Annotated in this window: 57 protein-coding genes, 1 tRNA gene and 1 other RNA gene (1 of these 59 running past the window's edge); 26 read left to right on the top strand and 33 right to left on the bottom strand. The window is 64.8% G+C overall.

The features are described from left to right. The 5 genes from VLR48_RS05650 to nudE form a co-directional block, all read right to left on the bottom strand. A protein-coding gene (locus VLR48_RS05650) for a TIGR04255 family protein (protein WP_325290839.1) crosses the window boundary here: on the bottom strand, positions 1 to 244 show its beginning. Its footprint begins 572 nt before the window's first position; the window shows 244 of its 816 coding nt (coding positions 1-244); the start codon lies at positions 242 to 244; the stop codon falls past the left edge of the window. Positions 245 to 381: 137 nt separating this feature from the next. After that, positions 382 to 1,005, bottom strand: a complete 624-nt coding sequence (locus tag VLR48_RS05645; protein ID WP_325290838.1) for a DUF7680 family protein — start codon at positions 1,003 to 1,005, stop codon at positions 382 to 384. A gap of 9 nt (positions 1,006 to 1,014) precedes the next feature. Next, positions 1,015 to 4,272 carry an ATP-binding protein gene (locus VLR48_RS05640; protein WP_325290837.1) on the bottom strand — a complete coding sequence of 1,086 codons (3,258 nt, stop codon included), beginning with the start codon at positions 4,270 to 4,272 and terminating at the stop codon, positions 1,015 to 1,017. A gap of 175 nt (positions 4,273 to 4,447) precedes the next feature. Beyond that, a complete protein-coding gene (locus tag VLR48_RS05635; protein ID WP_325290836.1) occupies positions 4,448 to 5,494 on the bottom strand; it encodes a thioredoxin family protein in 1,047 nt (348 codons plus the stop codon). Positions 5,495 to 5,569: 75 nt separating this feature from the next. Then, a complete protein-coding gene (nudE, locus tag VLR48_RS05630; RefSeq protein ID WP_325290835.1) occupies positions 5,570 to 6,115 on the bottom strand; it encodes an ADP compounds hydrolase NudE in 546 nt (181 codons plus the stop codon). Between the two features lie 69 nt (positions 6,116 to 6,184). Between nudE and yrfG the strand changes: the two genes are divergently transcribed. Then, a complete protein-coding gene (gene yrfG / locus VLR48_RS05625) occupies positions 6,185 to 6,850 on the top strand; it encodes a GMP/IMP nucleotidase (protein ID WP_325290834.1) in 666 nt (221 codons plus the stop codon). A 42-nt stretch (positions 6,851 to 6,892) separates the two neighbouring features. Here yrfG and VLR48_RS05620 read toward each other — a convergent pair whose 3' ends face one another. Continuing rightward, the gene (locus VLR48_RS05620) at positions 6,893 to 8,512 is read right to left on the bottom strand and encodes a DEAD/DEAH box helicase (protein WP_325290833.1); all 1,620 of its coding nucleotides are present in this window, start codon (positions 8,510 to 8,512) and stop codon (positions 6,893 to 6,895) included. Positions 8,513 to 8,744: 232 nt separating this feature from the next. On the opposite strand from VLR48_RS05620, the gene trxA reads away from it, so the two are divergent. The 3 genes from trxA to VLR48_RS05605 all read left to right on the top strand — a co-directional run bounded on the left by trxA (position 8,745) and on the right by VLR48_RS05605 (position 11,860). After that, complete coding sequence (gene trxA, locus VLR48_RS05615; protein ID WP_007192251.1) at positions 8,745 to 9,071, top strand: thioredoxin TrxA; 327 nt, start codon at positions 8,745 to 8,747, stop codon at positions 9,069 to 9,071. A gap of 220 nt (positions 9,072 to 9,291) precedes the next feature. Continuing rightward, positions 9,292 to 10,548, top strand: a complete 1,257-nt coding sequence (gene rho, locus VLR48_RS05610; protein WP_093189321.1) for a transcription termination factor Rho — start codon at positions 9,292 to 9,294, stop codon at positions 10,546 to 10,548. A 193-nt stretch (positions 10,549 to 10,741) separates the two neighbouring features. Next, positions 10,742 to 11,860 (top strand): hypothetical protein, encoded by a 1,119-nt coding sequence (locus tag VLR48_RS05605; RefSeq protein ID WP_325290832.1) that lies wholly within the window; start codon positions 10,742 to 10,744, stop codon positions 11,858 to 11,860. On the opposite strand, the gene VLR48_RS05600 is transcribed toward VLR48_RS05605, so the two are convergent. Beyond that, positions 11,806 to 12,402 carry a CIA30 family protein gene (locus VLR48_RS05600; protein WP_325290831.1) on the bottom strand — a complete coding sequence of 199 codons (597 nt, stop codon included), beginning with the start codon at positions 12,400 to 12,402 and terminating at the stop codon, positions 11,806 to 11,808. The two genes, VLR48_RS05605 and VLR48_RS05600, sit on opposite strands and share 55 nt — an antisense overlap. Before the next feature lie 100 nt (positions 12,403 to 12,502). Here VLR48_RS05600 and VLR48_RS05595 point away from each other — a divergent pair, with 100 nt between their 5' ends. Together VLR48_RS05595 and VLR48_RS05590 are read left to right on the top strand one after the other, a co-directional pair. Beyond that, positions 12,503 to 12,994 carry a DUF192 domain-containing protein gene (locus VLR48_RS05595; protein ID WP_325290830.1) on the top strand — a complete coding sequence of 164 codons (492 nt, stop codon included), beginning with the start codon at positions 12,503 to 12,505 and terminating at the stop codon, positions 12,992 to 12,994. A 74-nt stretch (positions 12,995 to 13,068) separates the two neighbouring features. Continuing rightward, positions 13,069 to 13,308, top strand: a complete 240-nt coding sequence (locus tag VLR48_RS05590; protein WP_325290829.1) for a hypothetical protein — start codon at positions 13,069 to 13,071, stop codon at positions 13,306 to 13,308. A gap of 148 nt (positions 13,309 to 13,456) precedes the next feature. Here VLR48_RS05590 and hisC read toward each other — a convergent pair whose 3' ends face one another. The 10 genes from hisC to VLR48_RS05540 all read right to left on the bottom strand — a co-directional run bounded on the left by hisC (position 13,457) and on the right by VLR48_RS05540 (position 22,093). Next, on the bottom strand, positions 13,457 to 14,533 hold the full coding sequence (gene hisC, locus VLR48_RS05585; RefSeq protein ID WP_325290828.1) for a histidinol-phosphate transaminase: 1,077 nt from the start codon (positions 14,531 to 14,533) through the stop codon (positions 13,457 to 13,459). A gap of 154 nt (positions 14,534 to 14,687) precedes the next feature. Beyond that, entirely contained in the window at positions 14,688 to 16,016 is a 1,329-nt protein-coding gene (gene hisD / locus VLR48_RS05580) for a histidinol dehydrogenase (RefSeq protein WP_325290827.1), read from the bottom strand. Positions 16,017 to 16,022: 6 nt separating this feature from the next. Beyond that, entirely contained in the window at positions 16,023 to 16,709 is a 687-nt protein-coding gene (gene hisG / locus VLR48_RS05575; protein ID WP_325290826.1) for an ATP phosphoribosyltransferase, read from the bottom strand. Positions 16,710 to 16,740: 31 nt separating this feature from the next. Further along, positions 16,741 to 18,021, bottom strand: coding sequence for a UDP-N-acetylglucosamine 1-carboxyvinyltransferase (murA, locus tag VLR48_RS05570; protein WP_325290825.1), 1,281 nt, complete (start codon positions 18,019 to 18,021; stop codon positions 16,741 to 16,743). A gap of 306 nt (positions 18,022 to 18,327) precedes the next feature. Continuing rightward, a complete protein-coding gene (locus tag VLR48_RS05565; protein ID WP_325290824.1) occupies positions 18,328 to 18,642 on the bottom strand; it encodes an STAS domain-containing protein in 315 nt (104 codons plus the stop codon). Then, positions 18,639 to 19,256, bottom strand: a complete 618-nt coding sequence (locus VLR48_RS05560) for an ABC transporter substrate-binding protein (protein ID WP_325290823.1) — start codon at positions 19,254 to 19,256, stop codon at positions 18,639 to 18,641. The genes VLR48_RS05565 and VLR48_RS05560 overlap by 4 nt, the downstream gene beginning before the upstream one ends. Beyond that, positions 19,256 to 19,720: an outer membrane lipid asymmetry maintenance protein MlaD gene (gene mlaD, locus VLR48_RS05555; protein ID WP_325290822.1), complete on the bottom strand. Its 465-nt coding sequence runs from the start codon at positions 19,718 to 19,720 to the stop codon at positions 19,256 to 19,258. Before mlaD ends, VLR48_RS05560 begins: the two co-directional genes overlap by 1 nt. 5 nt (positions 19,721 to 19,725) lie before the next feature. Further along, the gene (gene mlaE / locus VLR48_RS05550) at positions 19,726 to 20,508 is read right to left on the bottom strand and encodes a lipid asymmetry maintenance ABC transporter permease subunit MlaE (protein ID WP_325290821.1); all 783 of its coding nucleotides are present in this window, start codon (positions 20,506 to 20,508) and stop codon (positions 19,726 to 19,728) included. Continuing rightward, positions 20,505 to 21,437 carry an ABC transporter ATP-binding protein gene (locus VLR48_RS05545; RefSeq protein WP_325290820.1) on the bottom strand — a complete coding sequence of 311 codons (933 nt, stop codon included), beginning with the start codon at positions 21,435 to 21,437 and terminating at the stop codon, positions 20,505 to 20,507. Before VLR48_RS05545 ends, mlaE begins: the two co-directional genes overlap by 4 nt. Before the next feature lie 92 nt (positions 21,438 to 21,529). Further along, positions 21,530 to 22,093, bottom strand: a complete 564-nt coding sequence (locus tag VLR48_RS05540) for a hypothetical protein (RefSeq protein WP_325290819.1) — start codon at positions 22,091 to 22,093, stop codon at positions 21,530 to 21,532. Positions 22,094 to 22,383: 290 nt separating this feature from the next. On the opposite strand from VLR48_RS05540, the gene VLR48_RS05535 reads away from it, so the two are divergent. From VLR48_RS05535 to ptsP, 13 genes are all read left to right on the top strand, one after another. Continuing rightward, positions 22,384 to 23,403, top strand: coding sequence for a KpsF/GutQ family sugar-phosphate isomerase (locus VLR48_RS05535; protein WP_325290818.1), 1,020 nt, complete (start codon positions 22,384 to 22,386; stop codon positions 23,401 to 23,403). A gap of 111 nt (positions 23,404 to 23,514) precedes the next feature. Further along, positions 23,515 to 24,036, top strand: a complete 522-nt coding sequence (kdsC, locus tag VLR48_RS05530; RefSeq protein WP_325290817.1) for a 3-deoxy-manno-octulosonate-8-phosphatase KdsC — start codon at positions 23,515 to 23,517, stop codon at positions 24,034 to 24,036. Next, positions 24,033 to 24,659: an LPS export ABC transporter periplasmic protein LptC gene (lptC, locus tag VLR48_RS05525; RefSeq protein WP_325290816.1), complete on the top strand. Its 627-nt coding sequence runs from the start codon at positions 24,033 to 24,035 to the stop codon at positions 24,657 to 24,659. The genes kdsC and lptC overlap by 4 nt, the downstream gene beginning before the upstream one ends. Then, positions 24,656 to 25,177, top strand: coding sequence for a lipopolysaccharide transport periplasmic protein LptA (gene lptA / locus VLR48_RS05520; protein WP_325290815.1), 522 nt, complete (start codon positions 24,656 to 24,658; stop codon positions 25,175 to 25,177). Before lptC ends, lptA begins: the two co-directional genes overlap by 4 nt. A gap of 89 nt (positions 25,178 to 25,266) precedes the next feature. Further along, positions 25,267 to 26,037: an LPS export ABC transporter ATP-binding protein gene (lptB, locus tag VLR48_RS05515; protein ID WP_325290814.1), complete on the top strand. Its 771-nt coding sequence runs from the start codon at positions 25,267 to 25,269 to the stop codon at positions 26,035 to 26,037. Between the two features lie 197 nt (positions 26,038 to 26,234). Further along, on the top strand, positions 26,235 to 27,719 hold the full coding sequence (locus tag VLR48_RS05510) for an RNA polymerase factor sigma-54 (protein ID WP_325290813.1): 1,485 nt from the start codon (positions 26,235 to 26,237) through the stop codon (positions 27,717 to 27,719). 30 nt (positions 27,720 to 27,749) lie between these two features. Next, positions 27,750 to 28,085 carry a ribosome hibernation-promoting factor, HPF/YfiA family gene (hpf, locus tag VLR48_RS05505; protein ID WP_325290812.1) on the top strand — a complete coding sequence of 112 codons (336 nt, stop codon included), beginning with the start codon at positions 27,750 to 27,752 and terminating at the stop codon, positions 28,083 to 28,085. Between the two features lie 244 nt (positions 28,086 to 28,329). Beyond that, positions 28,330 to 28,779 carry a PTS sugar transporter subunit IIA gene (locus VLR48_RS05500; RefSeq protein ID WP_325290811.1) on the top strand — a complete coding sequence of 150 codons (450 nt, stop codon included), beginning with the start codon at positions 28,330 to 28,332 and terminating at the stop codon, positions 28,777 to 28,779. 24 nt (positions 28,780 to 28,803) lie between these two features. Next, entirely contained in the window at positions 28,804 to 29,766 is a 963-nt protein-coding gene (gene hprK / locus VLR48_RS05495; RefSeq protein WP_325290810.1) for an HPr(Ser) kinase/phosphatase, read from the top strand. A 56-nt stretch (positions 29,767 to 29,822) separates the two neighbouring features. After that, positions 29,823 to 30,692, top strand: a complete 870-nt coding sequence (gene rapZ, locus VLR48_RS05490; protein WP_325290847.1) for an RNase adapter RapZ — start codon at positions 29,823 to 29,825, stop codon at positions 30,690 to 30,692. After that, entirely contained in the window at positions 30,689 to 31,096 is a 408-nt protein-coding gene (locus VLR48_RS05485) for a PTS fructose transporter subunit IIA (protein ID WP_325290809.1), read from the top strand. The genes rapZ and VLR48_RS05485 overlap by 4 nt, the downstream gene beginning before the upstream one ends. Next, entirely contained in the window at positions 31,093 to 31,362 is a 270-nt protein-coding gene (locus VLR48_RS05480) for an HPr family phosphocarrier protein (protein WP_325290808.1), read from the top strand. Before VLR48_RS05485 ends, VLR48_RS05480 begins: the two co-directional genes overlap by 4 nt. Continuing rightward, positions 31,359 to 33,101: a phosphoenolpyruvate--protein phosphotransferase gene (gene ptsP, locus VLR48_RS05475; RefSeq protein WP_325290807.1), complete on the top strand. Its 1,743-nt coding sequence runs from the start codon at positions 31,359 to 31,361 to the stop codon at positions 33,099 to 33,101. The genes VLR48_RS05480 and ptsP overlap by 4 nt, the downstream gene beginning before the upstream one ends. 209 nt (positions 33,102 to 33,310) lie before the next feature. On the opposite strand, the gene VLR48_RS05470 is transcribed toward ptsP, so the two are convergent. After that, entirely contained in the window at positions 33,311 to 34,798 is a 1,488-nt protein-coding gene (locus tag VLR48_RS05470; protein ID WP_325290806.1) for a phosphomannomutase, read from the bottom strand. A 390-nt stretch (positions 34,799 to 35,188) separates the two neighbouring features. Between VLR48_RS05470 and VLR48_RS05465 the strand changes: the two genes are divergently transcribed. Further along, positions 35,189 to 36,073: a hypothetical protein gene (locus VLR48_RS05465; RefSeq protein ID WP_325290805.1), complete on the top strand. Its 885-nt coding sequence runs from the start codon at positions 35,189 to 35,191 to the stop codon at positions 36,071 to 36,073. A 72-nt stretch (positions 36,074 to 36,145) separates the two neighbouring features. Here the strand turns inward: VLR48_RS05465 and yihA are convergent, their stop codons facing one another. The 9 genes from yihA to VLR48_RS05420 form a co-directional block, all read right to left on the bottom strand. Further along, positions 36,146 to 36,790 carry a ribosome biogenesis GTP-binding protein YihA/YsxC gene (gene yihA / locus VLR48_RS05460; RefSeq protein ID WP_325290804.1) on the bottom strand — a complete coding sequence of 215 codons (645 nt, stop codon included), beginning with the start codon at positions 36,788 to 36,790 and terminating at the stop codon, positions 36,146 to 36,148. A 23-nt stretch (positions 36,791 to 36,813) separates the two neighbouring features. Beyond that, positions 36,814 to 37,299 (bottom strand): bacteriohemerythrin, encoded by a 486-nt coding sequence (locus VLR48_RS05455; protein ID WP_325290803.1) that lies wholly within the window; start codon positions 37,297 to 37,299, stop codon positions 36,814 to 36,816. After that, entirely contained in the window at positions 37,296 to 37,871 is a 576-nt protein-coding gene (gene moaC / locus VLR48_RS05450) for a cyclic pyranopterin monophosphate synthase MoaC (RefSeq protein ID WP_325290802.1), read from the bottom strand. Before moaC ends, VLR48_RS05455 begins: the two co-directional genes overlap by 4 nt. Positions 37,872 to 38,007: 136 nt before the next feature. After that, the gene (ppa, locus tag VLR48_RS05445; RefSeq protein WP_007192285.1) at positions 38,008 to 38,556 is read right to left on the bottom strand and encodes an inorganic diphosphatase; all 549 of its coding nucleotides are present in this window, start codon (positions 38,554 to 38,556) and stop codon (positions 38,008 to 38,010) included. Between the two features lie 293 nt (positions 38,557 to 38,849). Further along, positions 38,850 to 40,103 carry a 6-phosphofructokinase gene (locus tag VLR48_RS05440; RefSeq protein ID WP_325290801.1) on the bottom strand — a complete coding sequence of 418 codons (1,254 nt, stop codon included), beginning with the start codon at positions 40,101 to 40,103 and terminating at the stop codon, positions 38,850 to 38,852. Positions 40,104 to 40,518: 415 nt separating this feature from the next. Next, positions 40,519 to 41,742 carry a UbiH/UbiF/VisC/COQ6 family ubiquinone biosynthesis hydroxylase gene (locus VLR48_RS05435; protein ID WP_325290846.1) on the bottom strand — a complete coding sequence of 408 codons (1,224 nt, stop codon included), beginning with the start codon at positions 41,740 to 41,742 and terminating at the stop codon, positions 40,519 to 40,521. A gap of 25 nt (positions 41,743 to 41,767) precedes the next feature. Further along, positions 41,768 to 43,006, bottom strand: a complete 1,239-nt coding sequence (gene ubiH / locus VLR48_RS05430; RefSeq protein WP_325290800.1) for a 2-octaprenyl-6-methoxyphenyl hydroxylase — start codon at positions 43,004 to 43,006, stop codon at positions 41,768 to 41,770. Between the two features lie 204 nt (positions 43,007 to 43,210). Then, complete coding sequence (pepP, locus tag VLR48_RS05425) at positions 43,211 to 44,518, bottom strand: Xaa-Pro aminopeptidase (RefSeq protein ID WP_325290799.1); 1,308 nt, start codon at positions 44,516 to 44,518, stop codon at positions 43,211 to 43,213. Beyond that, positions 44,515 to 45,135, bottom strand: coding sequence for a YecA family protein (locus tag VLR48_RS05420; protein WP_325290798.1), 621 nt, complete (start codon positions 45,133 to 45,135; stop codon positions 44,515 to 44,517). Before VLR48_RS05420 ends, pepP begins: the two co-directional genes overlap by 4 nt. A gap of 84 nt (positions 45,136 to 45,219) precedes the next feature. Between VLR48_RS05420 and VLR48_RS05415 the strand changes: the two genes are divergently transcribed. The 4 genes from VLR48_RS05415 (at position 45,220) to VLR48_RS05400 (ending at position 46,589) form a co-directional block, all read left to right on the top strand. Continuing rightward, entirely contained in the window at positions 45,220 to 45,429 is a 210-nt protein-coding gene (locus VLR48_RS05415; protein ID WP_093032316.1) for a TIGR02449 family protein, read from the top strand. Continuing rightward, positions 45,426 to 45,755: a cell division protein ZapA gene (locus VLR48_RS05410; protein ID WP_325290797.1), complete on the top strand. Its 330-nt coding sequence runs from the start codon at positions 45,426 to 45,428 to the stop codon at positions 45,753 to 45,755. Before VLR48_RS05415 ends, VLR48_RS05410 begins: the two co-directional genes overlap by 4 nt. Positions 45,756 to 45,769: 14 nt before the next feature. After that, positions 45,770 to 45,955: non-coding RNA, 6S RNA (gene ssrS / locus VLR48_RS05405), on the top strand. A gap of 70 nt (positions 45,956 to 46,025) precedes the next feature. Continuing rightward, positions 46,026 to 46,589, top strand: a complete 564-nt coding sequence (locus VLR48_RS05400) for a 5-formyltetrahydrofolate cyclo-ligase (protein ID WP_325290796.1) — start codon at positions 46,026 to 46,028, stop codon at positions 46,587 to 46,589. A 238-nt stretch (positions 46,590 to 46,827) separates the two neighbouring features. Here VLR48_RS05400 and ilvA read toward each other — a convergent pair whose 3' ends face one another. Further along, positions 46,828 to 48,360: a threonine ammonia-lyase, biosynthetic gene (gene ilvA, locus VLR48_RS05395; protein ID WP_325290795.1), complete on the bottom strand. Its 1,533-nt coding sequence runs from the start codon at positions 48,358 to 48,360 to the stop codon at positions 46,828 to 46,830. A 541-nt stretch (positions 48,361 to 48,901) separates the two neighbouring features. Here ilvA and rpiA point away from each other — a divergent pair. Further along, positions 48,902 to 49,561, top strand: a complete 660-nt coding sequence (gene rpiA, locus VLR48_RS05390; RefSeq protein WP_325290794.1) for a ribose-5-phosphate isomerase RpiA — start codon at positions 48,902 to 48,904, stop codon at positions 49,559 to 49,561. Positions 49,562 to 49,999: 438 nt separating this feature from the next. Here rpiA and VLR48_RS05385 read toward each other — a convergent pair whose 3' ends face one another. From VLR48_RS05385 to VLR48_RS05365, 5 genes are all read right to left on the bottom strand, one after another. Next, the gene (locus VLR48_RS05385; RefSeq protein ID WP_325290793.1) at positions 50,000 to 51,364 is read right to left on the bottom strand and encodes a porin; all 1,365 of its coding nucleotides are present in this window, start codon (positions 51,362 to 51,364) and stop codon (positions 50,000 to 50,002) included. 509 nt (positions 51,365 to 51,873) lie between these two features. Continuing rightward, a tRNA-Gln gene (locus tag VLR48_RS05380) sits at positions 51,874 to 51,947 on the bottom strand. A 160-nt stretch (positions 51,948 to 52,107) separates the two neighbouring features. Beyond that, complete coding sequence (rpsI, locus tag VLR48_RS05375; RefSeq protein ID WP_325290792.1) at positions 52,108 to 52,497, bottom strand: 30S ribosomal protein S9; 390 nt, start codon at positions 52,495 to 52,497, stop codon at positions 52,108 to 52,110. 11 nt (positions 52,498 to 52,508) lie between these two features. Next, entirely contained in the window at positions 52,509 to 52,946 is a 438-nt protein-coding gene (gene rplM, locus VLR48_RS05370) for a 50S ribosomal protein L13 (protein ID WP_325290791.1), read from the bottom strand. A 281-nt stretch (positions 52,947 to 53,227) separates the two neighbouring features. Next, positions 53,228 to 53,539, bottom strand: a complete 312-nt coding sequence (locus VLR48_RS05365; RefSeq protein WP_325290790.1) for a (2Fe-2S) ferredoxin domain-containing protein — start codon at positions 53,537 to 53,539, stop codon at positions 53,228 to 53,230. Between the two features lie 161 nt (positions 53,540 to 53,700). Between VLR48_RS05365 and VLR48_RS05360 the strand changes: the two genes are divergently transcribed. Continuing rightward, entirely contained in the window at positions 53,701 to 54,939 is a 1,239-nt protein-coding gene (locus VLR48_RS05360) for a (Fe-S)-binding protein (RefSeq protein WP_325290789.1), read from the top strand. Positions 54,940 to 55,163: the final 224 nt, after the last annotated feature.

Genomic DNA, 55,163 nt, shown 5'->3' with positions numbered 1-55,163 from the left:
GGCTGTAGCGGTAGAGCGGTTGATGTGCCAAGAGAAACATGTCGTGGGGGACAAGTCGCTCTAAGTTGTGGAAGCCTTGTGCGCGCAAACGCTCCGTAAGCCTTTGGAACCAAAGGTCGAAAGCTGCTGATTGACCACCCACGATGGGCGGGCCGCCAGTCGTCCCGATCGTTGCTACGGGCCACTGTACCTCGACGATCAACTCGACGAGAGGTGCCTTGTTGTAAGTGACAGTCTGCTCCATCGAGCGGTCCCATTTTGGTTTTCTTAGCTTCTGTGATGGCGTCGACAAGGATCATATTGCATTGTAGACAACCACGAGTTGCGCGTCGCCATGCGCATTTTTACTAGCCCCGACACCCCGACGAGTTGCCGGTGCAGTCAGGCCACAAGCTTCAGCCGCTCCAGCATTTCCTGAACGCCCTTGTCCTCGGCATGCCCGCCCAGCATGGTCCGTAGCCCGGAGAGTGCCCAGCGGTTGGCGATCGGTCCGAAGCTGGTGGTCCGCGACAGCCAGTAGGCGGCCTCTTCGCGGGTAAATTGACGGACGCGATGCGCGATCAGCTCCACCCGGTCCAGATTTTGGATGCGGTCCTGCAGGCGAAAGATCAGGGCGAGCTTGGCGCCGGCCTCTTCGTCCAACGGCAGGTTGCCGCGCAGGCGCAGGCCCTCGGCCGTGAGATAGCGCGACAGTTCCAGCGGGATGCCGGCCGCGTCGACGACACCCTCGACCACGCGACGCAGGATCGGCAGACAACGGTGCAGCGGCTCGCCATGGAGGCTGCCGCGCTCGATCAGGATCGGACGGGCGCGGCGGCGCTGGCCATCCGTCCCCCTGGATGCCTCCTCCTGATCCCGGTATTGGCGTTCCTTCACGACGAGGACCGGAATCGGCGTGTCGCGCCATTCGGTGATGCGCAGCACGAAGGGCGCCTTGGTGCTGAGCGGGGTGAGTCGCTCCGCATGATGCTTGATGAGATCAAGCGATGTTGTTTTCTTGGCCATGGATAGCGATCAGTAGACCTCGTCTATGCCGAGCTCGGCGATGAGCTTGCAGCCTGGTTGGGGTTCCGCGATGACGATCTGGACCTCGGTCTCCGCGTCCTGTGTCGTCAGCTCCATCGCCGGATTGAGCAACTCGTCGAGGGCGAGCACGTCCTCGGGCGACAGCGCGTTGAACTGGAGTGCGATGCGCCCGCCCGCAGGGAGCTTGAGTCCATTGATTTCCAAGATATCGATGGTGGAGACGCCCCCTTTTTGGTAGATCTCGGCGAGCCGTTTGAGCAACGGCAAGACCTTCTTCCGCGCCTTCTCGCCGCTCAAGGCAATGGTCTCGTCCTTTTTGATCCAGCCGCGGATAAATGCCTCGGCCCTGGTCACGATCTTGTCGTCCGGCTCAACGGCTTCCATCACCCACGCGTTGGCGCCCCGCAGCACGCCTGGATCGAGCCCGGGATCCTTGTCGGGTGCATGGACATACAGCTGGTTGGCTTTGACCAGCTCGTCGATAGCCTTGGACACGTCCTGGATCGAGATCACACCGTGGGTCTCGGCCACCGCCGCAGCGACCTCGGTCACGGAGCCATAACCGGCCTGCTGACTGGCCTCCTGGACCCATTTGCGGATCTGGGCACTGTCGGGTTTATCCACCGCGGTCCAGCCGCGTAGCTTGGCACCCTGCGGGGTGACCAGGCTCCAGCCCGGCTCGGTCAGTTCAAGCTGCAGGGGCAGCTCGCCGGTCTCGCGGGCGTGGAAATCGGCCGGCTTCTCCGCATCGGCCGAGCCCATGCGGAACAAACACCAGGCACCGTGACCGACCCCGGCGCGGATCAGACTCTCGAAGACGCCTTTGTCCTCCAGGACCGGCCAGTCGCGACGACAGGCAAAGGCACTGCGTAGGTCGTCGAGTGTCCGGTAGTCCTTGGACGGGGTGAAGAACAGCTTGGCGGCAGCGCTGGCGGTCGAGCCGGTGACGGCCATCTCGGCGATGACGAGCTTGCCCTCGGTGATGAGGACGGCGCGGATGCTCTCGATGACCGAGGCACCGCCTTCGCCGCCGGCGGTGCTGATCTCGCGACGAACGACCTTGCCGCCTTGGGCCGAGAACCACAGGTTGCGGTACGCCTGAGTGACAACGGTCAACAGGGCCTGCTCGCGCTCCTTGGTGTCGCGGTTGAACGCCTCGTCGCTCAAGGCGGATTCCGACAACCCATAGGCGGACGGATTGTGCTTGAGCGTGCGGCGTGCAAGGACATCGATGGCGATGCCGTTCAGGCGCTCGCTCAGTTCCAGAGCGCGGGTCGCCGCATTGTCCAGCATGTCGTCGCCGGACCTGTATTCATCCTTGACCTTGACCGTCTCGGGCAGCAGGAGAAACACCAGATTCTGATGTTGGCGTGGTTTGTTGAGGCCCGCTTGGGTGATGAAGTCCTCGGGTTTGACCGGCGGGCTACCCAGGGCGATCAGCGCCAAGGTGGCCTTCGCACCTTTGTCCGGGATGCGTTCCGGAAGCTCCACCTCGGGCAGGATCTCGAAGCTCAGTGCGCCGGGCTTGACGACCTTGCGCGAGGTCTCGTTGAGGAGATCGGTCACGCGCGTGTTGCCGCGCAACGCCCGCCGAATGTCGGCCAGGACGCGGTTGATCGACACGCCGGTGCTCGCGTAATAGCGTCCCTCGGTCTCCGAGTACCGCAGGTAATAGGCATGGGAGCGCAGTGCATCCAGGGCCGTCTCGACCTGTGGCGGGGTCATGCCGGGAAAGGCGGTCGCGAACAGCGCGTCCTGCTTGGCGATACCGAAGACGTTGGAGGCAAGCCCGTCGCCGAACCCCGCCAGGCTGTGCAGGAACACGGTCTTCCAGGCGTATTCGTGGAGGGGGAAACCGTCCGGGTGCGCGTTGGCGCGATCGGCCAGGGCGGCGTTGCTGTCCTCCGCCTTGAGATCGCCGCTGTCGGGACCGCCGATGTCAGCGTTGACGATCGGCATCAACTCGGCGCTGTCGGTACGGCTGACCAACTCGTCGGCGAGGCGCGGGTCACGCAGATCCAGATGACAGGCGTGGATCATCGGCGCCGCGGCCTGCCGACGCCAGAGGTTGGCGACCGACAGGGCGAGGATGCGCAGCACGCCGCGGGTACCCTGGAAGGTCTCGACGGTGGCGAGCTTCTCGGTGAGGAAGTCGATCAGGGTGGGATGGAAGGGGTAATGGGCGATCAAACGCTCCCGGTAGGACTCCTGGCGGGCCTGCTCGGGCAGCAGCATGGCGGTGCGCCGGTACATCTCCATGTAGGCATCGGCCGTCGTGGCGGCGCCCTGCGGGTCGATGTTCTCGAAGAGGCGCCGCGCGAGGACGCGCGAGATTTCCTGACCGCGCATCGGGGTGACGGTGGTCTCGTCGCGCGCGCTGACCTTGCGCACCTCACCGTAGGCGCGATCGGCGATCCCGAGCGAGTCGGCGGCGCTGATCTGCTCGCCTTTGGCCTTGGAAACCAGGTCGGTGAGGATGGATGTCTGGCGGGCAAAGGCATCCTTCTGGCTGGCCAGCGTGATGACCACGGACAGCCCGATATGCTCTTTGGCGTACTGAAACAGGGACATCAGGAAGGTCGCCACGCTGCTGCCGCCGCCGGCACGCGCCGCTTCCACGCGGGTCGCGTAGGCGGCCAACTCGTCGAGCATGATCAGAACCTTGCGATCCTTGAAAACGACGTCGAAATACTCGTCGGCGGGAGAGCCGAAGGAGCTCGCGCTCGGACCGATCGCCTGGTAGAGCGCCTCGCCGCCGATCTGGAAGGCTATCTCGCCCCACAGGGTATAGGGAACCAGCCGCGCCCCGTGGGTCTCGTGGATCGCCACCCGATCGCCCGCGATCCCGACCACCGTGATCTCGCCCGGGGCAAGCAGAAGGTCCGGATCGATCACATCGCGGGCGATATCGGCGAGATCGGTCCCCTGAAAGGCCAGATGAGTGGCCCCGATTAGAATGTGCGTCTTGCCGCCACCGAAGGCGCGTTCCATGCGCTGGATCGCCGGGTAGGTCGCGTCGTTCCCGCCGAGGCGTCCGAAGCAGTTGCGCAGCACCAGCCGCATCCCCTCCGTGGGGTAGGTCGCCTCGCCGAAGAAGGCCCGCGCGTCCGTGTAGACGTTCTGCACCACATCGGGCTCGCCCCGATAGTGGTCGATCACCTGCATCAGGTTGGCGGTGAAGATCTCCGGGTTGAGTGTGCCGGCGAGGAGATCCTTGCGGGGCCGGCAACATTCCAAAATCGACATCTGTTCCCTCCGAAACGGCAATTGGCGCTGTTCGTGTGCCTATGGACATTCTTTCGTACTTCGGTTGCGTCTGCACGGCAACGTAACTCCATCTTGCACCGCGTCGACGCCGACGCCCGGAGGGATTTACGAGGCAGAGGCGTCCATGTCACGCCGGACGCGGTTCAACCGCGGTTCAAAGCGCCTCCGACAGCCGCCACTCCCCGAAGCTCTCGGTCAAGTACGCCTTGCTGCTGATGTAGTTCAGGACGTTGCGCAGTCGGTAGAAGCGCACGACCGAATCGACGCGCAGCAGCTCCTTGCCGCGCTCGTCGAAAAAAAGGATCGACGGGGCATAGAAGAGCCCGAGCTGTTCGGCCCACGCGCGTGCCGTGGTGCGCTCGCCGGAGGGCGTGACGACGGGTGTGTCGGACCACATGTCGAGCTGGACGCTGTCGAAGTTGCCGAAATAGCCCGTGATCGCGGGCTCCTTCAGGGCTTGGCCGTGCAGCACGTCGCAGGCGTGACAATCGCCCTGCTCGAAGAAGACGGCGAGCGGGCGCTCGCTCGGGAAGCGCCGATCCAGGTTGTAGGGGGGCTTCGCGAAGAAGGGCTGCTCGTTCAGGTCCTCCGGCTCGAACACCATCCGGTTCTCGCCGCGGGCGAGATAGTCCCGAAAGGTCTCGCGCGCATAGTGCCCGTCGGCGACATATTCGAGCGCGGCTCGGAACTGATAGGGCGGATAGTAGCCGCGCAAGCGCAGGGCGAGCTTGCCCTCGGCGTCGTAGAAGAGCAGAGAGGGGGTGAAATTGGTGTCCTCGCGGACGGAGAACTCGCGCTCGGTCATCACCTCCCCGTCGATCGTCGTGACCTCCTCGACACCCCAAACATCAATGGCGACCAGATCGAAGTGGCGCTGGGTGTACTCGAGGATGTCGGAGAGACCGAAATTCTCGTTCAGGAGCTTGTGGCAGTAAGCACAATGTTTCTGGCCGAAATAGACGATAAGCCCTTGTTTTTCCTCGGCGATCGCCTCTTCGAGATCGCTTGGAAGATCGAGGAAACCCGTCTTGAACCAATCCGGATGCTCGAGCAGATCCTCGCGCGGGAAGTCGTCGAAGCTGTAGACGGAATCGTCCGCCGGCGACATGTCTTGAGCCTTCGCGCCGTCGATAGCCGTCGGGGAGCCTGCGAGGAGCCCCAGTGCGAAGACGAAGGCGAAGGCTGCGGGCAAACGAAACATGCGTGATCTCCGTTGGGGGTTTAAACCGCGTCCAGAGTGAAACGCGTCGGGTGACCGGATTCGGCATCGTCTCGGTCAGGACTCGCGACCCATGACGCGTAGGGCGATGAACAGGGCCGCGACCGATCGTGCCTCGTTGAAATCCTCGCGGGCAAGCAGCTCGTCGATCGCGTCGAGCCTCCAAGGCACCACCTCGATCGGCTCCGGCTCGTCGCCGGGGAGTGACTTGGGATAGAGGTCACGCGCCAGCACGATGAGACTATGATGCTCGATGTAGCCGGGCACCAGCGAGACCCGCTTGATCATCCGCAGATCACGCGCACCGTAGCCGATCTCCTCCTGGATCTCGCGATCGGCAGCGGCCAAAGGATCCTCGCCGGCCTCCACGACGCCCTTGGGCAGACCGAGCTCGTAGCAGTCGCTGCCGGCACCGTACTCGCGGATCAGGAGCACCGTCTCGGGGTCGAGCATGGGAACGATCATGACCGAATCCGTCCCGCCGGGCACGCGCTCGAAGGTGCGTCGCGCGCCGTTCGCAAACTCCAGATCAACCTCTTCCACCCGGAACAAGCGGCTCTGGGCGACGATGCGCCGATCCAGTATTTTCGGTTTGCGAAGCATGAACGAAACTCCGATGGGTCAAGTCGCTGCGAAGCGACGCTGGAACAACGAGGCAACAAGGGGTATGGCATGATCGATTGGCACCGGATCGACACCGTCTTCCTGGACATGGACGGCACCCTGCTCGATCTGCACTTCGACAATCATTTTTGGCTCGAGCATGTCCCCACGCGCTATGCCCAAGCCCGCGGGCTCGCGCCCGAGATCGCCAAGGCCGAGCTGCTCGCCCGCTATCGGGATATCGAGGGCACCCTCGAGTGGTATTGCGTCGACTACTGGAGCCGGGAGCTGGGTCTGGATATCGCCCTGCTCAAGCAGGAGGTCGAGCATCTGATCGCGGTCCATCCGCACGTGCTCGACTTTCTGGAGGCGCTCGAACGACGCGGCAAGCGGCGCGTCCTGGTCACCAACGCGCATCAAAAGGCGCTCGCGCTCAAGCTCTCGCGGACCCGGCTCGGCGGACACTTCGAGCGGATTATCTGCTCGCATGACCTGCGGGTCGCCAAGGAGGCGCCGGGTTTTTGGTCGCTGGTGCACGCGATCGAGCCCTTCGATGTGGAGCGGACACTCTTCGTCGACGACAGCACGCGCGTCTTGCAGGCGGCGCGCGACTTCGGGTTTCGCTGGCTGATGGCGGTCGTCGAGCCCGACTCGAGGGCTCCGAGAGGCGAGGTCGCCGACTTTCCGGCGATCGCTCACTTCGGCGATCTGCTTCCGAGTCTGCATTCGGACTGATGCACGCAGGGGCAGCAGGGGCACGGAGCGCGGCGACGCCGCTTAATCGACCGGCTCGGGTGCCGGAGAAGACGTCGCCGGATTCGCGCCGGCTGCATCCGGCTTCTTGGACCGACGCCGGCGGCGGCGTTTCTTCGGTTCTCCCGTCGGGGTCTCCGAGGTTCCGACATCCGCGCGCGGCGCACCCGCTGCCGGGCCGGAGGACACCGGTGCCGCGGTCACTGCAGACGGGTCCGTCAGTGCAGCGATCTCGGGCTGTTTCCGGGGTGCGGCGACAGGGGTGTCGGCCCGAACCTCCGCGGAGTCCGCCCTCGGCTGCGCCTCTGACCGGGATGGCGACCGGGATGGCGAGCGCCGCTCCCCGCCCGCGCGAGGACGGCGCTCGCCGCGCCCGGCACCGGCTCCGCCACTGCCGCCTCGGGGCGCGCGTGCAGGCCGCGCCTCGCACCGATCCTCGCGATCCGGACGCATCCGGCTGCGCGGATTCACCTCGGCGAGCAGCGCCGGATCGACCGGCTCCACCGGGATCTTCGCCCCGATGAATGTCTCGATGTCCGGCAGGCAGAAGGCATAGGTCTCGCAGACGAAGCCGATCGCATCCCCGGCGGCACCGGCCCGCGCGGTCCGCCCGATGCGGTGAACATAGTCCTCCGGGTCCTCGGGCAGATCGTAGTTCACGACATGGGTCACGTCCGGGATGTGCAGGCCGCGCGCGGCCACGTCGGTGCCGACCAGCACGGGGAGCTTGCCGTCGGTGAAATCCTTCAGGAGCTTCAGGCGTTTCTTCTGGGGAACGTCCCCGGAGAGCACCGCGGTGTTGATGCCGTTGCCCTGGAGAAACCCCCAGACCCGATCGGCCTCGCGTTTGGTGTTGACGAAGACCATGATGCGCGCATCGTCCCAGCCGCGGACCAGGCCGAGCAGCAAGGCGATCTTCTCCTCGTTGGAGGTCATGTAGCAGCATTGGCGCACGCGATCGGCCGTGATGGTCTCGGTCTCGATCTTCACGAGCTGCGGGTGGTTCATGTGCTCGTAGGCCAGCTCGGTGACACGATACGAGAGTGTCGCCGAGAAGAGGAGTCCCTGACGGTTCTCCGGCGGCGGCATGCGTCGGAGCAGGAAGCGGATATCCTTGATGAATCCGAGGTCGAACATGCGGTCGGCCTCGTCGAGCACGACCGCCTCGATCGCCTGCAGATCGAAGACCTTTTGCTTGAAATAGTCGATCAGGCGCCCAGGTGTGCCGATGAGGATATCGACGCCGCCGGCAACCTGATCGCGCTGCTCCTGATAGCCCGCGCCGCCGTAGACCACGGCGATGCGCAAACCCGTATGCTTGGCAAGGAGCTCGGTATCCCGATGGATCTGAACGGCAAGCTCGAGGGTCGGGGCGAGGATCAGTGCCCGCGGACGCGCGATCCGCTCGGACGGCGGCGCAGGATTGGTCAGCAGACGCTGCATCAGGACGATCAAAAAGGCGGCGGTCTTGCCCGTACCGGTCTGGGCCTGACCGGCGACGTCCCGGCCGGACAGCGCAATCGGCAGGGTTTGTTCCTGGATCGGGGTGCAGCGGGTAAAGCCCGCGTCGTCGAGTCCGTCGATGATCCGTTGATCGAGCGCGAAGCTGTCGAAGCGGGTCGAAGTGAGGTGTTTGTCGGTCATGACGTGGGGAGTCCCTGGTGCTACGCGCCTCGCGGATTGGGCAAGGCTTGCAAATTCTCTTCGCTTTGGATCAAATAGCATCTTACTCAAGGGCACATTTCAACGCCAATTCGCCCGCCTGCTCCTCGACCCGTTCGCGCCGCGCCCCAGCGACCCCGCTCCGCCGTCATCCGCCGAACGTGATATCGAAACAACCGCCCGTGCCGCAACCACCCTATGGGAGATCACTTCAGTGAGCGATAGCATCGTCCATGTGACCGATGATTCATTCGAAGACGAGGTTTTGAAATCCCTCGAACCCGTGCTCGTGGACTACTGGGCCGACTGGTGCGGACCCTGCAAGATGATCGCCCCCGTACTCGACGAGATCGCCGGGGAGTACGCGGGCCGCATCAAGGTCGCGAAGCTCAACATCGACGAGAACCCCAACACCCCGCCACGTTACGGTATTCGCGGCATCCCGACCCTGATGCTGTTCCGTCAGGGCGAGGTCGAAGCCACCAAGGTCGGCGCGGTGTCCAAATCGCAATTGACGGCTTTCATCGACAGCAACCTTTAAAGGCCACCGGCGACGGCATCCGGTTCAATCTCCCGACCGCCCCCGCGGACCGGAACCGACACCGGCACCCATGGCCACCGAACGACACTTCCGAGGGGCCGCCGCCAAGGCGCCCCGTCCCCGTAAAGCGACCACCCCCAACCGCGTTCCCCCGCAACACGGGCCCTGCCCCGGGGCGTTGCCGAACACCCCCTCACCTCCGCCGACGACAAACAATGTGATGAACCTAACCGAATTGAAGAAAGCGCCCGTACCCGAGCTGGTCGCACTCGCCCAGTCCATGGAGATCGAAGGCGTCGGGCGGTCGCGCAAACAGGACCTGATCTTCGCCATCCTCAAGGCGCAGGCCAAACGAGGCGAGGACATCTACGGCGACGGGGTACTCGAGATCCTCACCGACGGCTTCGGCTTCCTGAGATCCGCGGACGCCTCCTATCTCGCCGGGCCGGACGACATCTATGTCTCCCCCAGCCAGATCCGCCGCTTCGCACTGCGAACCGGCGACACCATCTCCGGGAAGATCCGCCCACCCAAGGACGGCGAGCGCTATTTCGCGCTGCTCAAGGTCAACGACATCAACTTCGACCGGCCCGAGAACGCCAAGTCCAAGATCCTCTTCGAGAATTTCACGCCGCTGTTCGCCAACAAGCGGCTCACCCTCGAGATCGGCAACGGCAGCACCGAGGACATCACGGCGCGCACCATCGATCTGGTGGCCCCCATCGGCAAGGGCCAGCGGGGGCTCATCGTCTCGCCGCCCAAGGCCGGCAAGACCATGATGTTGCAGAACATCGCCCAATCGATCGGCCACAATCATCCGGATTGCTACCTGATCGTGCTGCTGATCGACGAGCGCCCGGAAGAGGTCACCGAGATGGCCCGCTCGGTCCGCGGCGAGGTCATCTCCTCCACCTTCGACGAGCCCGCGACGCGGCATGTGCAGGTCGCCGAGATGGTCATCGAGAAGGCCAAGCGTCTGGTCGAGCACAAGCGCGACGTCGTCATCCTGCTCGACTCCATCACGCGACTGGCGCGCGCCTACAACACGGTCGTACCCTCCTCCGGCAAGGTTCTGACCGGCGGTGTCGATGCCAACGCACTGCAGCGCCCCAAGCGCTTCTTCGGTGCCGCGCGCAACGTCGAGGAAGGCGGCAGCCTGACCATCCTGGCGACCGCGCTGGTGGACACCGGCTCGCGCATGGACGACGTCATCTACGAAGAGTTCAAGGGCACCGGCAACATGGAGATCCACATGGATCGCCGCATCGCCGAGCGCCGCATCTTCCCGGCCATCAACATCAACCGCTCCGGCACCCGCCGCGAGGAACTGCTGATGAGCCCGGCCGATCTGCAAAAAATGTGGATCCTGCGCAAGATCCTGCATCCGATGGACGAGCTGGCTGCGATGGAATTCCTGCACGACAAGCTCAAGGCGACCAAGACCAACGACGAGTTCTTCTCTTCCATGAAGGGTTAAACCGCGTCTCGGTGCAACATGCATCGCTCCGAGTCAGTCCGCCGGCCGTGCGCACGCCAACAAGCAACGCAGTTGACGCGGTTTAAGTCTCGCTTTTATTTATTTCTAAACCGCGTCCGACTCGGATCTTCCGGTTTCCACCCGACGGCAATTCCAGACTCGGCTTCAAGGTTCACTCAGGACGCGGTTTAGCATGTACGCACCGAAGCCGATGCGTCCGCTTTGGCCGCCGCGGCTCAAGCGGGACAAACCCCCGAAGCCCAAACGCACCGAGGACACCCGGCGTCAGCCGCGAATCCCGCTCACGCATCATGAGATCCTGGCCCTTGCGGAGCCCTTCACGCGTCGCGGACGACATGTCGATCTTGCGGGGAGCGACCGACTGGCGCGCCGTATCCTCTTTCGACCAACCGAGCATTCCGACACGCCGGATCATCCGGGCGCACTCACGGAGACGCTCGTCCTTGAAAACCCGGGTCGTCAACACTTCCGACTGATCCGGACACTGACCGACGCGACGGGGCGAGTCGCGACCCTGCGCAGCGACGGGCCGGACCCGAAGGTCCTGATCGAGCGGGTCGATGCGGTTGATCCGAGGCGTCAGTTCCCGACGCTCGGCGGCGTTTGCGTGGCTTGCAGCTATCGGGTCGAGACTGATCCGGACGCCGATGGCGGCTCGAACGGGAAGGCGCGTCTCGTCCTCCTACGCGCCTCGACGGACCTCGACGGAATCGGGGTCGAGCTGGACGCACAGGTCGGGCATGGGATGCCTGCCGAGATCCGGCTCCTTCCGACCCCGCAGCGGACGATCAATCCACCTGAGGATCTGCTGGCGGTCTTGGGATGGGCGTGGCGGTCTTTAGATCCGTTCGGCGGAGGGTGGCGTGCTCGGCTGCGCATTCCCGCTGCCGAGCCGGCACGCACGCCGGATGTCGAGGCCAAACTCGCACGGACCCTGGGGCACCTCGTCGCGACACTCGGCGCGCCGCCCGCGCACTTTCACCGCACCTGGCTGCGGCAGCGCTGGTCCGCGCTGGCGAGACGCACGCTCGGACTCATGACGATCGCCGGCCTTTTGGCCATCGGTCCGGGGATCCTGCTGTTCGGTGCCCCGGAGGGCTCGCCGCTGCGCCTCTTGTCGTTCGTGATACCCGCGTTCCTGATCCTCATCCTGATCGCGCGACACGAGTCGCCGAGCTTGAAGATCCCGCCGTTACCGCGGCCTTTGCCCGGAAACGCCTGGGGTTCCGAGCCGGCTCACCGAGACGGACTCCCCGAGGTAGGTCGTCGGGACCCATCCGTCTCGCGATAGAAACCGACCTCGGCGATACAGACATCGGCGTGAAACACGCGACCGATGCCGAGGACCCCGAGCTTGGTCAGTCGACGGGTATCGAGCCGCTGGACCAGCCGATGCGGCTCGAAGGATTCGAAGGGCAGATAGACCTCGCGCCATTCGGGTCCGGCGACAAAGGTGGCGCGATAGGATTGCCAAGGCAAAAGGGTCGCCGTGGATTTGAGATGAAGGTTGTAGACCTCGCGGTTGCCGTGCACCAGGAGCCGAACCCCGTCGAAGGCGCTCGCATCCAACCCGGTCTCGGGACCGCCCGGCGGTGTCAGGTCCAACATCGCCTGTACGAAACCGCCGTTGTTCGCTAGGCTGACCTCCCCGGCGAGACAAAGCGCCTGCCGCCCGTCGACCACTCGGCGCACGATGGCCCCCTCCGAGCGCCCGCCCATCACCTGATCGGTCACGGCACGCCAAGGCGTACCCAGCGCAGAGAGTCCGTCCGGGCGTGAGAAATCATCGATCAGGCCCTCGTCCGCGAGGGATGGATTGAGGATGGCAAGCATGAGCAGCAACCCCGCGATAATGGAACCGAAAGAGCGACCTTGATACATTGGCTGACTGAAAGATAGGTGATTCCCGACATCACGCAACCTGGATGCCCCCATGATCGACCGAGTGAGAAACCTGATTCTCATCGTCCCGGCCGCCGCTGCGGCACTCTGGTTGTCCATGAACATCGCGATGGGCGATGCCCCGGCGACCGAGCCCCAATACCTGCCGATCTCGGCCAAGGCCGAGGTGGGCTCGGAAACCATTCTCTTGGAGGTCGCACGCACGCCGCAGGAGCGCGCACGGGGACTCATGTTCAGACCGGCCCTTGCGGAGGATCGCGGGATGCTGTTCCCTGCCGATCCTTCGCGTCCGATCCGAATGTGGATGAAGAACGTCCCGGTCCCGCTCGACCTCGTCTTCATGTACGAAGGTCGGGTCGTGGCATTGGCAGAGCAGGTCCCGCCCTGCCTCGAGGCGTCCTGCCCGAGCTACGGCCCCTTCAAGCGAGCGGTCGATCAGGTGCTCGAGCTGCGGGCGGGGCGCGCCGCCGAGTTGGGACTAAAAACGGGTGATCGGATCCGCGTCATACACACGGACTCATAATCCCGGGCGCAGCATTTTTTCATCGGTGGGCATTCCGCCGGACACGACTTTTTAGTGGCCGGTTAAGCGGGTTCGTGCAGATCGAGCCGCCGCTCGATCCGCCCAAGGCGCCCCTCGATTTGATCCATGCGTTGGTGCGCAATGGCGTTGTCGCCGTGCAAACCGGCGACTTGGGATTCGAGCGACGACAAGCGAAGCTTGATGGTGCTCGTATCTTCGGCCATCTGATCGATTCGTGCCCGAATGTGCCGCAGGTGTTCCAGAATAAGGTTCTCGACATGATCGGTCATCGGGTTCCTCCGATCCGGTTTTGATGAATCATTCGATCACGAGGGTATCGTCGGCGACCCGCAATGTCTTTGCGAGATCCCGGGTTCTCGCCGACGCCGCACGCAATACCTCGCAAGTCAGATGCTTGCGCCGACAGTCCGCCGTAGTAGGGCCAAGGCCTTGCCACGCACCCTAAAGCAGTCTGGTCAAGACACCGAGAAAGGCCGCGTTCTCCTCGGCCCGACCGACCGTCACCCGCAGACACTCATCCAGCATGGGGTGCGCGCCGTTGAGGTTCTTGATCAAGATACCCTGATCCTTCAGCCCCTTGAAGATGGTGTCGGCGCGATCCTCGGCGACACGCAACAAGATGAAATTGGCCTCGCTCGGATAGGCGTGGACGCCGTTCAGGGTCGCGAGCGCGCTCTGGAGACGCTGACGTTCCGCCCGAATCATCCGTGCCTGCTCATCGAGGAGTGGCTTGTGCTTTAGGGCAAAGGCCGCGGATGCCTGGGTCAAGACATTGATGTTGTACGGCAGGCGCACCTTGTCGATCTGCTCGAGCCAGTCCGGCGGACCGACCAGATACCCCAGCCGGATCCCGGCCAGCCCCATCTTCGAGACGGTGCGCATGACCAAGAGGTTCTGCCAGTCGCCGAGGAGCCCCAGGAAACTGCAATCCGTGAAGGGCGCATAGGCCTCGTCGACGATGACCAGGCCGGGCGCCGCCTCGATGATGCGCACCATGTCGTCGGCATCGAAGCGATTGCCGGTCGGGTTGTTCGGATAGGCCAGATAGACCAATGCCGGCTGCTCGCGCTCGATAGCGTCGAGCGTCGCCGGCAGATCGATCGAGAAGTCGTCCGGGCGCAGGGGCACGCCGACATAGTCCATGCCGGCGAAGCGGGCAATCATGCGGTACATGACGAAGCCCGGATCCAGCGACAGGACCTTGCGTCCGGGCTGCGCGACGGCGATGGCGAGCATCTGGATTAGCTCGTCGGAGCCGTTACCCAGGAGCAACCCCATGTCCGCCGGGATACTCATCGCCTCGCGCAAGGCCGTCTGGACCGCCGTACCCTGCGGATCCGGATAGCGGTTCAGGGCGACCTCATGCAGGACCTCGAGCCACTCGGACTTGAGTGCCTCCGGCCAACCGTAGGGGTTCTCCATGGCATCGAGCTTCACCAGTCCCGCCGGGTCCGGGACGTGATAGGCCGTCAGTGAACGGATATCGGGACGAATGAGCTGGCTGATCAGGTCATGCATGGGCGTCTCGCGAAAGTCCTAGTGCAGCGCGGCAGATGTGTCGAGATCGTTCGTTGTCGTTGTCGTTGTCGTTGTCGTAATCGTGGTCTTATCGATGATCGATTACGACAACGAGGATGAACTCGGACGGTCTCGGAATCTCTGCACTGCTCCACTAGGCTGAACCAGGCTCGACCGGCGACTGCGCCTCGCCGCGATATTCCGCCGAGCGTGCATGTGCGGTGAGCCCCTCCCCCCGAGCCAAAACGGAAGCGGTCTTGGCCAACTCTGCCGCACCGGCGGCCGAGGCCATGATAAGGCTGGATCGCTTCTGGAAGTCGTAGACCCCCAGCGGGGACGAAAACCGCGCCGTGCGCGAGGTCGGCAAGACATGGTTCGGCCCGGCGCAATAGTCGCCGACCGCCTCGGCGGTGTAGCGCCCCATGAAGATGGCGCCGGCGTGACGGATCCGGCCCACGATGGCCTGCGGGTCTTCGACCGACAGCTCCAGATGCTCGGGCGCGATCCGGTTGGCGACGGCGACGGCATCCTCCAGGTCGCGCGCTTGGATCATGGCCCCGCGTCCGCGCAATGCGGTCGCGATGATGGTCTCGCGCTCCATGGTCGGGAGCAGCCGTTCGACACTCGCTGCGACCCGATCCAGGAAGTCCGTATCCCAGCTCACCAGGATGGATTGGGCGTCCTCGTCGTGCTCGGCCTGCGAGAAGAGGTCCATCGCGATCCAGTCCGGATCCGTCCGGCCGTCGCAGACCACCAGGATCTCCGAGGGGCCGGCGACCATGTCGATGCCGACCTGCCCGAAGACGACGCGTTTGGCCGTGGCCACGTAGATGTTGCCGGGTCCGACGATCTTGTCCACACCCGGAACGGTTTCGGTCCCGAAGGCAAGCGCCGCCACCGCCTGCGCCCCGCCCACGGCGAAGGCGCGATCCGTTCCGGAGATATGGGCCGCCGCCAGGACCAGCTCGTTGAGCTCCCCGTCGGGCGTGGGCACGACCATGATCAGCTCGCCGACACCGGCGACCTTGGCGGGGATGGCGTTCATCAGGACCGAGGAGGGATAGGCCGCCTTGCCGCCCGGAACATAGAGCCCGACACGATCCAGCGGCGTGACCTGCTGACCCAGCAGGGTGCCGTCGGCCTCGGTGTAGCTCCAGCTCTCGAGCCTTTGGTGCTCGGCATAGGCGCGGATGCGTGCGCCGGCTGTCTGCAGGGCCTCGCGCTGCGCCGCCGGGATGCGTCCCCACGCCGCTTCTAATCGCGCCCGCGGGATCTCCAGATCGGCGGCGCAGGCGGGTGTCCAACGATCGAAGCGCGTCGTGTAGTCGAGCAACGCGGCATCGCCGCGCGTGCGCAGGTCGCGGATGATGTCGGCGACCGTCTGCTGGACCCGATCGTCCGAGACCGAATCCCAGGCGAGCAGGCCGTCCAAGTCGGCATGGAAGTCAGGGTCGGTCGTCGAGAGACGTCTCATGGCGTTCATGGATGCTCAGCTCCCCGGCCCGCGCGTCCGGTCCGTTTGTGTCGGTGTCGATCGGCCTGCGACGGCCTCGCGCAGCGCGTCCAGCAAGGACGTCACCGCGGCATGTTTCATCTTCCAGGAGGCCTTGTTGACCACCAGGCGCGAGCTGATGTCGGCGATATGCTCGAGCGGAACGAGCCCGTTGGCCTTCAAGGTGTTGCCGCTCTCCACCAGATCGACGATGCGATCGGACAGATGGACCAGGGGTGCGAGCTCCATCGAGCCGTAGAGCTTGATGATCTCGACCTGCTCGCCCTTGGAGGCGTAGTAGCGCTCGGCGCTTTTGACATACTTGGTCGCGATACGCAGCCGCCGCGTCGTCGGCGCCGCCACGTCCGGCAGACCGGCGACCATCAGACTACAGCGCGCGATACCGAGGTCGAGCGGCTCGTAGAGTCCTTCGCCGCCGTGCTCGAGCAGCACGTCCTTGCCCGAGACGCCCAGATCCGCCGCGCCGTACTGGACATAGGTCGGCACGTCGCTCGCGCGGATGATGAGAAAGCGCACGTGCGCCATGTTGGTTTCGAGGATCAGCTTGCGGCTGGTCTCGGGGTCGTCGACCGGCTCGATCCCGGCATGCGCCAGGAGCGGCAGGGTCTCGTCGAAGATCCGGCCCTTGGAGAGCGCGATGGTAAGCGGCGTGTCGAGACTCATGATGTCGCTGTCCTGTAGCTGCGAGTAGCCCCTATCGGCTCGTACCTGTGCCGGCGCCCGGGATTCGGCGAATCGCCGCACCCAGGTCCGAGAGCTTTGCCTCGATGTTGTCATAACCGCGGTCGAGGTGATAGATGCGGTCGATCAGCGTCTCGCCCGACGCGACCAGCCCGGCCAGCACCAGACCGGCGGAGGCGCGCAGATCCGTGGCCATGACGGGCGCGGCGGTCAGACGCTCGACACCTCGACAGATGGCGACATTGCCCTCGATACGGATGTCCGCGCCCATGCGCTGCAGCTCGAGCACATGCATGAAGCGGTTCTCGAAGATGGTCTCGGTGATGGTCCCGACCCCTTCGGCGATGCTGTTCAAGGCGCAGAACTGGGCCTGCATATCGGTCGGAAACGCGGGGTGCGGTGCCGTGTGGATGTCGACGGCGCGGGGGCGTCTGCCCTGCATGTCGAGTCGGATCGAATCCGTGCCGACCTCGATCTCGGCGCCGGCCTCGCGCAGCTTCTGGAGTACGGCATCCAGACAATCCGGACGGGTGTGGGTGACCGTGACACAGCCGCCGGTCATGGCCGCACCGACCAGGAAGGTCCCGGTCTCGATCCGATCGGGCATCACCTGGTAGCTGCCTCCGCCGAGACGCTCCAAGCCCTGCACATAAATCCGGTCGGTTCCCGCACCCTCGATCCGCGCACCTAAGGCGATCAGGAAATCGGCGAGATCGATCACCTCCGGCTCCCGTGCCGCATTCTCGATCACCGTCTCGCCATTCGCCAGGGTCGCGGCCATCAGCAGATTCTCGGTGCCCGTGACCGAAACCATATCCATCACCAGGCGCGCGCCATGCAGACGTTGCGCACGCGCACGGATGTAGCCGCCCTCCACGTGGATCTCCGCGCCCATGGCGCGCAGCCCGTCGATATGCAGGTTGACCGGCCGCGCGCCGATCGCACAGCCGCCGGGCAAGGAGACATCCGCCTGACCGTAGCGCGCGATCAGCGGCCCGAGCACCAGGATCGAGGCACGCATGGTCTTCACGAGCTCGTAGGGCGCGGCGAAGCTGGTCAGCTCGCGGGGTTGCACCTCGACACGACCGCCGTCTTGGAGCGACAAGGAGGCACCCATGCGCCCGAGCAGATCCAGGGTTGTTCTGATGTCGCGCAGACGCGGGATGTTGACGAGCGTCACCGGCGCATCGGCCAGGAGGGTGGCGGCGAGGATCGGCAAGGCCGCGTTCTTCGCGCCGGATGCCCGAACCTGACCCTGCAACGGGGTACCGCCAGTGATGAGAAGCTTATCCATGAAGACCTTAAACCGCGCACAGAGCGGTATGCCATGTTTTTGGATGGGGTCGGCCCCGGCAGACTTGACGACCGCCGGAGTTGGCGCGGTTTAAGATATTAAAAAATAGATCATTTTAAACCGCGTCCCCGCCAAAAGCGATGAAGACACAAAACGTCGAATTCACTTGAAAGTGAGCCTCTCGCTCCGGACTTTAACCGTTTCTTAGGAGATGAAGGCCCGGAAACGGTTGGGTTGATGTGATCGACGGCGGGACCGCGCAGGCGCGTCGACATCCGGGCAACGACACTCCTTGACACGGGAGCTTCAGCGACCGATGGCGGTTTCCATAGGCAAGAGTGCGGCGAGGTTCGACACGGCAGCGATCCGCACCAGCGAATCCGGCAGGTTCCGATAGGTCAGACGGGCGCCGCGTGCGCGGGCCAGGTCCAGCCATTCCAACAAGAGGGCGAGCCCCGCGCTGTTCGCGGACTCCACGCCGGCGAGGTCGATATCGACCAAGGCATCCCGTTTGAACAAGGTGACCCCGGCGACGGCGACACGGTTGACGGTCGAGAAGTCCAGCACGCCGCCGAGAGCGTAACGCCCCTCGCCGAGGGGCGTCAGACGCGCCTCCTTCATTCGCGGATCCGGGTGTTCATCTCGCCGAGCTTGGCGATCAGACCGTCGATCCCGCCTTGGCGGATCTCGTTGGAGAAGCTCGTGCGGTAGTTCCCGACCAGGCTGGCGTTGTTGATGACCACGTCGTAGACCTTCCAGCCTCCGGCGTTGTTGTGCATCCGGTAGTCCACCGGGATCGGCGCGGCACCGGGCGAGAGGATCTCGGTGGACACCGTCACGGAGGAGGGCTGGCGACCCGGCTTGATCGGCAGGTAGCGGATCTCCTCGCCCGCGTAGCTCAGGATCGAGCGCGCATAGGTGCGAATCAGGACCTGCTTGAAGCCGTTGACCAGTGCGCGCTGCTGCGACGGTGTCGCATCGCGCCAAGACTGACCGACCGCGCCTTGCGTGATGCGCTCGAAATCAAAATGCGGGGCGACACCGCTCTCGATCATCCCGAAGATGAGCGAAGGATCGCGGTCGACCTCCGAGCGACGCGCTTCGAGCGTCTTCAGCATATTCTCGGTGGTGCGCTTGACCAGGGCGGTCGCGTCGTCGGCATAGGCGAAGGACGCACTCGTCCAAAGCACGCCGAGCAGGGCTAACAAAAGGAAGAAGGAACGTCGATAGGGCATTAGTCGCCTCCGGCTTTACTGAATAGGAATTGTCCGATCATCTGCTCCAGGATCAGGGCCGACTGGGTGTGGGCGATCTCGTCGCCGTCGCGCAGATACTCCATGCTCCCGCCCGGCTCCAGGGCGATGTATTGCTCCCCGAGCAAACCGGCGGTGAAGATGTTCGCGAAGGTGTCGTCCGGGATGGTGTCCGTGGCCGCATCGATGCGCATGGTCACCACCGCCTCGTAGGTGTCTTTGTCGAAGCTCACCGCCTCGACGCGCCCGACCCGGACGCCCGCCATACTCACCGGCGACCGCGCCTTGAGACTGCCGACGTTGGAGAATCGTGCCGTCAATTGATAGCCGTCGCTGTTGACCGCCGCGCTCAGGTTGCTGACCTGCATCGCCAGGAAGAACAGGGCCACGAAGCCCACCGCCATGAAGAGGCCGACCAAGATCTCGATGCCGCGTTGTTTTCCCATACCCATCATTCCCCGAACATCAAGGCCGTCAAGACGAAGTCCAGTCCAAGCACCGCGAGCGCGGCGTGGACCACGGAGCGCGTCGTCGCGCGACTCACGCCCTCGGACGTCGGAACCGAGTCATGCCCCTGAAAGAGTGCGATCCAGGTCACCGCGACCCCGAAAACGACGCTTTTGATCACGCCGTTGACGATGTCCTCGTGGAAGTCGACCTTTGACTGCATCTGGCTCCAGAAGGATCCCGAATCCACGCCGAGTAAACCGACACCGACGAAATAGCCGCCGAGCACACCGACCGCGCTGAACATGGCCGCGAGCAGCGGCATCGCAAGCACCCCGCCGAAAAACCGCGGGGTCAGGATGCGGCGCACTGGATCGACCGCCATCATCTCCAGACCCGAGAGCTGCTCGGTTGCCTTCATCAGGCCGATCTCGGCGGTCAGGGCGGAGCCGGCACGCCCGGCCACCAGAAGGGCCGTGACCACCGGACCGAGCTCGCGCACCAGCGAGGCCGCGACCATCACCCCGAGACTCTCCGCCGCCCCGAACTGGGCGAGGACGTAATAACCCTGAAGGCCCAGCACCATGCCGACGAACAACCCGGACACCCCGATAATCAGCATCGAGAGCACGCCGATATTGAAGAGCTGCGCAATCAGCAGACCCGGACGTCGCAGGATCTCGCCGATGCCCAGCACCATGCCGGCGAGCAGCAGATGCGCGCGACCGAGTCGCTCGAGCGAACCCAGCCCGCTGCGCCCCAGCCGCGCCAAGCCTTCCAGAATCATGAGGCCGCTCCCCGCGGCAGCAGATCATCCGCCAACGGCAGCGCCGGGTAGTGGAAATGCACGGGCCCGTCCGGCAGACCGTCCATGAATTGACGCACCCAGGCCGAGCGATCCGCGGCGATCTCCTGCGGCGTTCCCTGCGCGATGATCTCCCCGTGAGAGATCACGTAGATGTGATCGGCGATGCTCGCCGTCTCGTCCACGTCGTGGGATACCAGGATGCTCGTCAGACCGGCGGCATCGTTGAGCTGTCGGATCAGGGTCACCAGCATGCCTTTGGAGATGGGATCCTGGCCCGTGAAGGGCTCGTCGTAGAGGATCATGTCGGGGTCCAGGGCAATCGCGCGGGCCAGGGCCACCCGACGCGCCATCCCGCCCGAGAGCTCGCTCGGCATCAGATCACGTGCGCCGCGCAGACCGACCGCCTCGAGCTTGAGCAGCACGAGCTTACGCAGCATCGATGGATTCAGGTCCGTATGCTCGCGCAGCGGATAAGCGACGTTGTCGAAGACATTCAGGTCGGTCAGAAGTGCCCCGCTCTGAAACAGCATCCCCATGCGCCGACGCAGCCGGAACAGGGCCGATTTTCCGAGGGTGTGCACGGGCTCGCCGTCGACCTCGATACTCCCGGCATCCGGGCGCAGCTGCCCGGTGATCAGCTTGAGCAGGGTCGTCTTGCCCGTGCCGCTCGGCCCCATGACGGCGGTGACTGCGCCGCGCCGGATATCCATATCGACCCGGTGGAGCACGACCTGCGAGCCGCGGCGAAAGCACAGTCCGCGGATCTTCACCAAAACCTCGCCGCCGGGGCGCGAGCGCTTCTCCGGCGAAGGGCCGGGGTGTGCGGCATCGGGCTTAGCCGCGGGCTCGGAGGAGCCGATCGCGGAGACTGCGGCGGGGCGCGTCGCTCGGGGGCGTCGACTTCCCATAGATCGTATCGCTGTCGGCGCGGGTGGAAAACACGCCATTCTGGCGGGCTTGCCCCGGAGCGTCAACCGCCGGAGCATCAACGGCCGGCCCCTCAACCCAGGCCGAGCAACGCCACGAGTGACTGCCAGCGACGCACGTCCTCGAATCGCGCCCCGCCCATCAAGGCGAGCATCGGTCGCCCTTGGGCAGCTGCGGCGAGCCCTTCCAGCCAGCTGCGCGCAGCACGCAGATCGGTGTCGAGCCCGGCGGGCACCGCGCATGCGAGTGCCGCTGCACGCGACCCCGCCGCGGCCGAGACGGATTCGATCAGGACGTATGCAGGCTGGAGAAGGTCGCCCGGTCCGTCTTGATCCGAACACAGGATCCAGCCGCCGAAACGCTCGCCGAGAAGCGCTTGTACCCCGGCAGACGCCGCGACCGCCGCTGCGCAGGGGTCATGCCGGAGATAGAATGCAAAGGATGCCGGCACATCCCGACTCCACTGCTCGATACGCCCCGCATCGGCGTGTCCCCAAACATCGGCGTCGAGCGCAACGGCGTCGAGCGTGTTGGCGAAATAGGTCAGCCGCCAGTCCTCGGGGAGATCGTCGGGATAGAATTCGGCGTCGCCGGGCGACGGATCCCATCCGTTTCTTACGGGGAGAATGCGGCTCATGGTGTCGAAGTTGCTCCGATCAGATCGTGTTTGGCGGCGGAGATGCCCGTCGGCGCGACGCCGGACCTCTCATTGGTGTATTTTGCACCGCGCGGCCGTGCTCATACGAACCGGCCACATTGCCGGCCACGACAGTAGGGTAATGGGAAGCGCAGCGCAGTCCACCAATGCCTGCGCGGGAATCGGCGGACTTCGCACTCGCGCGTCCGCCCGACCCGCCGGTCCAACCAAGAAGGCCCGTCGCGCCGCTGCCGATGTGGAAGCCACGCGATGGAGGATCTCGGAGCAGCATGACAGATCGACGCAGACTCGGCAGCCCGCCGGTTGAGCTCGAGCTTGGCGAATCGGCCAAGATCAAGGCGCTCGGGCGCGCCGTCATCGAGACCGAGGCCGGCGCGGTCACGGCCCTGGCCGGGCGGATCGACGATGAGTTCGTGGCCGCGTGCCGTTACATGCTGGCCTGCGAGGGTCGCATCGTCGTCCTCGGGATGGGCAAGTCGGGCCACATCGGCGGCAAGATCGCGGCGACCCTGGCGAGCACGGGCAGCCCGGCTTTTTTCGTGCATCCGGGCGAGGCCAGCCACGGCGACCTCGGCATGATCACGCCCCGCGACGTCGTCCTGGCCCTGTCCAACTCGGGCGAAACGGCCGAGCTGTTGATGCTGCTGCCCTTGCTCAAGCGGCTCGGCGTACCGCTGATCAGCATGACCGGCAAACCCAAATCGACCTTGGCGCGAGAGGGCGACGTCCATCTCGACGTGAGTGTGGCAAGCGAGGCCTGTCCGCTCGGCCTCGCCCCGACATCGAGCACCACCGCAACCCTGGTGATGGGCGATGCGCTGGCCATCGCCCTGCTCGAAAGCCGCGGCTTTACAGCCGAGGACTTCGCCCGCTCCCACCCGGCCGGCAGTCTCGGGCGTCGGCTCCTGCTGCACGTCGGCGAGGTGATGCACCGCGACGAGCAATTGCCGTCGGTCCCGTTGGGCACGACCCTGCGGGCGACCCTGGAGGAGATGTCACGCAAAGGCTTGGGCATGAGCGCCGTGGTCGACGACGAGGGACGCCTTGCCGGGATCTTCACCGACGGGGACCTGCGTCGCGCGCTGGACCGCGGGATCGATGTCCATCGCACCGCCATCGACACCGTGCTGACCCGCAACTGCATCACGATCAAGGCCGACGCACTCGCCGCCGAGGCACTGCGCCTCATGGAGTCCCGATCCATCAACGCGCTGCTGGTCATCGACGACACCGGCCGACCCGTCGGCGCACTGAACATGCACGATCTACTGCGCGCCGGGGTCATGTGAGGAAGCCGCCGGCCACCAGCCAAAGGTTGATAACTGATAGCTGGCGGCAGGAGGCAAGAAGCCGGAAGCTCCCCCCGGCCCCCCGACTCGACACCCAAGAGGACTGACCCCATGCAAGACATCCTCGAACGCGCCGCCCTGATCCGCCTGGTTATCTTCGACGTCGACGGGGTGCTGACCGACGGCAGCCTCTATCTCGGCGACGACGGCCAGGAGTACAAGGCGTTCAACTCGCGTGACGGACACGGCATGGTGATGCTCCAGGAGAGTGGGGTGCAGATCGGAATCATCACGGGCCGGACCTCGCAGGTGGTCAGCATCCGCATGCAAAGTCTCGGCGTGGAGCACCTCTTCCAAGGCTGCCGCGACAAGCTCCCGGCCTACGAGGCGCTCAAACGCGACCTCTCCCTCGACGACGAGGCCATCGCCTACGTCGGAGACGATCTCGTGGATCTGCCCATCATGCGGCGGGTCGGACTCGCCGTTGCGGTCGCCGACGCGCATCATCTGGTGCGCGGCCACGCCCATCTCTGCACCCAAGCGCGCGGCGGTCGCGGGGCGGCGCGCGAGGTCTGCGAGCTGATCATGGAGGCGCAGGGCACCTGGGCGCGGATCGTCGCCGGCACGCCATGAGCGGACGTCTCCGGGTCAGCGACCTGCCGATCTGGTCCGCACGTCAGTGGATGCTCGCCGCCTTCTTCGTGGCGTCCGGGCTGTTGGGATGGTGGCAGCTGCGCCCCGAGCCCGAGCCGGCCGCACCCGAGGTCGAGCGCGCGCGACTCCCGGATTATGTCGTCGCCGGATTCACGGCGACCGAGACCGACGACACGGGCAAGCCGAGCCGGCGCCTGATCGCCGACGAGCTGCGCCAGTATGTCGAGGAGGATGTCTCGGAGCTGGATCGCCCACGCATGACACTCTATCAGCGCGAAGGCGAGACCGAAGCCGAGCCCTGGCGCGCGCGTGCCGACAGCGGCCTGGTCCTCCCCGGCGGGGAAGAGGTCCGGCTCGAGGGGGCGGTTGAGCTCGAGCGCAAAGGCGACGCGAGTCGGCCCGCCACCCGCATGGAGACCGAGCTGATGCGCATCTGGCACAAACGGGCCTTCGCCGAGACCGATCGACCGGTCCAAGTCACCAGCGCGTTGGATCGGCTGAACGCGACCGGGATGCGTCTATGGTACGACGAACCCGTCCGTGCCCAGTTCGACGGACGCGCACATATCTTTATCGCACCCGAGCAGATCGAGGAGCCATGAGCGACAGAGGATTTTACGAACGTCGGCGTCGGGGCCTCGCCCTGACCGCGACCCTGGCCTGCGTCGTCGCCTTCGCGTGCGCCCCGGCGGCGGCGCTCGAGGAGGATGCGAGCCAACCCATCCTGATCGAAGCCGACGATGTCGAGGTCCTCGAAGCCGAGAACACCAGCATCTATGTCGGCAATGTCCAGGTCGACCAAGGGAGCATGCGGCTCCTCGGCGATCATGTGACCGTCTATCATCGCGACGATCGCCGCCCGCGCTTTATCATCGCGCTCGGCGCGCCCGCCAGCTTCAAACAGCTCCTCGACAACGACGAGGGCGAGGTCCTGGCCTTCGCCAAACGCATGGAATACGACGCCGACAAGGACGAGCTCACCCTGATCGAGGACGCCTTGCTGATTCAGGGCGCCGACCGCGTCGCGAGCGAGCGTATCGTCTACGATCGCGCCCGCGCCCATTTCCGTGCCGGTGGCAGCGGAAGGGTCAAGATCACCATCACCCCGGAGGAGGAATGAGGCTGAACCGCGTCCGAGGCGACCGATGACCTTCGATCGGAGACCACAGTTGAATGATCCCGAGAGCCTCGGCGGAGACGCGGTTTAGGATGAACGATCTCGTTGCGGTTTCCGACTCAGACATCGGCTCGGGCTCGACGACGCTGCGCGCGGAGCATTTAAAGAAGAGCTATCGCGGCCGTCAGGTCCTGCGCGACGTGAGTGTGAGCGTGGGCGCCGGCGAGGTCTTGGGTCTGCTCGGGCCCAACGGCGCGGGCAAGACCACCTGCTTCTATCTGATCGTCGGCCTGATCCCGGCGGACGAGGGCCGCATCGCGCTGAACGGGCAGGACATCACCCTGAAGCCGATGCATGCCCGCGCACGCGCAGGGCTGAGCTATCTGGCACAGGAGCCCTCGGTATTTCGCAAGCTCAGCGCGCGCGCCAATATCCTCGCCATCCTGGAGGCGCGCGGCGATCTGTCCCGGGCCGACCGAAACCTGCGCTGCGAGCGCCTGCTCGAAGAGCTTGGAATCGCTCATGTCGGCGGATCGCTCGCGTTGAGCCTCTCGGGCGGGGAGCGTCGGCGCCTGGAGATTGCGCGCGCGCTCGCGGTCGACCCGCTGGTGATGCTGCTCGACGAGCCCTTCGCAGGCGTCGACCCCATCGCCGTCGGAGACATCAAGGCCATCGTGTCGCATCTGCGCGACCGCGGGATCGGCGTGCTGATCACGGATCACAACGTGCGCGAGACGCTCGATATCTGCGACCGAGGCTACATCATCAGCGCGGGATGCGTGATCGCGGCGGGCACCCCGGCGCAGCTGCTGGCCGATCAGCAGGTGCGCGACGTCTACCTCGGCGCGGATTTTTCCATGTAGGTCCGAACCAGCCCGCACATGGCGGCGCGCATCGGTTGGCTGCTCTTTCCGGGATGTTGGGTGTAAGATGAGGTCCTGACTCGGCTGATGACGCCTTCACCGGACTGAAACGGCTAGGATCGAGCAGCATTGGCCGTGGCGGCCACCTGCCATGGCGGCCACCTGAGCGAACACCTCGAAAAGCGCATCCGCGATTCATGAAGCAATCCATCCAGCTTCGGCTCGGCCAACACCTGACCATGACGCCTCAGTTGCAGCAGGCGATCCGTCTGTTGCAGCTCTCGACAGTCGAGCTCCAGAAGGAGATTCAGGAGGCACTGGACACCAACCTGATGCTGGAGGAAGGCGACGAAGCGGACCGCTTCAACGCAGGCGAGGTGCAGCAGTCGGGCACGATCCAGAGCGAAGACATCGAAACGCCCCGGGTCGCGGTCGAGCAAGCCGTCGACCGCGAGATCCACGCCGAATCCAACGAGATGCCAGAGGAGCTGCCGGTCGACACCCTCTGGACCGACGTCTTCGACTCCTACCTGCCGAGCACCTCGCACGGCTCGGACGACGGCTCGGATTACGATCCCTTCGCCCAACAGAGCCGGCCTCAAACCCTGCTCGACCACCTTGCCTGGCAGCTCAACCTTTGCCGACTGAGCGAGCGCGACAACATGATCGCCCAAGCGGTCATCGACTCGATCGACGCCGACGGCTATCTGCGCATCGATGTCGATGAGCTGCTCCTGACCATCGACCATCCCGAGATCGGTGCAGAGGAGGTCGAGGCGGTCGTTCACCGCATTCAATCCTTCGACCCGCCGGGTGTGGGTGCCCGCAACCTCCCGGAATGCCTACTGATCCAGTTGAGCCAGCTCCCCCCCCAAACGCCTTGGCGAAACGCCGCGACGGCGGTCTGCCGCGACGGGTTCGAGTATCTGGCCAAACGCGACATCGCCTCGCTGGTGCGACAGCTGAAGGAGCCCGAGGAGACCGTCGCAGGTGCGCTGGCATTGATCCGTCGACTCAATCCCCGCCCCGGCAGCCTGATCGCCGGCACGCCGGCCCAGTATGTCGTCCCGGATATCTTCGTGCGCAAACGCGAGGGCCGATGGTCGGTCGAGCTAAATCCCGAGTCGACACCTAAACTCAGAGTAAACGCCGACTACGCGCGCCTGATCCGACGCGCCGATCAAAGCGCGGACGGCGTCACCTTGAAGAGCCATTTGCAGGAGGCACGCTGGTTCATCAAGAGCCTGGCCAGCCGCAACGACACGGTGCTGCGCGTCGGCGCGAAGATCGTCGAGATGCAGCAGGAATTCTTCGAGCACGGGGACGAGGCGATGAAGCCGATGGTGCTGCGCGATGTCGCCGAGGCATTGGAGCTTCACGAGTCGACCGTATCTCGAGTGACCACGCAGAAATACATGCACACGCCGCGGGGGACCTTCGAGTTCAAGTATTTCTTTTCCTCGCACGTCAACACCGCTTCCGGCGGCGAATGCTCGTCGACCGCAATTCGTGCCCTGATCCGCAAGCTGATCGCCGGCGAGTCCGCGAGAAAGCCCATGAGCGACAGCAAGATCGCACAGGAGCTCGCCGATCAGGGGATCAATGTCGCGCGGCGAACCGTCGCCAAGTACCGCGAGGCCATGGGGGTTCCACCCTCGAACGAGCGCAAGCGCCTGGACTGACAGGCCGTTTGAACCATAAGGAGTCACAAGATGCAGATCAACCTGACGGGTCATCACATCGACGTCACCGATGCGCTGAAAGGCTACGTCGACACGAAGTTCGAGCGCCTTGCGCGGCACTTCGACCACGTCATCAACGCTCACGTCATTCTGAGCGTCGAGAAGCTTGCCCAAAAGGCGGAAGCCACACTGCATATCAACGGCAGCAAGGTCTTTGCCGACTCGGTCCACGAGGACATGTATGCCGCGATCGACGGACTGATCGACAAGCTCGATCGCCAAGTGCTGCGCCACAAGGAGAAAAAGAGCGATCATCGCGCCGCAAGCCCGAAGGTGAACGAGGCCGAGGAGTCCGATCAGAGCTGAGGCACTCGGCGCGGCGCGCACATGCCGCGAAAACCTCCGACGGATCGCTCTTGCCCCGTCGGAGGCATTCAACGAACGGGATCGGGCACGAGGCCGGTAGGCGGAATCACCGGCCCCGGCCAGACATCCGAGGATATCCAGCATCCATGACCACATACCCTCGCCCGCCGTCGCCGCGCGGGCATCGATCCAAGAGCCACCAGCTGCAGCGCTGCACGCCCGCAGCGCACGGGAGCCGATACCGATGCTCAGCCCCGATCTGATCAACGAGGCCCGGATCGGTCAGGGGCTCGAGATTTCCAGCAAGAAGCGTTTACTCGAAACCCTTGCCGAGCTGCTCGCCAACGACCACCCACGCTTGAGCACGGAGAGCGTCTTCGAGCGCCTCCTCGAGCGCGAACGCCTCGGCAGCACCGGGCTCGGTCACGGTGTGGCCCTGCCCCATGCGCGGATCAAGGAAGTCTCTCAGGTCATCGGGGCTTTCGTGCAAACCGCGCGGGGTGTGGATTACGATGCAGCCGACGGCGAGCCGGTCGATCTGGCCTTTGCGCTCCTGGTTCCGGAGACCGCGACCGAGGAGCACCTCCAACTGCTCGCCCATCTGGCAAGTCGGTTCAGCGAGTCGGCAACCCGCGCACGCCTGCGCGATGCGGCCTCGCCCGCGGCCATTCTGGACCTTCTGAAAGCGACCTAGCACGCGAGCGCGGCCGCGCCGGCGATGATCGAAACCCTTCAATCTCTGATCTCGCAGACCGGGCCGCGGCTCAAGCTGCGCTGGCTCACGCCCGAGCCGGCGACCCCGCGCCCGTTGCGCGGCGAGGATCCGGGACGCTCGCGGCAGTCACTGATCGGCTCTCTGAACTGCATCCACCCCAATCGTCTGCAGGTCATCGGACACGCCGAGCTGCTCTACCTGGCGGATCTGGGCCGGACGGCCTTCGGCGAGACCGTGGAGAAGCTCTTCTCGGATCATCCGACCGCCGTCATCTTCTCCGACGGCATCGACCCGGAGCCCGCCTTCCGCGAGGCCGCCGAGCAGACCCGCACGCCGCTGCTCGGCTCCTCCCTCGGCGACGAGGAGCTGATCAATCATCTGCGTTATTTCCTCACCCATGCACTCGCCGAGCGCCGGACGGTGCACGGGGTCTTCATCGAGGTCCTGGGGATGGGCGTCCTGCTGGTCGGCGATCCGGCCGTCGGCAAGAGCGAGTTGGCGCTCGATCTGATCGCGCGCGGCCATCGGCTCATCGCCGACGACGCGCCCCGTTTCGCACGCATTGCACCGGAGACCTTGGAGGGCACCTGCCCGGAGGCCCTGCGCGATTTTCTCGAGGTCCGCGGCCTGGGGATCCTCAACATCCGCGCCATGTTCGGAGAAGGCGCGGTCGTGCGCAGCAAGACCTTGAACCTGATCATCGATCTTCAGCCGCTCGACAAACAACAACTCGAGTGTATCGACCGGCTCAGCGGCAGCCTCTCGGTGCGCAACATCCTCGGGGTCGCCGTCCCCAAGATCACGATGCCGGTCGCACCCGGCCGTAACCTGGCGATCCTGGTAGAGGCGGCCGTACGACACCAGATCCTGCGCATCCGCGGATACGATGCCGGCGTCGACTTCGTCGACCGCCAGGCACGTGCCATCAGCATCGATCGCCCCGACCCGCCGAGATCACCGTCATGACGCAACCACCCGCAGAGGAGCAGGCGCGCGAACGGCCGCCGAACGTCGGCAAACCGATGAGGCTCGTCATCCTCAGCGGCCTCTCCGGCTCGGGCAAGAGCGTCGCACTCCATACACTCGAAGACGTGGGTTTCTACTGCATCGACAACCTGCCGCTCTTCCTGCTGCAGGATCTCGCCCTCGGGCTGCACGAAGGGCTCGACGACGCCTTCACCATGACCGCGGTCGGAATCGACGCACGCACCAGTCCGAGCACCGGCGCGGACGAGCTCAGACACCTTCCCGAGCTGGTGCGCTCGGCGCGCGAGCGCGGCATCGGCTGCGATGTCCTCTTCCTCGATGCCCAGACAGAAACCCTGATCAAACGCTTCAGCGAAACCCGTCGCAAGCATCCCCTGACCCGCGGCGACCGCTCGCTGCCCGAGGCGATCGCGCTCGAGCGCCGACTCCTCGAGCCGATCCGATGCTGCGCCGACATCCATATCGACACCACCCAGACGAATGTCCACGAGCTGCGCGATCTGGTACGCAGTCGTCTGGTCGGCGGCGCCTCGCCGAAGGCATCCATCCTGTTGCAGTCCTTCGGCTTCAAGCACGGGGTCCCGCACGACGTGGACTTCGTCTTCGACCTGCGCAGCCTGCCCAATCCGCATTGGCAACCCGAGCTGCGACGCTTGACCGGACGCGACCCACCCGTGATGGAATTTCTCGATTCCGCCGAAGCCTTCGGCCGGATGCGCGCCGATATCGAGGGGTTTTTCGATCGCTGGATCCCCAGCTTCGAGACGGACGGGCGCAGCTATCTCACCATTGCGATCGGCTGCACGGGCGGCCAGCACCGCTCGGTCTATATGACCGAATCACTGCGGCGTCATTTCGAGGCCGACGGCCATCAGGTGATGGTCCGTCATCGGGATCTGCCTTGAGCGTCGGCATCCTGATGATGACCCATCAGCCGTGCGGCGCGGATCTGCTGCGGGTCGCGACTGCGATTCTCGGCGCACGCCCGACCGGGGTCGAGGCAATGGAGGTCGTCAACGATGTCCCCTGCGAGGTCGTGACGGCGGAAGCCGCCGAACACTTGGAGCGCTTGGATACGGGCGAGGGTGTCCTGATCCTGACCGATCTCTACGGCTCCACACCGGCCAATGTCGCGGTCTCGCTGCTCGCGATCCACGAGCGGTCGAGGGTCATCGCAGGACTGAATCTCCCCATGTTGCTGCGTGCCCTGACCTATGCCTCGCTCGACCTGGATGCCGTGACCGAGAAGGCGCTGCAGGGCGGGCGCGACGGCGTCTTGCTCTGCTCGCGACGAGACGACCGTACATGATTCGCAAAGAGATCGAGATCCTCAACAAGCTGGGTCTGCATGCCCGTGCGGCCGCCAAGCTCGTGCAATGCGCCGGACGTTTCGCGAGCCATGTGGAGATCGAGCGGCGCGGTCAAAGCGTCAACGGCAAGAGCATCATGGGCGTCATGATGCTGGCCGCGAGCCAGGGCACCCGGATCACCGTCGAGGCATCCGGCGAGGACGAGGATGCCGCCATGGCGGCGATCGAGGCCTTGATCGGGGATCGCTTCGGAGAGTCGGAATGACCACCGCCTTCCAGGGTATCGGCATCTCCACGAGTCGGTCGCTCGCACTCGGGCCCGCCTTCGTGGACGGGCGCGGCGGCCATACCGTCTCGAAATCCGCCATCGCAGCCGACCAGGTCGCCGCCGAGATCGAGCGACTCGACTTGGCCGTCATGGCGGCCCGCCAGGCCCTGAAGGCGGTGCGCAACCAGATCCCGCATCACACGCCGCTCAACATCGCCGAGTTCATCGACACGCACCTTCTGATGCTCGAGGACGCCGCCTTGGTCGAGGAGGTGCGCCGCATCGTTGCCGAGCAGCTCTGCAATGCCGAGTGGGCGCTGCAACGGCAACGCGACACCCTGGTGCGGGTCTTCGACGAGATGGACGACCCCTATCTGCGCACCCGCCGCGACGACGTCGAGCATGTCGTGCAGCAGATTCAGACCTTCCTGCAGGGCGCGGTCGAGCAAATCGAGCCCTCGACTCGGGATCTGGAGGGCCGGGTCGTGGTGGCGCGCGACCTCGCGCCTGCGGACGCGATTCTGCTGCGCCATCGCGGTGCGGTCGCGTTCGTGACCGAGTTCGGCGGCCCCATGTCCCACACGGCCATCCTGGCGCGCAGCCTCGGGGTGCCCGCCGTGATGGGCATCCACAACATCACCCGCTATCTGCGCCAAGGCGAGCTCATCCTGGTCGACGGCGAGACCGGCACCGTGCTGGCCGATGCCGACCCGCTGACCCTGGCGTTTTTCCGGGACCGCCTGCGTGCGGCAGAGGCCCGTCAGTTGCGGCTGCGCGGCCTCGTCGGCCGAGCCTCCGTCACACGCGACGGGGTCGAGATCGGTCTCCTCGCGAATCTCGAGCTCTCCGAAGACGTGGCGCTTGCGAAGGCCAACGGGGCCAGCGGGGTCGGCCTCTATCGCACCGAGTTCCTCTACATGAATCGCCGGGATCTCCCCGACGAGGAGGAGCATCTGGCGAGCTACGCCGAGATCGTCGCCGGGCTCGGCGGAATCCCCGTGACCATCCGCACCTTGGACCTGGGGGTCGACAAGCGCGTCGATACCCTGCTCGAGCCGGGCCCCGGGGTCTCGAATCCGGCGCTCGGACTGCGCGCGATCCGACTCTGCCTGAAGGACCCCGACCTCTTCCGACCGCAGCTGCGTGCGATCCTGCGTGCCTCCGCGATCGGCCCGATCCGTCTGATGCTGCCGCTCGTCTCCAACGTCCACGAGGTCGAGACGGTTCTCGCGCTGATCCGGCAGATCAAGACTCAGCTCGACCGCGACGGGCTGGATTACGACCCGAACCTTCCGATCGGCGCCATGATCGAGGTTCCCGCGGCGGCCCTCTGCGCACGCGCGCTCGCGCGCCGGCTGGATTTTCTCTCGATCGGCACGAACGACCTCATCCAATACACGCTTGCGATCGACCGGCTCGACGACAGCGTCAACTATCTTTTCGACGCGACCCACCCCGCCATCCTGCGCCTGGTCCGCATGACCATTCAGGCCGCGTGCGAGCTGAACCGACCGGTCAGCATGTGCGGCGAGATGGCGGGCGATCCACGCTTCACCCGTCTGCTGCTCGGAATGGGGCTACGCGAATTCAGCATGCAGCCGGGCGCCATCCTGGATGTCAAAGAGGTCGTCCTGGAGGCCGATACGCTCGACCTGAAACGCCGTACCGCCGCGCTCTACGCCCGTCTCGACGACACAGACCCGGGGGCGCTGATCGACGAGCTCAACGCTGCTTAAACCGCGCTTAAACCGCGTCCGAGGGTCTAAATCGATGTCGGCCGGAGCATGGCGCCCTCGAGGCCACGAAGGGCCTTATCCCTGACGCGGTTTAAGGAGAAAAAAGCCCAAAAAGCCTTAAAAATCCTTAAACCGCGCGGCGCCGACGGTGGTTTGCAGTTGTGAGGTTGCACCGGAAAACAAAGCATGCAGGTCACGCCGAGCGCGGTTTAAGCACGCCACTTGGCGAGGATCTCCATGCAGATCCGATTCATCTCCTCCGCACGCTCCGGACTGTCCGCCTCGGTATAGGCGCGCAGCTCCGGCGCATTGCCCGACGGGCGCAGGTGCGCGATCTCGCCGCTGACGAAGGTGATCCTGAGACCGTCGGTGACATCCAGATCGGCGACCGGACCGAACGCGGCGCCGAAAACGGCCTGTGCCGCGGCTCTGTCCCGGGCGGGATCGCCCCGATGGATCTCGGCAAGACGCGCCCGAGCGATCTCGGTCGGGAAATCCTTCAGACGATCGCTCCGCGTGCAGCGACGCGGAAGATCGGCGGAGAGGGCCGACACGGGTTTTCCCTGCTCCGCGGCGGCACGCAGGATGGCGACCGCAACCAAGACGGCATCACGTGTCGGCAAGGCCGACAGGATTCGGCCGTCCTGCTCGATATCGGTCGCGAGCAGGAAGCCGCCGTTCGCCTCGTAGCCGACCACCCGGTCCATGCCTCGGTCGACCAGATCCTGCATCCCTTCGATGACGAAGGGCGATCCGATCCGGGTGCGCAGCACCGTCTCGAACCAACCCGAACGCTCCACCGCCGTGTTGCTGCTCACGGGTGTCACCACCCCGCGTGCGCCGAGTTGACGTGCGCACAGGATCCCGGCGATGTCCCCGCGCAGCCAGTCCCCGGTCTCGTCGCCAACCAGCGGACGGTCGCCGTCCCCGTCGGCGGAAACCAGGGCGTCGAAACGCCCCGTCGCGGCCCAGTCGCGCGCGAGCGCGACGTCTTCGGGGCGAATCGCTTCGGTATCGACAGGGACAAAGACCTCCGAGAATCCCAGTCGCGTCACGCGTGCGCCGAGCCCTTCCAGCACCTCGACATAGGCGCCGCGAGCGACGCTGGAGTGCTCGTAGACACCGACATGCAGCCCGTTCAGGCAGCCCGACGGGAAGAAGTCCAGATAGCGATCGACGTACTCGCGATAGGCGACAGGATCCTCGCTCGGAAGCGCGGCGGACTGGTCCTCGACAAAGGCGCCGGCCGCGTCGAAGAGCGTCTCGGCGACTTGGAGCGGTTGCGCGCTGATGCCCTCCTCGTCGCGCTTGAGGATCTCGCCCGTCGGCAGGTTGAACTTGATGCCGTTGCGGTCGTCCGGGATGTGGCTGCCGGTCACCATCAGGCTCGGAGCGCCGCGCGCCAGCCCCCAGGCGGCAACGGCTGGACTCGGGATACGCCCGAGATAGCACGGTCGGCAACCCAGATCCAGCGCCGCGCGGGCGCAGGCGACGAGGATCCTGCTTGTGCTCGGCCTCAGATCGCCGCCCAGTCCGACCTCGGCGTCCGGTGCGAGCAGGCCGCTCGCGCGAAGATAGCCGAGAAACCCGGCCGTGTAGGCGTAGCACACCCGATCGGTCATCGCCTGCGCCAGCCCGCGGGCACCGCTGGTTCCGAACGCTACGCCGCTCATGTTCATCAAGTCGCCGATCTGCATACAGGCTCCTCGCGTCGATTTCGGGCTTCCGCAACCCGCACCGCCCAATCCTAACCCGGGGAGCCGGTGCATGGCGTGCCCCGGTGCAGGACCGTTGGATGCGCAGCGACGATCCCCGATCGGCTCGATCGGACCGATCGCATTCCGGTTGGGGGGGTGTCCCTCCGGGTCACGGATCGGTTAAGCTCCGAGGCGCTGTCGGCGTTCGTCTCGGGGCATCGACCTGGCCCCCAAAAGCAAAAACGATGTTGATGACAGACGGGCACGGCGGCAACCGGTGCAGGTTTACGGAGATGGGCTCGACCACGCCTGACCGGTCAAGCGACCCCGAGCCGAAGGCGACGGATCCGCCGAATGTCCCTGACGATCACCACTTCGAGGAGTACCTCCATGCCCGACACGTCTCGCATGATCCCGCTCGTCTCGGCGGCAACGCTGGCGCTCGTCATCGGCCAAGGCGCCTTCGCCGATCCGCAGGCAACGGAAGCGAGCCAAACGCCGGCCGAGCCAACGAACGAAGCAGCGCCGGCTCCGGCTCCGGCTCCGGCTCCGGCCGCTGCGCCTGCCGATGCGCCTGCCGATACCTCGAGCGATGCGCCCGCACCCGGCGAGGCGGTCCGAGCCAAGGTCGAGGAGCGTCGCGCCGCCATGATGGCGGAACGGGAGAAACGTTACGAAGAGCTCCGTGCTCGTGCCGCCGAGATCGGCCTTGCGCTCCCCGAGATGCCGCCGTGGGAGTCGACCGATCGGCCGCCGATGCCCGAGCGTCGCGGCATGTCCCCCGAGGACATGGAGGCGATGCGCCAACAACGCCAAGAGATGCGTGAGCAGATGCGCTCCATGACCCCCGAGGAACGCCGCGCGATGCGCGATGCGCATTGGCAGCAAATGCGGGCCGATGCTGCGGAACGGGGAGTCGAGATGCCCGAGACACCGCCCTGGGCCGAGGCCGAGGCGCGTCGCAAAGAGATGGAGGAGCGATTCGAGACGTATCGCAAGACTGTCGAGGCGATGAGCGAGGAGCAGATCGAGGCGGCCCGCGCCCTGTTCGGAAGCCCTCCTCCGATGCCCGAGATGCCGCGTATGCCGCAATATGGCGGGTATGAGCGCGATGGCTATGGATACGGTTACGGCCCGCAGGGCGGTTATCCCGGCGGCATGCCCTATCCGGGGCGCGCAGGCATGGGGCATCCGCCCATGATGCCCGATTACGACGCACCCGGTTACGGCGCACCCCGCTACGACCAGGGGCCGCCGCAGGGCATGGGTTACTGACATCGGGGGACACAGCCGCGGGTCGACGGAGCGCCGGCGCAGTCCGGCCGGCGCCGTCGGCCCGCTTCGGCGTCAGTCGCTTGTCCGCGTCTCCGAGGGATCCGCGGGCTCGATCTCGGCCCCCACATCGAGCCAGGCATCGAGCAATCGCTGGACGGACTCCACGCCTTGGCGCTTCAAGGCGGAAAACAGCATCACCTCGACCCGCCCCACCATATCCGAGACGGCCCGCTCGACTGCATGTTGAGTGGCGCGGGCCGCCCCCGTTTTGAGCTTGTCCGCCTTGGTGAGCAAAACGAGCATCGGCAGATCAGCGCGCCCACCCCAGTGGAGCATCTGGCGATCGAACTCGGCGAGCGGATGGCGGATATCCATGACGACGACGAGACCGCCGAGTGAGCGGCGCTGCTCGAGATAGGCCGCCATGTGCTGCTGCCAGTCGCGCTTGACCGCATCGGGAACCTTGGCATATCCGTAACCGGGGAGATCGACAAGGCGGCGCGCCTCGCCCAGCTCGAAAAAGATGAGCTGCTGCGTCCGGCCGGGTGTCTTGCTCGTGCGGGCGAGCGCATTCTGATGGCAGAGTGCATTGATCGCACTGGACTTACCGGCATTCGAGCGCCCCGCGAACGCAACCTCGCGACCCTCGTCTGCGGGACATTGCTCGACCCGTGCAGCAGCCGTCAGGAAATGGGCACGTTGGTAGAATGGATTCATCGTCAGCGGGGACCGGGCGCGGTTTAGCTCCAACACTTGGAGCCGCAGAAGTGTAAGTGGTCCCACATCCGGGTCGCCCAGGACGGCTTTTGGTGTCGCGACAGGGCGCCTGCGGCGAGAAAGAATCGGCTGTAATCCTGATCGCTTTGCAGGATGTGATCGAGCAGCCAATGCTTGAGGTGCCGCATCAGGCCATCGTCAAGCGCTGCGCGATCGTCGTCGAGGCGACGCTGCAGATCCAGCATGCTGCGGATCAGCCCTTCGTGCTGAGCCTTGTGGCGCTCGTAATCCGGGTAGCCGAAGATGCGCATCAGGCTCTCCTCGACGGCGAAATGGATCTTGGTGTATTCGGCGAGCCTGCCGAGCGCATCGAGTTGGTGCTCCCGATCGAGGCCCCCGACAACGGCATCCTGCACCTCGTTGATCAGGTCGATCAAAGCCTGATGCTGGGCGTCGATCTCGTCGATGCCGACGCTGAGCGCTGCGGACCACTCTACGAACTGAGTCATCGCTGTCTCCTTGATGCGAGGCGCTCGTCCGAGTCGACGCGAGCGGGGTCGCCTGTACCGGGATCGCCTGCACCCGGTTCGCAGTCACCGGCAGACGCGACATCCCGGACCCAACGGCCGGACTTCCCTCCATCCTTTTCGAGCAAGCACACACCTTCGATACGCATGCCCCGATCCACCGCTTTGCACATGTCGTAGATGGTCAAAAGGCTGATCTGTACTGCGCAGAGCGCCTCCATCTCGACCCCGGTGGAGCCTCTGGTCTCGACGGTGGCGGAACAATAGACGCTCGAGGTCTCGGCGCGCGGCTCCAGCTCGACGGCGACCCGGGTCAGACTCAGCGGATGACACAAGGGCACCAGATCCGCGGTACGCTTGGCGCCCATGATCCCTGCGATCCGGGCAACGCCGAGCACATCGCCCTTGCGGTGCTCGCCGCTCAGAATCAGTGCAAGCGTAGACGGCTCCATCCGAATGCTCCCCTCCGCAACGGCCCGGCGTTTGGTGAGGGCCTTCTCGCCGACATCCACCATATGGGCCGCACCCTTCTCGTCGAAATGTGTCAACGGCATCTGCGATCCGCGGAGTGGGGAGCCTGAAGGGTCGGCAAGGACACCGACATGTTGCAACGACAAGGGGCTCGGCGAACGACCCAACCGAGACGCCGTTCGGAGCGCTCGCCCTGCGGAAGGGCGAGCGACGGGCACATCAGAACGCCGGCTTCTCCGGCGCCTCTTCGAACATCTTCACGCTGTTCATGATCTCTTCGCGCGCGTCTTCGCGGCCGCCCCAACCCATGACGCGGACCCACTTTCCTTCATCCAGGTCTTTGTAATGCTCGAAGAAATGTGAAATCTGGTCGAGCAGATGGGCCGGCATGTCGCGGAAACTCTCGATCTCGCGGTAGCCCTTGAAGAGCTTGTCGATCGGGAGCGCCAGGATCTTGGCATCATCCCCGGACTCGTCGGTCATCTTGAGCACGCCGATCGGACGGCACTTGATGACGGAGCCCGAGATCAGCGGATAGGGAGTGACCACGATGACGTCGACCGGATCGCCGTCCGCGGACAAGGTGTTCGGCACATATCCATAGTTGCAGGGATAGTGCATCGCCGTGGACATGAAGCGATCGACGAACATGGCGCCGGTCGCCTTGTCCATCTCGTACTTGACCGGCTCGGCATGCGACGGTATCTCGATAATGACGTTGATTTCGCTCGGGATATTATCGCCGCGTGGGACGCGCTTGGGATCCATGGGTCAGCCTCTGAGGTGCGGATGGGATCGCCGAGACACGACCGGGTCGCCGATGCACGGCGGGTCGCGTTGGCGATGTCGGGTCGAATGCTCCCGATTGTAGCCCATCGGATGCCGGGAAATCCCAATGATCGTACGCGGCTTGAGCCGCGGCCGGGATCGCGCCCGAGATCGAGGGGCAATCGATCGCCGAGCGGATCCTGCCTCCTGCCTCCTGCTGATAGCTGATAGCTGATAGCTGATAGCTGAAGACGAGAAGCTGGAGGCAGGCGGCTGGCTCGCCCCGAGCCGCGTCAGATCTCGAACGCCGGCAGCCGCTTCTCGACCGCCACGTTCTTGAGCGTGACGTACTTGGGCAGCCCCTTCTCGAAGGGCGGATAGTCCTCGCCCTGGATCAGCGGGATCAGATACTCCTTGCAGATCGGGGTGATCCCGAAACCGTCCTCGGAGATGAATTCACGCGGCATGAACTTCTCGACGTTGGCGACCTCGGACAGCGGCGCCTTGCCGACCTCCCAGCGATAGGGGTCCTGACTGACGCGCTTGATCGTCGGCATGATGGCGTTGTGCCCTTCGAGGGCGAACTCGACCGCGGCACGACCCATAGCGTATGCCTGCTCGACGTCGGTCTTGGATGCCAGGTGACGGGCCGCGCGCTGCAGGTAATCGGCGACCGCCCAATGGAACTTGTAGCCGGTGGCGTCCTTGATCATGTTGGCCACGACCGGCGCCGCTCCGCCCAGTTGGGCATGGCCGAAGGCATCGCGCGTGCCCTGCTCGGCAAGGAAACGCCCGTCCGGATACTTCGCGCCCTCGGAGACCACGATGGTGCAGTAACCGTGCTGCTCGACCTTTTGCTTGACCGCGGCGAGGAAGCGCTCCTGGTCGAACTCGATCTCGGGAAACAGGATCATCACCGGGATGCCGTGGTCTTCAACCAATCCGCCCGCGGCGGCAATCCACCCGGCATGCCGACCCATGACCTCGAGCACGAAGATCTTGGTCGAGGTCTTGGCCATGGAGCGCACATCGAACGAGGCCTCCAGCGTCGAGGTTGCGATGTACTTGGCCACGGAGCCGAAGCCCGGGCAGTTGTCGGTGATCGGCAGATCGTTGTCGACCGTTTTGGGCACATGCACGGCCTGTACCGGGTAGCCCATCGTCTCCGAGAGCTGAGAGATCTTGTAGCAGGTGTCGGCCGAATCGCCGCCGCCGTTGTAGAAGAAGTAGCCGATGTCGTGTGCCTTGAAGACCTCGATCAGACGCTCGTACTCGCGCTTGTTGGCCTCCAGGCTCTTCAACTTGTAGCGGCAGGAGCCGAACGCGCCCGAGGGCGTATAACGCAGCGCCGCAATGGCCTCGTCGGACTCACGGCCGGTGTCGATCAGATCTTCGGTCAGGGCCCCGATGATGCCGTTGCGCCCGGCGTAGACCTTGCCGATCCGCACCGAGTGAAGCCGCGCGGTTTCGATCACGCCGCAAGCCGAGGCGTTGATGACGGCGGTGACGCCGCCGGATTGTGCGTAAAAGGCATTCTTGGCTGTCATGTCTGTCCCCTTGTTTTTAGGATGCTTGTCGTTAGGTGTAGGAGCTTGTCCGACGATGCGGTCCGTGGGTGCCTGCTCTCTGCTCTCGGCTCAGTACTTGCGGACGGATAGATCTTGGCGCTGCTCCGCGACGGCACGCTCGGGCTAAGCCGCGTCACGGGCAACGCGCGGGCCTTGTTGGCTGCGCAGCGCCGTGCGATCACGGATATCGTGCCTAGGGCGGCTTCGAATTAAGAATAACACCGATAACTGAAGTCAAGTCAGCCGAGCAGCTTGCGAATGTTGCGAATCCGAGAGACCTTATGGCTACATGCCGGTTGTTCGAACCTGGTTTAAACCGCGCCGACTCAAACGCTCGTCAAATCTACCGGGGCCGATCCCACCCAAACACATCGCATACCGCGCTGGGCGCGGTTTAAATCGGACGCGCAAGCGGCGGCAGATCGCTCCCCAAACCGAGCGCACGCTCCATGAAGAGTGACTTGATGGGGCCGATTCGGTCGGTCAGGGTCAACCCGAGGCTGCGCAGTGCAGCGACCGGCGGCACTTCGTTGCTGAAGGTCCGTTTGATCAGATCCATCGCGGCGAGCATGGCGGTGTTGTCGCCGCGGCGCGCTCGTTCGTAATGGCGCAGCGCCCAGAGACCCGCGATGTCGCGCCCCCGCTCCAGCGCGAGATCGATCGCCGCGGCCAGCTCGGCCGCGTCGAGGAACCCCAGGTTCACGCCCTGTCCGGCGAGCGGATGGACCGCGTGGGCGGCGTCCCCGACCAAGGCCAATCCCGGCAGGACGTACTGCTTGGCATGCTGGAGTCGAAGCGGAAAGGCGGCGCGCGGACCCGCCACGACGAGTGCGCCGAGCCGCGCTTCGGAGGCATCGGTGAGGGCGGCAGAGAAGGCGGAATCACTCATCGCCAGCAACTCGGCGGCACGCTCGTCGGTGGCGGACCAGACGATCGAGCAGCGCCCGTCCGCCAGCGGCAGCAGGGCCAGCGGCCCGGTCGGCAGGAAGCGCTGCCAAGCGGTCTCTTGATGCCACTCCTGCGGAAGGACGTTGGCGACGATCGCGCGCTGGTCGTAGTCCCGGCCTTCCGTCTCGATGCCCGAGAGCTCGCGCACCAGTGAATCGCGCCCGTCCGCGGCGACCAGCAGGCGACCCGCGATGACCTGCCCGTCAGCGAGCATCACCCGCGACTCGGTCTCCGTGCGATTGATCTCGACGATGGATGCGGGGCAAACGAGCCGGATGTCGGGCGAGGACTCCAAGGCTTCCCAGAGTGCGAGCTGAATCACCCGGTTCTCGACGATGTGCCCGAGATCGGGTTCGCCGAGCGATTGGGCATCGAAATGGATGCTCCCGCCGCCGAGTGCATCCCACACGCACATCCTGCGATAGGGGTTTGCACCGAGCGCCGCAATGCGCTCCCACGCACCCAAACGCGCGAGGATCCGCTGGCTCGCCCGACTCAAGGCCGAGACCCGCAGGTCGATCTCCCCCGCCGGCCAATCGCGCTGCGGTGCGCGGGTCTCGATGACCGCAATCCGCAGCCCCTTCCCGGAACAGGCACGGGCGAGCGCGGCCCCGACCATACCGCCGCCGACCACCAGCAGATCGTAAAGCGGCTCCCGCGACGCCGTCATGTCCGGAACGCGCGACGACATGGACTCAGTTTCGTGCATCGGCCTTCTCCAAAGGGACCCCGCAGGCGAGGCGCGGCAAGCGCCCGCCCACGCCCATGAACCGCTGCGCCACGCGATGGCGCGCCGGGGGAATCAGATCCAGACCCAACATGGCCGCGTTGCGGACGAGCCGCAGCGGCGCCCAGGGATTGACGAAGACGCGGGCGAGCAGATCGGTCAGTCGTGCAGTGCTCGGCTGATCCGAGCCGCGCCAGTCCCGATAGTCCGAGAGGGCCGCCGGACCGCCGAGATCGGCACCCGCACGCGCGCTTTGAGCGATCACCTCGGCGAGTGCGGCGACATCGCGCAGACCCAGATTGAAACCTTGGCCGGCCACCGGATGGAGGGTGTGTGCCGCGTTGCCGATCAGCACGACACGCGGCTGCACCGGGTTGCGCGTGAGCACCAGCTTCAGCGGGTAGGCGCGTCGCGGGCCCACCTGCAGAAAACGCCCGAGCCGGTAGCCGAAGCGGGCCTGGAGACGGGTGAGAAATACCTCGTCGGAGAGCGCCAGCAGCGCACTCGTCTCATCACGACAGCAGGTCCAGACGACGGAATAGCGCCCGCCGGTCATCGGCAGAAGGGCCAGGGGCCCCGTATCGGTGAAGCGCTCGAAGGCCACGCCGGTGCGCGGGCGATCGGGCGAGACCGTCGTAATGAGGGCGTCTTGCTCGTAGCGCTCGTCTCGGGTCTCGAGATCGAGCTGTCGGCGCACCGCAGAGTCGCCTCCGTCGGCCGCCACCAGCAGAGGGGTGCTCAGACGCAACCGCTCGTCCCCGTGCTGCACCTCGAGCTCGACCCGGTCGGCCACGACGCGGTGCTCCGAAAGCCGTGCCGGGCAGAGCAGCTCCACATCGGAAGACAAGGCGAGTGCCGTGCGAAGGGCGGCCCCCATCACGCGCGCCGGGGCGACGTAGCCGAGTGCCTCCACACCCGCATCGTCCGGACCGAGCCGCGTGAACCCGCAGTGCCCGCGATCGGACACATGGACCTGCCGAATCGGCTCCGCCTCGGGGGCGATGTCCGGCCAGACGCCGATCGCTTCGAGGATCCGCCGACTGCCCCAGGACAGGGCAATGACGCGCTCGTCGTAGCTCGGCTGGTGCTCGGCGGCGGCCGGCACCGCCTCCACGACCGCGATTCGCAGCCCGCAGCCGGACAGGGCACAGGCCAGGCTGCCGCCCACCAGGCCTCCGCCGATAATCACCAGGTCGTATTCGTGCATACTTGCCTTGCCTGTAAAACCGCATCCAGAGCGAGATGCTCATGTTCGAGTGCGCTCGACGTTTGGTGCATCCATGACCCTCAGCGGAGACGCGGTTTAAAATAACATGCTTTTTAATATCTTAAACCGCGCCGGCTCCAGCGGTCGCCAAGTCTGCCGGGGCCGATCCCATCCAAAAACATCGCATACCGCGCCGGGCGCGGTTTAATCACCCGCCATGAGGGATTCGATCGCATCGGGGTCCTTCGGTGCCGCGGCCGAGAGGATCTCGTTGCCCGACTCCGTGATCAGCACATCGTCCTCGATGCGGATCCCGATCTGTCGATAGGGCTCGGGGATCTCGTCGGAATCGGCCAAATAGAGTCCGGGCTCCACCGTCAACACCATCCCGGGCTCGAAGGGCCGCCACGCGCCCTTCTGCTTGTAGCTTCCGACGTCGTGGACGTCCATCCCCAGCCAATGCCCCGTGCGGTGCATGTAGTAGGGTTTGTGTGCTTCCTCCTTGATCAGCTCGGCGAGCTTGCCCTTGAGCAGGCCGAGATGGATCAGCCCTTTGGTCAAGACCCTGACCGCCTCGTCGTGCGGCTCGTTCCACAGATTGCCCGGCTTGGCCTTGCCGATCGCGGCGACCTGCGCCTCGAGCACCAGCTCGTAGAGCTCGCGCTGGGCCGCGCTGAAGCGCCCGTTCACGGGGAAGGTCCGGGTGATGTCGGAGGCGTACCCCCCGAGCTCGCATCCGGCATCGATCAGGACGAGATCCCCGTCGCGCAGCGGCGCCCGGTTCTCGACGTAGTGCAGGATGCAGCCATTGGCGCCGCCGCCGACGATCGGGGAATAGGCCTGATCGCGCGCACCCGAGACGGCGCAGACGTGATGGAACTCGGCCTCGAGCCGGGACTCGTTCATGCCGGGCTCGCAGATCTGCATCAGCCGCCGATGGGCGGCGGCGGAGATCTCCGCGGCTCGGCGCATCTGCTTGATCTCGGCAGGGCTCTTGCGCAGCCGCATCTCGTGCAGGACCGACTCGATGGTCACGAAGGTCTCGGGCGCACAAGCGCCGGCGCGGACGTTGGCCCGGACCCGGTTCACCCAGCCCATCACACGCGCGTCGAGCGCCGCATCGCTCCCGATCGCGAAATACAGCCGCTCGCGCCCGTCGATCAGGGTCGGCATGACTGTATCGAGCTCGCTCAGCGGATACGCCTGATCGGCGCCGAAATCCGCCGTTGCACCTTCCACGCCTGCACGCCGGCCGTCCCACTGTTCGCGCTCCGGATCGCGAGGCCGACAAAAGAGCACGTACTCTCCGTCTTTGCGTTTCGGCGCAATGACGGCAAAGGCGTCGGGTTCGGGGAAGCCCGTCAGATACACGAAGTCGCTGTTCTGGCGAAACGGGTAGTGGGCATCGCGATTGCGCACGACCTCGCGCGCGGCCGGAAGGATCGCGATGCCGTTCGGGCCGATCGCGTGGGCCAGGGCGCGACGGCGCCGCTTGAACTCGGCCGCGGTCATGACTCGGGCGAGGGTGCGCGAGCGACGACGCGCTCCTGATAAATCGTCATCGCCGCAACCCGGATGAATTCGCTCACTTCGGTCAATGCCTCTTCGTTTTGCTCGTCGTCGTCGAGTCCGTCGAGATCCATGCGGGTCACGTCGGTAAAATCACGCAGGATCTCGCGGGTCTCCGGCGAGGGCTCCGCACTGGTATGGTCGAGTGTTCCCCAAGCGTAGAGAAACCCGCGAACCCAGTCATAGAGGGCCATCGCCCGTTCTGCAAGGGGGCGAGTGTCATCGGGCAAGAACAGCGTGAGTGCGAACTCGGACGCCTCGAGCTCCTCGCGCGTGAGGCGCGCCAGCGCCGACAGGGCCTCGCGCCCCTCGTCGATCTGCAGATCGCCCGCATCGGACTCGGGTCGGAGCTGGCTCAGCCAAGTGGCCTCGGGGTGCGCATCGCCGCCGCAGATCAAGCCGCAGAGGATGCCGTGAGCCTCGCTGGGCGTTGCGCAAAGTGCGCCCGCCGCCAGATAGCGAGCAAGCCGATCGTCGTCGATATTCGTGGCGACCTCCTCTCGGGGAACCGGGCGGGAAAACGGGGATGGGAACCGGAGGATCAAAAGCCCGGCGACCATGCGATAATACCATGCGCTTTCGCGTGATTGACCGCCCTCCGCACGCCTTCTATAGTGCGACGAACTTCAACGGAGTCGTGGACTTTGGCACATTTCGACCTCGACCAATTGGAACAACAGGTAGAGACCTTGATCCGCCTGAACCAGCGCCTGCGCGACGAAAACAAATCCCTGCGGGCTCGCCAAGAGACGCTGGTCGGCGAGCGCGGCGAGCTGATCGAAAAGACCGAGCAGGCACGCAGTCGAGTCGAAGCCATGTTGTCGCGTCTGCGCGCGATGGAGGAGAGTCTATGAGCGACGAGCCGCTTCAAGTCAGCATCAAGATACTCGACAAGGACTACCGAATCGCCTGCGCACCGGATGAGGAACAGGGTCTGCGCGAGTCGGCACGGATTCTCGACGGCAAGATGCGCGAGATCCGCAGGACCGGACGCGTGATCGGCACCGACCGCATCGCGGTCATGGCGGCTCTGAATATTGCCCATGAGCTGTTTCAGCTTCGGAAATCCCGCACCGTCGACGGTGGCGAGATCGACCCGCGGCTTGCGCTCCTACAGGAGCGAGTCGCGCAAGCCCTGGCAGCCGAACAGGCGCTGGACGCGTCAGGCGAAAGGGTATAGCCTTCTTCTCAAGACACCCCCTGCAGTGTCCGATCGTGGCCTGGGTATTTTCTTGAGCCTAATCGCTGCCCTGGGGACATAGAAGTGAGGCTGTTGTGCAAGTCCGCCTTCGAGCGGGAAGCCTGAAGCCGAACCAAGTGTTCCCACTTGAACCTCTTGGTTCAAGAACAAAGGTCTGCAACGGCACAGGCGGGGGGTGTCCCCTTTTTCCCTCCCGCAATGCCTCATCCGAAACTCCTCCGCCGAGCACTGCGCGCAAGCCGCCGAGCCTTGAGCAGCCGGTCGCAACGCAACCATTCGCGTCTCGTCGCTCGACTGCTTCGTCGCGAGATACGCTTTCGGCGCGCCCGCCGGATTGCCGCCTATTGGCCGGCCGATGGCGAGCTCGACCCACGTCCTGTTCTAAAAGAAGCGCTGGAGGACGGAAAAGCAGTCTATCTCCCGGTCTTGGGCAGACGCATCGAGGGCCGAGCACGGGTCAAACTCCGCTTCGTGCGCTGGATCGCCGGCGAGACGATGCGCCCCAATCGCTTCGGCATCCCCGAGCCCACGCGGCGCGGCCGGCACATCCGCCCCGCTCGCCATCTCGACCTGATCCTGGTCCCGCTTGTGGGGTTCGACAGCGCCTGCAATCGCATCGGCATGGGCGGCGGCTACTACGATCGCACCCTGGCCTATCTGAAGGCTCGCCGATACTGGCGGCGACCCCGACTGATCGGCGTCGCGCACGAGTGCCAGCGGATCGAAAAGATCGAGCCTCGCTCCTGGGATATCCCGCTCGACGCCGTGGTAACCGAGCGCCGAATCTACCTCAGATCGCGTCCCGACCGATAACCTGGCTTCGGGACCGTTCGCCCTGCTCTTGAGCCTGATCGCCTTGCGGAACACGCTCTCTACGGGTGGTTTACCGGAAAGCGTCGACCACCATGATCGGGGCGACTGAAGTCGCCCCTACATGCCTTGCAGGCAGTTTGTTCCCGGAAATCGCCTTTTCGTTTTGATCATCTAAACCGCGCCCCGCCGAGGCCGTTTGTTCGCGACGATACAGCAAACCCCGCGGCACCCCCGCAAATCACCCGGAGCGCGGTTTAGATCCGGCAAAGAGCCGATACGCCGGATTTTCGGTCTCTTCCCAGTACTGATAACCCAAGGTATCGAGCGCCTCACGAAAGGCATCCGCTTCGTCCGGCGGAATCTGGGCGCCCATCAGGACCCGACCGTAGGCCGCGCCGTGGTTGCGGTAATGAAACAGGGTGATGTTCCAACGCTTCCCCAGGGCCGAGAGAAAATCCAGCAGCGCGCCCGGGCGCTCGGGGAACTCGAAGCGCACCAGCGTCTCGCGCTCGATCCCTTCGGCATGCCCGCCCACCATGTAGCGGATATGCAGCTTTGCCGTCTCGTTCTCGGTCATGTCGAGCACGCCGAAGCCTTTTTCCACAAGGCGGCCGATCAGCTCCGCGCGCTCTTCGTCCCCGCGCGCCAGCTCCACGCCGACGAAGACCTGCGCGCGTGACGCATCCGAGTAGCGATAGTTGAACTCGGTAATCTGACGCCGTCCGATCACGCGGCAGAAGGCCAGAAAGCTACCCGGGCGCTCCGGGATCTCGACCGCAAGCAAGGCCTCGCGCCGCTCGCCGAGCTCGGCGCGCTCGGCGATATGGCGCAGCCGATCGAAGTTCACGTTGGCGCCGCTCTCGATTGCGATCAGATGTTCGCCCTTGATCTTGTGCGTCTCGACATAGCGCTTCATGCCGGCGACCGCGAGCGCGCCGGCCGGCTCGGCGATCCCGCGGGTGTCGTCGAAGATGTCTTTGACCGCGGCGCAGATCTCGTCGGTGCTCACGAGAACGACCTCGTCGACACGCTCTCGGGCAATACGAAAGGTCTCCTCGCCGATCAACTTCACGGCCACACCGTCGGCGAAGAGTCCGACCTGCGCCAACTCGACGCGACGTCCCGCGGCCAGCGCTGCATGCAACGTGGGCGCATCCTGTGGCTCCACACCGATGATGCGCACCTCCGGCATCAACCATTTGACGTAGGCCGCAACACCGGCGATCAATCCGCCGCCGCCCACCGGGACGAAGATCGCATAGGGCGGGACCGGATGCTGCCGCAGGATCTCCATCCCGATCGTCCCTTGACCGGCGATCACGTCGGGGTCATCGAAGGGGTGTAGAAAGGTCAGCCCTTTCTCCGCGACCAAGGTCATCGCATGGGCGAAGGCCTCGTCGTAGGAGTCGCCATGCAGGACGGCCTTACCACCGAGACGACGCACCGCCCGCACCTTGATCGCAGGCGTGGTCCGCGGCATGACGATGATCGCCGGCACCCCGAGCTTGGCGGCACCGAGCGCAACGCCCTGTGCATGATTTCCCGCGCTGGCCGCGATCACGCCGCGCGCACGCACCTCCGGATCCAGATGGATCAGCTTGTTGTAGGCTCCGCGCAGCTTGAACGAGAACACCGGCTGCAAGTCCTCGCGCTTGAGAAAGACCGCGTTCTCAAGCCGCGAGGAGAGCTGCGGCGCATGGGTCAGCGGAGTTTCTTGCGCCACGTCGTAGACGCGAGCACGCAGGATCCGTTCGATATAGGCGTCGGGCATCTAAACCGCGTCCGGTGTGATATGCATTGTTCTTGGATTGGATCCGTGTCGACTGAATGAAGAAGCGTCGGAGCTGACGCGGTTTAGAGTGTCAAGAATACGGGCTCTGAAGCCGTCTCTTCGCCGAGTGCCGGACGGACATTTGGCATTGGACGCACTCGAAACGAAGCATCTCACTCTCGGCACGGTGTGACTCCGGACGGATCCGTGGGGTTTCTGGGCTCTGGTATGATACCGCCGGACCTAGAAAAGAGCAGGTTGGGCCGATCCGCGCGGGGCACAATCAATCGTTGGCGCTGAGCTGGCGGCAAGAAGCTAAACCGCGTCCAGAGGGAGATGCTCATTTCCAGTGAGTTCGACGATTGATGCATCCACGGCCCTTAGCGGGGACGCGGTTTAAAATGATCTATTTTTTAATATCTTAAACCGCGCAGACTCCGGCGGTCGTCAAGTCTGCCGGGGCCGATCCCATCCAAGAACATCGCATATCGCTCCGAGCGCGGTTTAACGCCTCACACTCGACCAACACACCGGAGGACACATGAACACACAAGACGCCATGAAAAAACAGGCCGCCGAGGCGGCGCTTGCGTATGTCGAGGAGGGCATCATCGGGGTCGGCACGGGCTCGACCGTGAATCATTTCATCGATGCGCTCGCCGGCATCAAGGGACGGATCGAGGGCGCGGTATCCAGCTCGGTCGCCTCGACCGAGCGACTCAAGGCGCACGGGATCCCGGTCTACGACCTCAATGCCGTCGGCGAGCTTTCGCTCTACGTGGATGGCGCCGACGAGTCCAACGCGCAGCTCCAGTTGATCAAGGGCGGCGGCGGTGCGCTCACTCGGGAGAAGATCGTCGCGGCGGCAAGCCGGCAGTTCGTCTGCATCGCCGACGAGAGCAAGCTGGTGAGGGTCTTGGGCGCCTTCCCGCTGCCTGTCGAGGTGATTCCGATGGCGCGCAGCTATGTCGCGCGCGAGCTGGTCCAATTGGGCGGCACCCCGGTCTGGCGTGACGGATTCGTGACCGACAACGGCAACCTGATCCTCGACGTGCAGCATCTGGAGATCATGGAGCCCGCCAAGCTGGAGCAACAGATCAACAATATCGCGGGCGTGGTCACCGTCGGCATTTTTGCGCTGCGCCCGGCGGATGTGTTGATCCTGGGAACCCCGGATGGGCCCAAGACGTTGCGGGCCTAGACCGCGTCCGGAGCGGCATGAAGAGTTTTTGGATTGGGCCGGCCTCGGTCGGATCCTTGAGCGTCTGAGCTGACGCGGTTTAGGATGTTGAGAAATAGGAACTTTAAATCGCGCTTGTGACGAGTTTCGGCGGTGCATTCAACGCTGAACCCGCCCGGAGCTCAGGATCTTGCCCTGAACGCGGTTTCATCGAGGAATCACGCCGGGGGGCGTATCTCGGAGTCAACAAGAGGAGAGGCGACCGCGATGGCGCGCCAACGAAATCTGAAGTCGGCCTAAAAAATATTAAATTCTAAACCGCGTGTCACTGAGATCGAGGATATCTCCGAAGCCAGACGCACGATGAAAACGACGCATGCCGCTCCGGACGCGGTTTAAGCAACAAAAAACGGGGCCCGAAGGCCCCGTCATGCGTTCCATGCCGGATCTAAGCTTGGCTTAGAAGCTGTGCATCATGCCGACCGAGAAGCCGTCCCATTGCGTAGCGGAGATGGTGTCCTTGGAGTCGGCATCCACGGCGGTGTACAGCGCGTAGGCCTTGGTACGCTTGCTCAGGTTGTGATCGAAGCCGATGCTCCAGGTCTCGATCTGGTTGCTGTACAAGTCGCTCGCGATCTTTCCTGCGAGATCGCCACCGGCCGCAGCAACGGCACTGGGTCCAAACTCGTAGTCGCTGCTGTAGTCAGCCTGACCATACATCGCCTTGACCATGCTGTTGCCGAAGGCATAGCCCGCCTGGATCTGCCAGAGCTCGACCTCGTCGGGACCACCCGGGAAGAAGGTATTGAAGCTCCCGTCGGCCGGGTTGGTGAACGCCGCATACCGGCCGCTCGGGAACTCGTTGTCGCGCTTCTCGTAGATACCGGTCAGGCTAAAGCCGTTCCAATCGAGCAGGCCAAGACCAAGCCGCCAAGCCGTGGAATCGTCATCCGTGTAGGCACAGGTCGAGGTAAAGGGATCGCTCGGGTCGCGGTTAGCGACATTAGGTGTCTCGACCGGGCAGTTGTTGCCGGCGAGGCTGGCGACCTGGGTATTGAAATGCTGATTGCCGAGCGACTCGTAGGCGACGGACCCGTAGAAAGGACCGTTGCTGTAGATACCCGCGAGGGAGTAGGCACCCGCAAGGCTGTCTTCGTTGAGGTTCAGCCCCTGTCCACCGCCCGTCGCGCCGCCGGCCGGAATGATGGCACCCATCAACTGGAAGCCAGCCAGGCTCGGGCTGATATAGGCAACGACGTTGTCTGCACGCAGATCGCGGAAACCGACCGTGCCGTTGTAGTCACCCATGGTGTCGGAGAAGAGGTCGAGCTTGCCGGTCGAGATCTTCATCGGGGTGTCGTGACGGCCGAGCAGGGCGGTGCCCCAGTCGCCGGCGAGACCGACGAACGTATTCCGATAGGTGATCGAGTCGCTGTTGCTCAGGACGTTGTTGTTGGTGTCGTTCAGGTTGATGCCGAGCTCGACCTGATAGATCGCCTTGAGACCGTTGCCCAGATCCTCGGAACCCTTGACGCCGATTCGGCTTGCACGGCCCTCACCGGGGATGTAGCCGTTGCTGGACATTCCCCATCCGTCGAAGTCCACGCCGGGTTCAGTCCGCACCAGGGTCGGGTTACCGTTGGTGTCGAGAATGACGTCGCCGTTGGCATCCGTCGCGAAACCGTATTCCGGAAGGACGACGTTCTTGACGTTCGCATAGTCGAGGGAAACGTTCAGCTTGCCGTACAGGATAGCTTCGGCCATCGCGGCGCCCGGGGCGACCAGCGCGGCAGCGACCGCGAGGCTCAGGATCTTCTTGTTCATACTCTTCTCCGCTGTTGTGAATTTGTCAGGTAGACTGCAGAAACCAACGCAATCATGCTTTGCGTACTGAACTATAGTGGAAGGCGGAGTGTTTTGCAACAGAGTGGGGCAAAAAAAGACACACACCCACGATGTGTTGCTTTTTAGCATCGGAGCAAGCCGAAACAGGCGCCCGCCCCTTGAGACCCGAAGGCGGGACAGGCCAGCGAAGATGCCTGCTTTACGGGCGAAGACACCAGACTGAACAAGCGATTCCGCTCGACCGCCGACCTCGAGCACGGCGAGACAAACCGATGTATCAGGCGGCGGAAAACGAACCGAAAAAGCACCACACCCGATTCTCGCCGAGACCGCCGGGGACGCCTCGCCGAAAAGGCGGGGCTGACGTCGATGCCACATCGGCAGGGTGTCGCGCAGGGTGTACAGCGCCAGGTTAGACGAGGTTAGACGGGAACGGACCGGCAGCGCAGGAGACGGATGCCGGCTGAAAGACGAATTCGCTCAGGATGTGGCTGGGGGACTAGGATTCGAACCTAGGTTGACGGAGTCAGAGTCCGCTGTCCTACCACTAGACGATCCCCCAAATTTGGATCGTGCTGCCGGCATCGAGGAGGGATGATGCCGGGCGACCAGGCCGCGACGAGAGCGCGCTCCGATTGCAGTACCCGCGAAAGTGGACTCGGGAGTGCCGAGCCTGCAATCGGGAGCGATCGCTCCGCAGTCGAGGTGTCGCGGTCGAGCTGTTAACGCTTCGAGAACTGAGGACGCTTGCGGGCCTTGTGGAGACCAACCTTCTTACGCTCGACCTCGCGGGCGTCGCGGGTCAGGAAACCAGCGCGTCGCATCGGCGAACGGAGGTTCTCGTCGAACAGCACCAGCGCCCGGGCGATGCCATGGCGAATTGCGCCGGCCTGCCCCGTGTTGCCGCCGCCGGCAACGGTCGCTTTGATGTCGACGCGATCGAGCAACCCGGCGGTCTCGAGCGGCTGACGCACGACCATCCGAGCCGTCTCGCGGCCGAAGAATTGATCAAGCGGGCGATCGTTGACCGTGATGTTGCCGGACCCGAGGGTCAGGAAGACCCGGGCGGCGGAGGTCTTGCGTCGACCGATGGCGTGTTGTCTCTCGGACATGCGTCTGATTCCTAAACGTTGAGCTCAAGGACTTGCGGCTGTTGCGCCTGATGACCGTGCTCCGGTCCGGCGTAGACACGCAGCTTCCTGAACATAGCCCGTCCGAGCGGTCCGCGCGGCAGCATCCCCTTCACGGCGATCTCGATGGCGCGCTCGGGTTTGGAGTCGAGCAGCTTGGCGAGATTCGTCGACTTGAGATTGCCGACGTAGCCGGTGTGGCGATAGTACATCTTGTCTTCGCGCTTGTTCCCGGTTACCCGCACCTTCTCGGCATTGATGACGACCATATAGTCGCCGGTGTCGACATGGGGGGTGTACTGCGGCTTGTGCTTGCCACGCAGGCGAAGGGCCAACTCGCTCGCGAGCCGCCCGAGGGTCTTGCCGTCGGCATCGACCAGATACCAGGCACGGCGGACTTCCGCCGGTTTTGCACTCACTGTCGTCGTCATGTCCTTCGCTCCGGGATGCCGTGCTCGCGTTGTCCCGACATCGAACCGATTGTTGCGGCATTAAGCCGGTACGGGTCGAGTGACGAGTCGCGCGCGGGCCGTCGATTTCGTTTTCTGTGTCGAGAAAGACCGCGAAGTCTACGTGACGAAATCGTCGCACGCAACCCGAAATTTAAGCCGCGATTCAGGCCGGTAACCTTAAACCGCGCCCGGCGCGGTATGCGATGTTTCCGGATGGGATCGGCCCCGGGAGATTTGACGAGCGTTGGAACCAGCGCGGTTTAGGGTAACCGCAGCCGATCCACGACCCGCCCGCCGATCAGATGCTCCTGCAGGATCTCCTCCAGATCCTCGCTGTCGACGTAGGTGTACCAGGTGTCCTCCGGATAGACCACGATCACGGGTCCTTCCGCGCAACGGTCGAGACAACCGGCGGTATTGATGCGCACCCCGCCACGCCCCGTCAGACCCAGCTCCTTGGTGCGACGCTTGAGAAAATCCCGCATCGCAGCAGCCCCGCACTGGTTGCAGCATTGGCTGCCGTCCTCACGCTGGTTGGTGCAGAAGAAGACATGGTAGCGGTAGTACGACATCTTAATGACCTGAATTGCCCGCAAGGCGACCCTAGGAGGGTAACATAATCAAGGTCCGCAGCGACCGAGCGCCACCCACGTTCCCACGTCCTAGGCAACAGGCTCGCCGGCATGGACGCACTCCGAACGAACCGACCCAGCCACTGGACGACCCCCCGCGATTGAAGACCTCGGCCGAAGCCCAACGCAGCCTTTCGCAGGCCGTCGCAATCCGTGAACTGCTGCAGCTTGCCGATCAGTGCGTTAAATGCGGGCTGTGCCTGCCGCACTGCCCGACGTTTCAACTGGCACGCCAAGAGGCGGACTCGCCGCGCGGGCGGATCGCACTGATCCAAGGCTGGGCGGACGGCCACTTGGCGATGACGCCGACCCTTGCCGGTCATCTCGACGGCTGTCTCGGCTGCCTGAATTGCGAGCGCGCCTGCCCCTCGGAGGTCGCCTACGGGCGCATCGCCGATCAGGCGAAGGCGCTGCGCACGGCCGCGTTGCCGGCGCCGCGGCGGACGTTCAAGCGGATCGCTCTCGGCGCCTTGTCGAGCGCATGGCTGATGAACCGATTCGCCCGGGTCCCGCGCCTGTACCGCCGCCTCGGTCTGGCCCGACTGGCGGAGCGGCTCGGACTCGACCGCATCCACGCGCTGCGTCCCTACCACCGAATGGCGACCGCGATGGGGGCCGTCGCCCGGCCGATCACCCCGCGCAACCCGGAAGGGGCGGACGTCGATCTCTTCCTCGGCTGCATGGGCTCCGCCGCGGAGGGACGGGCCGTCGCGGCAACCCTGAAGGTCGCGTCCCGGCTGAATCTGGGTTTTCGCATCGTCTCGCCCGACACCTGCTGCGGCGCCATGCTCAGACACAACGGATTGCCCGCACAGGCCGATGCACAGCGCGATGCCTGCGTGCGGGTGCACGGCGAGCGCACGCTCGTCGGCCTGGCGAGCGCCTGTGTGGCCGAGCTTCGAGGGGATCCGGCGCTGCGCGACACCCTGGAGCTGTGCGCCTTCCTGGACGGGGTCGAGTGGCCGAAAGCGCTGCGGCTCCGACCCGATCGGCGTCGCGTCTTGATCCACGAGCCCTGCTCGCATCGCAACCAGCTCGGCGGCAATGCCGCCGTCCATCGGCTGCTCGGGCGCATCCCCGGTCTCGCGGTGGCGCCGTTGCCGCCGGGTCAAGGCTGCTGCGGTGCCGCCGGAACCTACCTGCTCCGGCACCCTGTCATGGCCGAGGCTCTTCTCGCCGAGCTGCTGGCCCCGGTGCGTCTGGAGACCCCGGAGGTGATCGTCACCACCAATCCCGGATGCGCCCTGCACCTGGCCGCAGGCGTTCGCGAGGCCGGGCTGGACATCGCGGTCATGCACCCCGTCGAGCTGATCGCCGCGGCGCTCGGCCCGGAGGCGTAACCTCAAATCCGGCTTTTAAACGCGGTGGTGTACATGCGCAGACTGCTCCCTGATCCAGCATCGGACGGAGCCTGCCATGGCCATGAATCGAACCCGCTGGTATCCGGCTGCCCCAACGGGGCTCACCACGCGAGCCCGGGGCAACGCCCCGGGACCACGACCCCCATCCTAAGCCCTGAAGGGGCGGCCCAACGCTTTGATATATCGATCTTAGGCGCGCGTTT

The sequence above is a fragment of the Thiocapsa sp. genome (assembly GCF_035467215.1).
In the GTDB taxonomy this organism is placed as follows: Bacteria; Pseudomonadota; Gammaproteobacteria; order Chromatiales; family Chromatiaceae; genus Thiocapsa.
The sequence above is the reverse complement of the archived record's forward strand: the minus strand, read 5'-3'. Positions and strand labels throughout refer to the sequence as shown.

What these genes read in the sequence shown, in the direction of transcription:
- VLR48_RS05645 (WP_325290838.1), bottom strand. Translation starts at nt 1,005, where the DNA reads ATGGCCAAGAAAACAACATCGCTTGATCTCATCAAGCATCATGCGGAG.
- VLR48_RS05640 (WP_325290837.1), bottom strand. Translation starts at nt 4,272, where the DNA reads ATGTCGATTTTGGAATGTTGCCGGCCCCGCAAGGATCTCCTCGCCGGC.
- VLR48_RS05635 (WP_325290836.1), bottom strand. Translation starts at nt 5,494, where the DNA reads ATGTTTCGTTTGCCCGCAGCCTTCGCCTTCGTCTTCGCACTGGGGCTC.
- nudE (WP_325290835.1), bottom strand. Translation starts at nt 6,115, where the DNA reads ATGCTTCGCAAACCGAAAATACTGGATCGGCGCATCGTCGCCCAGAGC.
- yrfG (WP_325290834.1), top strand. Translation starts at nt 6,185, where the DNA reads ATGATCGATTGGCACCGGATCGACACCGTCTTCCTGGACATGGACGGC.
- VLR48_RS05620 (WP_325290833.1), bottom strand. Translation starts at nt 8,512, where the DNA reads ATGACCGACAAACACCTCACTTCGACCCGCTTCGACAGCTTCGCGCTC.
- rho (WP_093189321.1), top strand. Translation starts at nt 9,292, where the DNA reads ATGAACCTAACCGAATTGAAGAAAGCGCCCGTACCCGAGCTGGTCGCA.
- VLR48_RS05605 (WP_325290832.1), top strand. Translation starts at nt 10,742, where the DNA reads ATGTACGCACCGAAGCCGATGCGTCCGCTTTGGCCGCCGCGGCTCAAG.
- VLR48_RS05600 (WP_325290831.1), bottom strand. Translation starts at nt 12,402, where the DNA reads ATGCTTGCCATCCTCAATCCATCCCTCGCGGACGAGGGCCTGATCGAT.
- VLR48_RS05595 (WP_325290830.1), top strand. Translation starts at nt 12,503, where the DNA reads ATGATCGACCGAGTGAGAAACCTGATTCTCATCGTCCCGGCCGCCGCT.
- hisC (WP_325290828.1), bottom strand. Translation starts at nt 14,533, where the DNA reads ATGCATGACCTGATCAGCCAGCTCATTCGTCCCGATATCCGTTCACTG.
- hisD (WP_325290827.1), bottom strand. Translation starts at nt 16,016, where the DNA reads ATGAACGCCATGAGACGTCTCTCGACGACCGACCCTGACTTCCATGCC.
- hisG (WP_325290826.1), bottom strand. Translation starts at nt 16,709, where the DNA reads ATGAGTCTCGACACGCCGCTTACCATCGCGCTCTCCAAGGGCCGGATC.
- murA (WP_325290825.1), bottom strand. Translation starts at nt 18,021, where the DNA reads ATGGATAAGCTTCTCATCACTGGCGGTACCCCGTTGCAGGGTCAGGTT.
- VLR48_RS05565 (WP_325290824.1), bottom strand. Translation starts at nt 18,642, where the DNA reads ATGAAGGAGGCGCGTCTGACGCCCCTCGGCGAGGGGCGTTACGCTCTC.
- VLR48_RS05560 (WP_325290823.1), bottom strand. Translation starts at nt 19,256, where the DNA reads ATGCCCTATCGACGTTCCTTCTTCCTTTTGTTAGCCCTGCTCGGCGTG.
- mlaD (WP_325290822.1), bottom strand. Translation starts at nt 19,720, where the DNA reads ATGGGAAAACAACGCGGCATCGAGATCTTGGTCGGCCTCTTCATGGCG.
- mlaE (WP_325290821.1), bottom strand. Translation starts at nt 20,508, where the DNA reads ATGATTCTGGAAGGCTTGGCGCGGCTGGGGCGCAGCGGGCTGGGTTCG.
- VLR48_RS05545 (WP_325290820.1), bottom strand. Translation starts at nt 21,437, where the DNA reads ATGGGAAGTCGACGCCCCCGAGCGACGCGCCCCGCCGCAGTCTCCGCG.
- VLR48_RS05540 (WP_325290819.1), bottom strand. Translation starts at nt 22,093, where the DNA reads ATGAGCCGCATTCTCCCCGTAAGAAACGGATGGGATCCGTCGCCCGGC.
- VLR48_RS05535 (WP_325290818.1), top strand. Translation starts at nt 22,384, where the DNA reads ATGACAGATCGACGCAGACTCGGCAGCCCGCCGGTTGAGCTCGAGCTT.
- kdsC (WP_325290817.1), top strand. Translation starts at nt 23,515, where the DNA reads ATGCAAGACATCCTCGAACGCGCCGCCCTGATCCGCCTGGTTATCTTC.
- lptC (WP_325290816.1), top strand. Translation starts at nt 24,033, where the DNA reads ATGAGCGGACGTCTCCGGGTCAGCGACCTGCCGATCTGGTCCGCACGT.
- lptA (WP_325290815.1), top strand. Translation starts at nt 24,656, where the DNA reads ATGAGCGACAGAGGATTTTACGAACGTCGGCGTCGGGGCCTCGCCCTG.
- lptB (WP_325290814.1), top strand. Translation starts at nt 25,267, where the DNA reads ATGAACGATCTCGTTGCGGTTTCCGACTCAGACATCGGCTCGGGCTCG.
- VLR48_RS05510 (WP_325290813.1), top strand. Translation starts at nt 26,235, where the DNA reads ATGAAGCAATCCATCCAGCTTCGGCTCGGCCAACACCTGACCATGACG.
- hpf (WP_325290812.1), top strand. Translation starts at nt 27,750, where the DNA reads ATGCAGATCAACCTGACGGGTCATCACATCGACGTCACCGATGCGCTG.
- VLR48_RS05500 (WP_325290811.1), top strand. Translation starts at nt 28,330, where the DNA reads ATGCTCAGCCCCGATCTGATCAACGAGGCCCGGATCGGTCAGGGGCTC.
- hprK (WP_325290810.1), top strand. Translation starts at nt 28,804, where the DNA reads ATGATCGAAACCCTTCAATCTCTGATCTCGCAGACCGGGCCGCGGCTC.
- rapZ (WP_325290847.1), top strand. Translation starts at nt 29,823, where the DNA reads ATGAGGCTCGTCATCCTCAGCGGCCTCTCCGGCTCGGGCAAGAGCGTC.
- VLR48_RS05480 (WP_325290808.1), top strand. Translation starts at nt 31,093, where the DNA reads ATGATTCGCAAAGAGATCGAGATCCTCAACAAGCTGGGTCTGCATGCC.
- ptsP (WP_325290807.1), top strand. Translation starts at nt 31,359, where the DNA reads ATGACCACCGCCTTCCAGGGTATCGGCATCTCCACGAGTCGGTCGCTC.
- VLR48_RS05470 (WP_325290806.1), bottom strand. Translation starts at nt 34,798, where the DNA reads ATGCAGATCGGCGACTTGATGAACATGAGCGGCGTAGCGTTCGGAACC.
- VLR48_RS05465 (WP_325290805.1), top strand. Translation starts at nt 35,189, where the DNA reads ATGCCCGACACGTCTCGCATGATCCCGCTCGTCTCGGCGGCAACGCTG.
- yihA (WP_325290804.1), bottom strand. Translation starts at nt 36,790, where the DNA reads ATGAATCCATTCTACCAACGTGCCCATTTCCTGACGGCTGCTGCACGG.
- VLR48_RS05455 (WP_325290803.1), bottom strand. Translation starts at nt 37,299, where the DNA reads ATGACTCAGTTCGTAGAGTGGTCCGCAGCGCTCAGCGTCGGCATCGAC.
- moaC (WP_325290802.1), bottom strand. Translation starts at nt 37,871, where the DNA reads ATGCCGTTGACACATTTCGACGAGAAGGGTGCGGCCCATATGGTGGAT.
- ppa (WP_007192285.1), bottom strand. Translation starts at nt 38,556, where the DNA reads ATGGATCCCAAGCGCGTCCCACGCGGCGATAATATCCCGAGCGAAATC.
- VLR48_RS05440 (WP_325290801.1), bottom strand. Translation starts at nt 40,103, where the DNA reads ATGACAGCCAAGAATGCCTTTTACGCACAATCCGGCGGCGTCACCGCC.
- VLR48_RS05435 (WP_325290846.1), bottom strand. Translation starts at nt 41,742, where the DNA reads ATGACGGCGTCGCGGGAGCCGCTTTACGATCTGCTGGTGGTCGGCGGC.
- ubiH (WP_325290800.1), bottom strand. Translation starts at nt 43,006, where the DNA reads ATGCACGAATACGACCTGGTGATTATCGGCGGAGGCCTGGTGGGCGGC.
- pepP (WP_325290799.1), bottom strand. Translation starts at nt 44,518, where the DNA reads ATGACCGCGGCCGAGTTCAAGCGGCGCCGTCGCGCCCTGGCCCACGCG.
- VLR48_RS05420 (WP_325290798.1), bottom strand. Translation starts at nt 45,135, where the DNA reads ATGGTCGCCGGGCTTTTGATCCTCCGGTTCCCATCCCCGTTTTCCCGC.
- VLR48_RS05410 (WP_325290797.1), top strand. Translation starts at nt 45,426, where the DNA reads ATGAGCGACGAGCCGCTTCAAGTCAGCATCAAGATACTCGACAAGGAC.
- ilvA (WP_325290795.1), bottom strand. Translation starts at nt 48,360, where the DNA reads ATGCCCGACGCCTATATCGAACGGATCCTGCGTGCTCGCGTCTACGAC.
- rpiA (WP_325290794.1), top strand. Translation starts at nt 48,902, where the DNA reads ATGAACACACAAGACGCCATGAAAAAACAGGCCGCCGAGGCGGCGCTT.
- VLR48_RS05385 (WP_325290793.1), bottom strand. Translation starts at nt 51,364, where the DNA reads ATGAACAAGAAGATCCTGAGCCTCGCGGTCGCTGCCGCGCTGGTCGCC.
- rpsI (WP_325290792.1), bottom strand. Translation starts at nt 52,497, where the DNA reads ATGTCCGAGAGACAACACGCCATCGGTCGACGCAAGACCTCCGCCGCC.
- rplM (WP_325290791.1), bottom strand. Translation starts at nt 52,946, where the DNA reads ATGACGACGACAGTGAGTGCAAAACCGGCGGAAGTCCGCCGTGCCTGG.
- VLR48_RS05365 (WP_325290790.1), bottom strand. Translation starts at nt 53,539, where the DNA reads ATGTCGTACTACCGCTACCATGTCTTCTTCTGCACCAACCAGCGTGAG.